This window comes from Amycolatopsis coloradensis (genome assembly GCF_001953865.1).
Taxonomy (GTDB): Bacteria; Actinomycetota; Actinomycetes; order Mycobacteriales; family Pseudonocardiaceae; genus Amycolatopsis; species Amycolatopsis coloradensis.
Window position 1 is genome coordinate 1 of record NZ_MQUQ01000010.1, and the last position, 55,007, is coordinate 55,007.

60 protein-coding genes and 1 tRNA gene (1 of these 61 running past the window's edge) are annotated in these 55,007 nt (G+C 68.7%); 36 read left to right on the plus strand and 25 right to left on the minus strand.

Annotated elements, in window-relative coordinates; all coding sequences use genetic code 11:
• Positions 1–76: 76 nt before the first annotated feature.
• From trpA to BS329_RS18150, 5 genes are all read right to left on the minus strand, one after another.
• The gene (gene trpA / locus BS329_RS18130) at positions 77–868 is read right to left on the minus strand and encodes a tryptophan synthase subunit alpha (RefSeq protein ID WP_076162312.1); all 792 of its coding nucleotides are present in this window, start codon (positions 866–868) and stop codon (positions 77–79) included.
• Positions 865–2,094, minus strand: coding sequence for a tryptophan synthase subunit beta (gene trpB, locus BS329_RS18135; protein WP_143253107.1), 1,230 nt, complete (start codon positions 2,092–2,094; stop codon positions 865–867). Before trpB ends, trpA begins: the two co-directional genes overlap by 4 nt.
• Entirely contained in the window at positions 2,091–2,900 is an 810-nt protein-coding gene (trpC, locus tag BS329_RS18140) for an indole-3-glycerol phosphate synthase TrpC (RefSeq protein ID WP_076162316.1), read from the minus strand. Before trpC ends, trpB begins: the two co-directional genes overlap by 4 nt.
• 192 nt (positions 2,901–3,092) lie before the next feature.
• Positions 3,093–3,668: a Trp biosynthesis-associated membrane protein gene (locus BS329_RS18145; RefSeq protein ID WP_084749967.1), complete on the minus strand. Its 576-nt coding sequence runs from the start codon at positions 3,666–3,668 to the stop codon at positions 3,093–3,095.
• Positions 3,661–5,223: an anthranilate synthase component I gene (locus tag BS329_RS18150; RefSeq protein WP_076162798.1), complete on the minus strand. Its 1,563-nt coding sequence runs from the start codon at positions 5,221–5,223 to the stop codon at positions 3,661–3,663. Before BS329_RS18150 ends, BS329_RS18145 begins: the two co-directional genes overlap by 8 nt.
• A gap of 94 nt (positions 5,224–5,317) precedes the next feature.
• Here BS329_RS18150 and BS329_RS18155 point away from each other — a divergent pair, with 94 nt between their 5' ends.
• On the plus strand, positions 5,318–5,923 hold the full coding sequence (locus BS329_RS18155) for a TetR/AcrR family transcriptional regulator (RefSeq protein WP_076162318.1): 606 nt from the start codon (positions 5,318–5,320) through the stop codon (positions 5,921–5,923).
• A gap of 273 nt (positions 5,924–6,196) precedes the next feature.
• Here the strand turns inward: BS329_RS18155 and BS329_RS18160 are convergent, their stop codons facing one another.
• From BS329_RS18160 to hisF, 4 genes are read right to left on the minus strand one after another with little or no spacing between them, the layout of a single operon-like run.
• Entirely contained in the window at positions 6,197–6,559 is a 363-nt protein-coding gene (locus BS329_RS18160; RefSeq protein WP_076162320.1) for a DUF1304 domain-containing protein, read from the minus strand.
• A gap of 5 nt (positions 6,560–6,564) precedes the next feature.
• Positions 6,565–6,921 (minus strand): phosphoribosyl-AMP cyclohydrolase, encoded by a 357-nt coding sequence (gene hisI, locus BS329_RS18165; RefSeq protein ID WP_076162322.1) that lies wholly within the window; start codon positions 6,919–6,921, stop codon positions 6,565–6,567.
• Complete coding sequence (locus tag BS329_RS18170) at positions 6,911–7,300, minus strand: hypothetical protein (RefSeq protein ID WP_084749911.1); 390 nt, start codon at positions 7,298–7,300, stop codon at positions 6,911–6,913. Before BS329_RS18170 ends, hisI begins: the two co-directional genes overlap by 11 nt.
• Positions 7,297–8,070, minus strand: a complete 774-nt coding sequence (hisF, locus tag BS329_RS18175; protein WP_076162324.1) for an imidazole glycerol phosphate synthase subunit HisF — start codon at positions 8,068–8,070, stop codon at positions 7,297–7,299. The genes BS329_RS18170 and hisF overlap by 4 nt, the downstream gene beginning before the upstream one ends.
• Positions 8,071–8,321: 251 nt before the next feature.
• On the opposite strand from hisF, the gene BS329_RS18180 reads away from it, so the two are divergent.
• The 4 genes from BS329_RS18180 to BS329_RS18195 all read left to right on the plus strand — a co-directional run bounded on the left by BS329_RS18180 (position 8,322) and on the right by BS329_RS18195 (position 11,259).
• On the plus strand, positions 8,322–8,831 hold the full coding sequence (locus tag BS329_RS18180; protein ID WP_076162326.1) for an RNA polymerase sigma factor: 510 nt from the start codon (positions 8,322–8,324) through the stop codon (positions 8,829–8,831).
• Positions 8,828–9,826 carry a hypothetical protein gene (locus BS329_RS18185; protein WP_076162328.1) on the plus strand — a complete coding sequence of 333 codons (999 nt, stop codon included), beginning with the start codon at positions 8,828–8,830 and terminating at the stop codon, positions 9,824–9,826. The genes BS329_RS18180 and BS329_RS18185 overlap by 4 nt, the downstream gene beginning before the upstream one ends.
• Positions 9,827–9,854: 28 nt before the next feature.
• A complete protein-coding gene (locus tag BS329_RS18190) occupies positions 9,855–10,778 on the plus strand; it encodes an NADP-dependent oxidoreductase (protein ID WP_076162330.1) in 924 nt (307 codons plus the stop codon).
• A 94-nt stretch (positions 10,779–10,872) separates the two neighbouring features.
• Positions 10,873–11,259: a PPOX class F420-dependent oxidoreductase gene (locus BS329_RS18195; protein ID WP_076162332.1), complete on the plus strand. Its 387-nt coding sequence runs from the start codon at positions 10,873–10,875 to the stop codon at positions 11,257–11,259.
• Between the two features lie 143 nt (positions 11,260–11,402).
• Here BS329_RS18195 and BS329_RS18200 read toward each other — a convergent pair whose 3' ends face one another.
• The 3 genes from BS329_RS18200 to hisH all read right to left on the minus strand — a co-directional run bounded on the left by BS329_RS18200 (position 11,403) and on the right by hisH (position 13,201).
• Positions 11,403–11,750 (minus strand): DUF1330 domain-containing protein, encoded by a 348-nt coding sequence (locus BS329_RS18200; RefSeq protein WP_076162334.1) that lies wholly within the window; start codon positions 11,748–11,750, stop codon positions 11,403–11,405.
• An 80-nt stretch (positions 11,751–11,830) separates the two neighbouring features.
• The gene (priA, locus tag BS329_RS18205; protein WP_076162336.1) at positions 11,831–12,568 is read right to left on the minus strand and encodes a bifunctional 1-(5-phosphoribosyl)-5-((5-phosphoribosylamino)methylideneamino)imidazole-4-carboxamide isomerase/phosphoribosylanthranilate isomerase PriA; all 738 of its coding nucleotides are present in this window, start codon (positions 12,566–12,568) and stop codon (positions 11,831–11,833) included.
• A gap of 9 nt (positions 12,569–12,577) precedes the next feature.
• Positions 12,578–13,201: an imidazole glycerol phosphate synthase subunit HisH gene (gene hisH / locus BS329_RS18210; protein WP_076162338.1), complete on the minus strand. Its 624-nt coding sequence runs from the start codon at positions 13,199–13,201 to the stop codon at positions 12,578–12,580.
• A gap of 134 nt (positions 13,202–13,335) precedes the next feature.
• Between hisH and BS329_RS18215 the strand changes: the two genes are divergently transcribed.
• The 3 genes from BS329_RS18215 to BS329_RS18225 all read left to right on the plus strand — a co-directional run bounded on the left by BS329_RS18215 (position 13,336) and on the right by BS329_RS18225 (position 15,478).
• Complete coding sequence (locus tag BS329_RS18215) at positions 13,336–13,515, plus strand: hypothetical protein (protein WP_076162340.1); 180 nt, start codon at positions 13,336–13,338, stop codon at positions 13,513–13,515.
• Between the two features lie 71 nt (positions 13,516–13,586).
• Positions 13,587–14,759, plus strand: coding sequence for an acyl-CoA dehydrogenase family protein (locus BS329_RS18220; protein WP_076162342.1), 1,173 nt, complete (start codon positions 13,587–13,589; stop codon positions 14,757–14,759).
• 41 nt (positions 14,760–14,800) lie between these two features.
• Entirely contained in the window at positions 14,801–15,478 is a 678-nt protein-coding gene (locus BS329_RS18225; RefSeq protein ID WP_076162344.1) for an NIPSNAP family protein, read from the plus strand.
• Here BS329_RS18225 and BS329_RS18230 read toward each other — a convergent pair.
• From BS329_RS18230 to BS329_RS18240, 3 genes are read right to left on the minus strand one after another with little or no spacing between them, the layout of a single operon-like run.
• Positions 15,464–15,895, minus strand: a complete 432-nt coding sequence (locus BS329_RS18230) for an NUDIX hydrolase (RefSeq protein WP_076162346.1) — start codon at positions 15,893–15,895, stop codon at positions 15,464–15,466. The two genes, BS329_RS18225 and BS329_RS18230, sit on opposite strands and share 15 nt — an antisense overlap.
• Positions 15,896–15,905: 10 nt before the next feature.
• Complete coding sequence (locus tag BS329_RS18235; RefSeq protein WP_076162348.1) at positions 15,906–16,796, minus strand: transketolase family protein; 891 nt, start codon at positions 16,794–16,796, stop codon at positions 15,906–15,908.
• A gap of 4 nt (positions 16,797–16,800) precedes the next feature.
• Positions 16,801–17,493, minus strand: a complete 693-nt coding sequence (locus BS329_RS18240; RefSeq protein ID WP_076162350.1) for a thiamine pyrophosphate-dependent enzyme — start codon at positions 17,491–17,493, stop codon at positions 16,801–16,803.
• A 52-nt stretch (positions 17,494–17,545) separates the two neighbouring features.
• Between BS329_RS18240 and soxR the strand changes: the two genes are divergently transcribed.
• On the plus strand, positions 17,546–18,007 hold the full coding sequence (gene soxR, locus BS329_RS18245; protein ID WP_076162352.1) for a redox-sensitive transcriptional activator SoxR: 462 nt from the start codon (positions 17,546–17,548) through the stop codon (positions 18,005–18,007).
• 46 nt (positions 18,008–18,053) lie between these two features.
• Positions 18,054–18,602, plus strand: a complete 549-nt coding sequence (locus BS329_RS18250) for an RNA 2'-phosphotransferase (protein WP_076162354.1) — start codon at positions 18,054–18,056, stop codon at positions 18,600–18,602.
• On the opposite strand, the gene BS329_RS18255 is transcribed toward BS329_RS18250, so the two are convergent.
• Together BS329_RS18255 and BS329_RS18260 are read right to left on the minus strand one after the other, a co-directional pair.
• Positions 18,599–19,471 (minus strand): prenyltransferase/squalene oxidase repeat-containing protein, encoded by an 873-nt coding sequence (locus tag BS329_RS18255; protein WP_076162356.1) that lies wholly within the window; start codon positions 19,469–19,471, stop codon positions 18,599–18,601. The genes BS329_RS18250 and BS329_RS18255 overlap by 4 nt on opposite strands.
• 46 nt (positions 19,472–19,517) lie before the next feature.
• Positions 19,518–20,087, minus strand: coding sequence for a TetR/AcrR family transcriptional regulator (locus BS329_RS18260; RefSeq protein ID WP_076162358.1), 570 nt, complete (start codon positions 20,085–20,087; stop codon positions 19,518–19,520).
• Between the two features lie 160 nt (positions 20,088–20,247).
• On the opposite strand from BS329_RS18260, the gene BS329_RS18265 reads away from it, so the two are divergent.
• Positions 20,248–22,428 (plus strand): MMPL family transporter, encoded by a 2,181-nt coding sequence (locus BS329_RS18265; protein ID WP_076162360.1) that lies wholly within the window; start codon positions 20,248–20,250, stop codon positions 22,426–22,428.
• Between the two features lie 97 nt (positions 22,429–22,525).
• On the opposite strand, the gene BS329_RS44630 is transcribed toward BS329_RS18265, so the two are convergent.
• From BS329_RS44630 to BS329_RS18280, 3 genes are all read right to left on the minus strand, one after another.
• Positions 22,526–22,771 carry a hypothetical protein gene (locus tag BS329_RS44630; protein WP_143253108.1) on the minus strand — a complete coding sequence of 82 codons (246 nt, stop codon included), beginning with the start codon at positions 22,769–22,771 and terminating at the stop codon, positions 22,526–22,528.
• Positions 22,772–22,952: 181 nt separating this feature from the next.
• Positions 22,953–23,025: transfer RNA gene (locus BS329_RS18275), tRNA-Arg, on the minus strand.
• Positions 23,026–23,091: 66 nt separating this feature from the next.
• On the minus strand, positions 23,092–23,529 hold the full coding sequence (locus BS329_RS18280; protein WP_076162364.1) for a MarR family winged helix-turn-helix transcriptional regulator: 438 nt from the start codon (positions 23,527–23,529) through the stop codon (positions 23,092–23,094).
• 45 nt (positions 23,530–23,574) lie between these two features.
• Between BS329_RS18280 and BS329_RS18285 the strand changes: the two genes are divergently transcribed.
• Both BS329_RS18285 and BS329_RS18290 read left to right on the plus strand, forming a co-directional pair.
• Positions 23,575–24,699, plus strand: coding sequence for an epoxide hydrolase family protein (locus BS329_RS18285; RefSeq protein WP_076162366.1), 1,125 nt, complete (start codon positions 23,575–23,577; stop codon positions 24,697–24,699).
• Between the two features lie 151 nt (positions 24,700–24,850).
• Entirely contained in the window at positions 24,851–25,768 is a 918-nt protein-coding gene (locus BS329_RS18290) for a cation diffusion facilitator family transporter (protein ID WP_076162368.1), read from the plus strand.
• A gap of 88 nt (positions 25,769–25,856) precedes the next feature.
• Here the strand turns inward: BS329_RS18290 and BS329_RS18295 are convergent, their stop codons facing one another.
• Together BS329_RS18295 and BS329_RS18300 are read right to left on the minus strand one after the other, a co-directional pair.
• Complete coding sequence (locus tag BS329_RS18295; RefSeq protein ID WP_076162370.1) at positions 25,857–26,570, minus strand: DUF305 domain-containing protein; 714 nt, start codon at positions 26,568–26,570, stop codon at positions 25,857–25,859.
• A gap of 13 nt (positions 26,571–26,583) precedes the next feature.
• A complete protein-coding gene (locus tag BS329_RS18300; protein WP_076162372.1) occupies positions 26,584–27,378 on the minus strand; it encodes a DUF3105 domain-containing protein in 795 nt (264 codons plus the stop codon).
• 204 nt (positions 27,379–27,582) lie between these two features.
• Between BS329_RS18300 and argS the strand changes: the two genes are divergently transcribed.
• From argS to rho, 6 genes are all read left to right on the plus strand, one after another.
• Entirely contained in the window at positions 27,583–29,238 is a 1,656-nt protein-coding gene (gene argS, locus BS329_RS18305) for an arginine--tRNA ligase (RefSeq protein ID WP_076162374.1), read from the plus strand.
• A gap of 179 nt (positions 29,239–29,417) precedes the next feature.
• Positions 29,418–30,851 carry a diaminopimelate decarboxylase gene (gene lysA, locus BS329_RS18310; protein WP_076162376.1) on the plus strand — a complete coding sequence of 478 codons (1,434 nt, stop codon included), beginning with the start codon at positions 29,418–29,420 and terminating at the stop codon, positions 30,849–30,851.
• Positions 30,852–30,854: 3 nt separating this feature from the next.
• Positions 30,855–32,165 carry a homoserine dehydrogenase gene (locus tag BS329_RS18315; RefSeq protein WP_076162378.1) on the plus strand — a complete coding sequence of 437 codons (1,311 nt, stop codon included), beginning with the start codon at positions 30,855–30,857 and terminating at the stop codon, positions 32,163–32,165.
• On the plus strand, positions 32,162–33,223 hold the full coding sequence (gene thrC / locus BS329_RS18320) for a threonine synthase (protein ID WP_076162380.1): 1,062 nt from the start codon (positions 32,162–32,164) through the stop codon (positions 33,221–33,223). The genes BS329_RS18315 and thrC overlap by 4 nt, the downstream gene beginning before the upstream one ends.
• Positions 33,220–34,101, plus strand: coding sequence for a homoserine kinase (gene thrB, locus BS329_RS18325; protein WP_076162382.1), 882 nt, complete (start codon positions 33,220–33,222; stop codon positions 34,099–34,101). Before thrC ends, thrB begins: the two co-directional genes overlap by 4 nt.
• Positions 34,102–34,520: 419 nt before the next feature.
• Positions 34,521–36,554 (plus strand): transcription termination factor Rho, encoded by a 2,034-nt coding sequence (gene rho / locus BS329_RS18330; RefSeq protein WP_076162384.1) that lies wholly within the window; start codon positions 34,521–34,523, stop codon positions 36,552–36,554.
• Between the two features lie 397 nt (positions 36,555–36,951).
• Here the strand turns inward: rho and BS329_RS18335 are convergent, their stop codons facing one another.
• Positions 36,952–37,497, minus strand: coding sequence for a CHAP domain-containing protein (locus BS329_RS18335; RefSeq protein WP_076162386.1), 546 nt, complete (start codon positions 37,495–37,497; stop codon positions 36,952–36,954).
• A 222-nt stretch (positions 37,498–37,719) separates the two neighbouring features.
• Here BS329_RS18335 and rpmE point away from each other — a divergent pair, with 222 nt between their 5' ends.
• The 3 genes from rpmE (at position 37,720) to BS329_RS43425 (ending at position 39,370) form a co-directional block, all read left to right on the plus strand.
• Positions 37,720–37,947, plus strand: a complete 228-nt coding sequence (rpmE, locus tag BS329_RS18340; RefSeq protein WP_076162388.1) for a 50S ribosomal protein L31 — start codon at positions 37,720–37,722, stop codon at positions 37,945–37,947.
• A gap of 81 nt (positions 37,948–38,028) precedes the next feature.
• The gene (gene prfA, locus BS329_RS18345; protein ID WP_076162801.1) at positions 38,029–39,099 is read left to right on the plus strand and encodes a peptide chain release factor 1; all 1,071 of its coding nucleotides are present in this window, start codon (positions 38,029–38,031) and stop codon (positions 39,097–39,099) included.
• Between the two features lie 97 nt (positions 39,100–39,196).
• Positions 39,197–39,370 carry an SCO4402 family protein gene (locus BS329_RS43425; protein ID WP_158075808.1) on the plus strand — a complete coding sequence of 58 codons (174 nt, stop codon included), beginning with the start codon at positions 39,197–39,199 and terminating at the stop codon, positions 39,368–39,370.
• Here the strand turns inward: BS329_RS43425 and BS329_RS18350 are convergent.
• Positions 39,367–40,104, minus strand: a complete 738-nt coding sequence (locus BS329_RS18350; RefSeq protein ID WP_076162390.1) for a hypothetical protein — start codon at positions 40,102–40,104, stop codon at positions 39,367–39,369. The two genes, BS329_RS43425 and BS329_RS18350, sit on opposite strands and share 4 nt — an antisense overlap.
• A 163-nt stretch (positions 40,105–40,267) precedes the next feature.
• On the opposite strand from BS329_RS18350, the gene BS329_RS18355 reads away from it, so the two are divergent.
• The gene (locus tag BS329_RS18355; protein ID WP_244197211.1) at positions 40,268–42,001 is read left to right on the plus strand and encodes a hypothetical protein; all 1,734 of its coding nucleotides are present in this window, start codon (positions 40,268–40,270) and stop codon (positions 41,999–42,001) included.
• On the opposite strand, the gene wsfD is transcribed toward BS329_RS18355, so the two are convergent.
• Positions 41,980–43,425, minus strand: a complete 1,446-nt coding sequence (gene wsfD / locus BS329_RS18360; RefSeq protein ID WP_076162802.1) for a glycan biosynthesis hexose transferase WsfD — start codon at positions 43,423–43,425, stop codon at positions 41,980–41,982. The genes BS329_RS18355 and wsfD overlap by 22 nt on opposite strands.
• Before the next feature lie 126 nt (positions 43,426–43,551).
• On the opposite strand from wsfD, the gene BS329_RS18365 reads away from it, so the two are divergent.
• From BS329_RS18365 to BS329_RS18425, 13 genes are all read left to right on the plus strand, one after another.
• Positions 43,552–43,899 (plus strand): MerR family transcriptional regulator, encoded by a 348-nt coding sequence (locus BS329_RS18365; RefSeq protein WP_076162394.1) that lies wholly within the window; start codon positions 43,552–43,554, stop codon positions 43,897–43,899.
• Between the two features lie 9 nt (positions 43,900–43,908).
• On the plus strand, positions 43,909–44,457 hold the full coding sequence (locus BS329_RS18370) for an HD domain-containing protein (protein ID WP_076162396.1): 549 nt from the start codon (positions 43,909–43,911) through the stop codon (positions 44,455–44,457).
• A gap of 84 nt (positions 44,458–44,541) precedes the next feature.
• The gene (gene prmC / locus BS329_RS18375) at positions 44,542–45,408 is read left to right on the plus strand and encodes a peptide chain release factor N(5)-glutamine methyltransferase (protein WP_076162398.1); all 867 of its coding nucleotides are present in this window, start codon (positions 44,542–44,544) and stop codon (positions 45,406–45,408) included.
• A gap of 278 nt (positions 45,409–45,686) precedes the next feature.
• Positions 45,687–47,672, plus strand: coding sequence for a M6 family metalloprotease domain-containing protein (locus BS329_RS18380; RefSeq protein ID WP_076162400.1), 1,986 nt, complete (start codon positions 45,687–45,689; stop codon positions 47,670–47,672).
• 309 nt (positions 47,673–47,981) lie between these two features.
• Complete coding sequence (locus BS329_RS18385) at positions 47,982–48,632, plus strand: L-threonylcarbamoyladenylate synthase (protein WP_076162402.1); 651 nt, start codon at positions 47,982–47,984, stop codon at positions 48,630–48,632.
• Positions 48,633–48,705: 73 nt separating this feature from the next.
• The gene (locus tag BS329_RS18390; protein WP_076162404.1) at positions 48,706–49,857 is read left to right on the plus strand and encodes a glycosyltransferase family 4 protein; all 1,152 of its coding nucleotides are present in this window, start codon (positions 48,706–48,708) and stop codon (positions 49,855–49,857) included.
• Between the two features lie 56 nt (positions 49,858–49,913).
• The gene (locus BS329_RS18395) at positions 49,914–50,369 is read left to right on the plus strand and encodes a Cg1360 family ATP-synthase-associated protein (RefSeq protein ID WP_076162406.1); all 456 of its coding nucleotides are present in this window, start codon (positions 49,914–49,916) and stop codon (positions 50,367–50,369) included.
• A gap of 379 nt (positions 50,370–50,748) precedes the next feature.
• Positions 50,749–51,546: a F0F1 ATP synthase subunit A gene (gene atpB, locus BS329_RS18400; RefSeq protein WP_076162408.1), complete on the plus strand. Its 798-nt coding sequence runs from the start codon at positions 50,749–50,751 to the stop codon at positions 51,544–51,546.
• Positions 51,547–51,605: 59 nt separating this feature from the next.
• A complete protein-coding gene (locus BS329_RS18405; RefSeq protein WP_005150354.1) occupies positions 51,606–51,860 on the plus strand; it encodes an ATP synthase subunit c family protein in 255 nt (84 codons plus the stop codon).
• A 33-nt stretch (positions 51,861–51,893) separates the two neighbouring features.
• Positions 51,894–52,451, plus strand: a complete 558-nt coding sequence (locus BS329_RS18410; protein ID WP_076162410.1) for a F0F1 ATP synthase subunit B — start codon at positions 51,894–51,896, stop codon at positions 52,449–52,451.
• A gap of 6 nt (positions 52,452–52,457) precedes the next feature.
• Entirely contained in the window at positions 52,458–53,279 is an 822-nt protein-coding gene (locus BS329_RS18415) for a F0F1 ATP synthase subunit delta (protein ID WP_076162412.1), read from the plus strand.
• 53 nt (positions 53,280–53,332) lie between these two features.
• Complete coding sequence (gene atpA, locus BS329_RS18420; RefSeq protein WP_076162414.1) at positions 53,333–54,970, plus strand: F0F1 ATP synthase subunit alpha; 1,638 nt, start codon at positions 53,333–53,335, stop codon at positions 54,968–54,970.
• A gap of 11 nt (positions 54,971–54,981) precedes the next feature.
• Positions 54,982–55,007 carry the 5' portion of a F0F1 ATP synthase subunit gamma gene (locus tag BS329_RS18425; RefSeq protein WP_076162416.1) on the plus strand. 913 nt of this gene lie beyond the right edge of the window, so the window shows 26 of its 939 coding nt (coding positions 1–26); the start codon lies at positions 54,982–54,984; its stop codon lies beyond the right edge, outside the window.

Genomic DNA, 55,007 nt, shown 5'->3' on the forward strand with positions numbered 1-55,007 from the left:
CGCGTGAAGGCCCCCTTCCCTCGGCCATGGTTTTGAGTGACCAGCCGAGGGAAGGGGGCCTTCACGCGACAAGAGATCAAGCGGGGGCGACGGTCTTCCGTACCCCAGCGGACAGTTCGGCCGAAAGCTCGCGAACCGCGTCGAGTCCGCTCGCCGCGGCGGTCACCAAGGCCGAGCCGACGATGACACCGTCGGCGAAACCGGCGACCTGGGCCGCCTGCTCGCCGGAGCGAACGCCCAGCCCGACACCGATCGGCAGATCCGTATGCGCGCGGGCCCGTGCGACCAGGTCTTCGGCGTGCACGCCGACCTGGTCACGAGCGCCTGTCACACCCATCACCGCGGTGGCGTACACGAAGCCCGAAGAGGCCTCGACGGTTTTCGCGATCCGCTCCTCCGAGGAGGACGGTGCGACCAGGAAGATCCGGTCCAGACCGTGCTGCTCGGACGCGGCCATCCACTCGTCGGCCTCGTCCGGGATCAGGTCCGGGGTGATCATGCCGAGTCCGCCCGCGGCGGCGAGATCCCGCGCGAAGCGGCCGACGCCGTAGCGGTGCACCGGGTTCCAGTACGTCATCACCACGGCCTTGCCGCCGCGCGACGACACCGACTCGACGACCTCGAACAGGTGCTTGAGCTTGAAACCGCCGGAAAGCGCGCTCACCGAAGCGGCCTGGATGGTGGGGCCGTCCATCACCGGGTCCGAGTAGGGCACGCCCACCTCGACCAGGTCGGCACCGCCGTCCACCACCGCGGCCAGCAGGTCCTTGGACCCGTCGACCGTGGGGAATCCGGCGGGCAGGTACCCGATCAGGGCGCCGCGGCCCTCCTCGCGCGTCTTCGCGAAGACGTCGGACAACCCGCTCATGCGTTCTCCACCAGGCCGAAGTACTTCGCGGCGGTGTCCATGTCCTTGTCGCCACGACCGGACAGGTTCACGATGATCAGCCCCTCGGGACCGAGTTCACGGCCCAGCACCAGCGCGCCGGCCAGCGCGTGCGCCGACTCGATCGCCGGGATGATGCCTTCGGTCCGCGAAAGCAGCTTGAAGGCGTCCATCGCCTCGGCGTCGGTGACCGGCCGGTACTCGGCGCGGCCGCTGTCCTTGAGCCACGAATGCTCCGGGCCGACGCCCGGGTAGTCCAGGCCCGCGGAGATCGAGTGCGACTCGACGGTCTGGCCGTCCTCGTCCTGCAGCAGGTACGTCATCGCGCCGTGCAGGTTGCCGGGGGTGCCCTTGGTCAGCGTGGCGCCGTGGCGGTTGCCCTCGATGCCCTCACCACCCGGCTCGAGACCGACGAGGCGGACCTCCGGGTCGTCGATGAAGCCGTGGAAGATCCCGATCGCGTTCGATCCGCCGCCGACGCAGGCCGCGACGGCGTCCGGCAGGCGTCCGGCCTGCTCCAGGATCTGGACGCGGGCCTCCTCGCCGATGATCTTGTGGAAGTTCCGCACCATCATCGGGAACGGGTACGGGCCCGCCGCCGTGCCGAACAGATAGTGCGTGTCCTCGGCATTGGTGACCCAGTCGCGCAGCGCCTCGTTGATCGCGTCCTTGAGTGTGCGGGAACCGGTCTTCACCGGGATGACCTCGGCGCCGAGCAGCTTCATACGCGCCACGTTCAGCGCCTGCCGCTCGGTGTCGACCTCGCCCATGTAGACGACGCATTCCAGGTCCAGCAGCGCGCAGGCGGTGGCGGTGGCCACGCCGTGCTGCCCGGCCCCGGTCTCGGCGATGACCCGCTTCTTGCCCATCCGTTTGGTGAGCAGCGCCTGGCCCAGCACGTTGTTGATCTTGTGCGAACCGGTGTGGTTCAGATCCTCGCGCTTGAGGAAGATCCTGGCGCCGCCGGCGTGCTCACCGAAGCGCTTGGCCTCGGTGAGCAGCGACGGACGGCCGGCGTAGTCGCGCAGCAGGCGCCGGAACTCGTTGACGAACTCCGGATCGGTCCTGGCCTTGTCGTACTCGGCCGCGACCTCGTCGACGACGCCGATCAAGGCCTCGGGCATGAACCGGCCGCCGTACGGGCCGTAGTAGCCCCGGCCGTCCGGATCGTGCTTGCCGTGCGGTTCTTCGTGGTACTCAGTGGTCATCGAGAAGGCCTCGGGCACGCGGGGTGTGATCCGGCGGTGACCAGCTTGACCAGGGCGCCCTTCGGGTCGCCGGAAGCGACGAGCCCTTCACCCACGAGGACGGCGTCGGCGCCGTGACCCGCGTAGGACATCAGGTCACCAGGGCCGCGGACACCGGACTCGGCGATCTTGAAGACGTCCATCGGCAGGCCGGGGGCCAGCCGCGAGAAGACGTCCCTGTCGACCTCGAGCGTGTGCAGGTTGCGGGCGTTGACGCCGATCACCTTCGCGCCTGCTTCGAGGGCCTTGTCGGCCTCTTCGGCGTTGTGGATCTCGACGAGCGCGGTCATCCCGAGGGATTCGACCCGGTCCAGCAGCGCGATCAGGGCGTTCTGCTCCAGCGCCGCCACGATCAGCAGGACCATGTCCGCGCCGTGCAGCCTTGCCTCGTGGACCTGGTACGGGCTGACGATGAAGTCCTTGCGCAGCACCGGGATGTCGACCGCCGCGCGAACAGCGTCGAGGTCGGCGAGCGAACCGCCGAACCGCCGCTGCTCGGTCAGCACGCTGATCACCCGGGCACCGCCGTCGGCGTAGTCCTTCGCCAGCGCGGCCGGATCCGCGATCTCGGCCAGATCGCCCTTGGACGGGCTGCGCCGCTTCACCTCGGCGATGACGCCGATCCCGGACTCACGCAGGGCCGCGAGCACGTCTCGGGGAGGCGCGACCTGGGTCGCGCGCTTCTTCAGTTCGTCGAACGGCAGAACCGCCTCGCGCTCGGCGAGATCGGCCCGGACGCCGGCGACGATGTCTTCGAGCACGCTCACCGGAGGTCCTCACCGGCCGTCGTACTCACGGATTCCTTCGCAAGGTCGCTCACAAAAACCTTCCCCTTCCCGCCGAAACGATGCTAACCCCCGCACGAATACGGCCTGGTTCCGGGTATGTCCGTTACTCCGAATGCCAACCGTGTCATCTTTGCCGGGAAAGATCTCCGGAACCCGCGAATTCCGCTGTCGTCACCGGGTCGCGGTGGGATCTTCGCCTTCGGACAGCGCCTCCCACAGCTCGGTCTCCGGATCCTTCGCGGCCCGCTTCTTCGTCCCCGGCGCCGCGTACTTCGCGCCGAGGCGTGGCATCCGGCCCGCGCCCTTGATGGCTGCCAACCCCCCGGCGGTCACGAGAATTCCCCCGAGGATCGCGAGACCGCGGGCTCCCAGCATCTGGGCGACCGGCAGCCCGTCGGCGAACCCGCCGAACGAACCGCCCACCACGCCGACCCACACCGCGGCGACGCCCGCCACGGCGAGCACCACGCCGAGCACCCGGCGCGGCCAGCCACCGGTGGCGATCAGTCCCGCCGTGCCGGCGAGCGCCAGCAGCGCGAGCGGAATCAGCGCAACCGCACGCTCTGAACCGGTTTCCGTGTACTGCACGGCGCCGCGCACCCCGCCGTCACGGAACTCCGCGAACCACACCAGCTGAGAAGATCCCCACAACGCGACCGCGCCCAGCACCAGGCCGACCACGGCGATCCACAGTGGACGCTTGGCCTTCTTGACGGTCGGGGCCGCGTCTTCCGGGGCCTCAGACACGAGCACCGTCACCCGCCGGGTCGAGTTCGTCCGCCGCGATCATCGTCTGCGCCGCCGCGACGGCGGACAGCACGGTGCGGGCCTTGTTGAGCGACTCGTTGTCCTCGTAGTCGGCCACCGAGTCGGCGACCACCCCCCCACCGGCTTGGACGTACGCGACGCCGTCCTTCATCAGCGCGGTGCGGATGGCGATCGCGGTGTCGGCGTCCCCGGCGAAGTCGAGGTAGCCGACAACGCCGCCGTAGAGCGCCCTGCGGGTCGGCTCCAGCTCCTCGATCAGCTGCATCGCGCGGACCTTCGGCGCCCCTGAGAGCGTCCCGGCCGGGAAGCAGGCGGTGACCGCGTCGAAGGCCGTCTTGTCGTCGAGGAGTTCGCCGGTGACCGTGGAGACGATGTGCATGACGTGGCTGTAGCGCTCGACGTCGAAGAAGTCGACGACGCGCACGGTGCCGGGCTTGCAGACCTTGCCGAGGTCGTTGCGGCCGAGGTCGACGAGCATCAGGTGCTCGGCGCGCTCCTTCTCGTCCGCGAGCAGGTCCTTGGCCAGCTGCGCGTCCTCTTCCGGATCGGCGCCGCGCCAGCGGGTGCCCGCGATCGGATGGGTGGTCGCGCGGCCGTCCCGGACGGTGACCAGCGACTCCGGGCTGGATCCGACGATGTCGAAGCCGTCCAGGCGCAGCAAGTACATGTACGGGCTCGGGTTGGACGTGCGCAGCACGCGGTAGACGTCCAGCGCGTCGGCCTGGGTCTCGATCTCGAACCGTTGCGACGGCACGATCTGGAACGCTTCGCCCGCCTTGATCGCCTCGACGGCCTTCTCGACGGCCGCGTGGAAGTCCGGCTTGGACCGGCGGCGCGTGAACTCGGGCGCTGGCCGGTCGAAGACGGCCGCCGTGGCCGGGGCCGCGACGTGCAACTGCTTGGTCATCGCGTTGAGGCGCGCGACGGCGTCGTCGTACGCGGCGTCGACGCGCTCGGCCGAGTCGTCCCAGTTGACCGCGTTGGCGATCAGCGTGACCGTGCCCTCGTGGTGATCGAAGGCGGCCAGGTCGGTCGCCAGGAGCATGGTGAGTTCGGGGATGTCGAGGTCGCGCTCGGCGAGTTCGGGGAGCCGTTCGAGCCAGCGGACGGCGTCGTAGCCGATGTAGCCGACCATCCCGCCGGTGAGCGGCGGCATTCCGGGCAGCTGCTCGGTGTGGAGCGCGGCGACGGTCTCGCGCAGCACGGTGAGCGGGTCGCCCTCGGTCGGCAGGCCGACCGGCGGGGTGCCGGTCCAGACGGCCTCGCCGTCACGCACGGTCAGCGAGGCGGGGCTGTCGACGCCGATGAACGACCATCGGCTCCAGGAAGCGCCGTTCTCCGCGGATTCGAACAGGAACGTCCCCGGCCGGTCGGCGGCGAGCTTGCGGTAGACCCCGATGGGGGTCTCGCCGTCGGCGAGCACGCGGCGGACAACGGGAATGACGCGACGGCCCTCGGCGAGCGCGCGGAACTCGTCGCGCGAAGGGCTGACCGAGCCGAGCCCCGACGGGCTGGCGTGTGCGGCGCTGACCATGTCGCTCATTGTGCTGCAACCATCGGGAGGGCGGGGACGGGGGATGAATTCAAAGATTGTTGAATTCTGCGCCGGGCCGGTTCATGATGACGCCATGGCTGGTGAAGACATTACCGCGCGCCGCCGCGGGCGGCGTCCCGGTGGACAGGACACCCGCACCGCCCTGCTCGAAGCGGCCCGCGCGGTGTTCGGCGAGAGCGGCTTCGACGGCGCGACCGTCCGCGTGATCGCGACCCGCGCCGGGGTCGACGCGGCGATGGTCAACCACTGGTTCGGCAGCAAGGAGGGGCTGTTCGCCCAAGCCGTGCTGAAACTGCCGTTCGACCCGCACGAACTCCTCGCGGAACTGACGAACGGCCCCGACGACGAGTTCGGCCGCCGGATCGTGCGGACCTTCCTCACCCGATGGGACGGCGCGGGCGGCGACGTCTTCCAGGCGCTCGTCCGCAGTGTCGCCGGGCACGAGCAGGCCGCGCTGGTGCTGCGCAGTTTCTTCCAGAACTTCTTCACGAAGATCATCGCCGGGCTGGGCTCCGACCGCGTCGAACTGCGGACGTCGCTCTGCGCCTCCCAGCTGGTCGGGATGGGGCTGGTGCGGTACGTCGCGAAGTTCGAGCCGATGGCGACGAGCGAGATCGAACCTTTGGTGACCGCGATCGCCCCGACGGTGCAGCGATACCTGACCGGCGACATCGACTGACGGCGGCGGGTGCCGTCCACCCAGACACGCGAAACGACCGGCCCGGCACGGGACGATTCCGACAGGTCGCCGCGCGAGCAAGCAGGTTCCAGCGGCTGATCCGTGCCCTCACCGCCGACGAAGACGGGGACCTTCCGATCAGAGGTGCGGCCACTTCTTCGGGTACCGTCTGCGCGGCGAGGCTTCCGGGGAAAGTGGCTTTCCCCGGACAACGAGTCCCCTGTCGCTCCAGGACAACCGCGGGCGCTCTTCGGGCGGGCAAGTGAGCAGGCGTCAGCCCGCGAGCAGGACCGCGATCAGCGCCAGCGTGCCGGGGACCACCTGGACGAAGAAGATCTTCTTGCTCGCCGTCGCCGTCCCGTAGAGCCCGGCCACGATCACGCAGGCGAGTCCGAAGATCTTGAACTGCCAGGCGGTGCTGCCGCTCGCGACCAGACCCCAGATGAGGGCCGCGGCGAGAAACCCGTTGTACAGCCCCTGATTCGCCGCCAGCGCGGAGCTTTCCTTCGCGAACTCCTCGGTGGTGCCGAAGGAGGCGCGGGCGCGCGGCGTGGTCCACAGGAACATCTCGAGCACGACGATGTACAGGTGGATCAGGGCGACGATCCCGACCAGGACGGTGGCGACGACGCTCACAGCCGCTACTCGCTCCCGTCGGTCAGCAGCAGCCGATCGCCGGTGTCGAAACAGGTGTGCGTGCCGGTGTGGCAGGCCGGGCCGGTCTGGTCGACGCGCAGCAGGACGGTATCGCCGTCGCAGTCGATCCGCACCTCGCGCACGTGCTGGACGTGACCGGAGGTCTCGCCCTTGACCCACAGTTCCTTGCGGCTGCGCGAATAGTAGGTCCCGCGGCGGGTGGTGAGGGTGCGTTCGAGGGCTTCGTCGTCCATCCACGCCATCATCAGCACGTCCGAGGTGGAGTGTTCGACGACGACGGCGGCGATCAGCCCGTCGGCGTTGCGCTTCAAACGGTCCGAGAGAGCGGGATCAAGCGTCATCAGTGGCTCCGAGAAGGTGCCGTTTCACCGGCATCGAGTTGAGCAGGACCGCCACGTAGATGTACCCGGCGAACAGCAGCCCGGAGACGATCTTCACCCAGAAGAGTTCCGCCGCCAGCATGGACAGCGCGTGCAGCAACGCGAACAGGAAGCTGACGCCGAAACCGGCGAACCGCGCCGAAGACATCCTCAGCACCAGTCCCGCCACGACGAGACCGCCGAGCACCAGCGACGTCACCGGCAGCAGGAACGTCCGTGCGGAGGAGTACGGCGCGAACATCAGGATCACGGCCATCCCGACGTACCCGAGGCCGAGCCCGAGCAGCAGCGCGCAGACCACCTTGACCTCGGTGGCGGCCTTCCACTTGTCCATGATCACCGGACCACGACTCCCCCGGCGCGCAGTGCGCTCTTGACCTCACCGATCTTCAACTGTCCGAAGTGGAACACGCTGGCCGCGAGCACCGCGTCCGCGCCCGCCTCGACGGCGGGCAGGAAGTGTTCGAGCGCGCCGGCGCCGCCGCTGGCGATCACCGGGACGCGGACCGCCTTCCGCACCCGGGTCAGGAGTTCGAGGTCGAAGCCGTTCTTGGTGCCGTCGGCGTCCATCGAGTTGAGCAGGATCTCGCCGACGCCGAGTTCTTCCCCGCGCGCGGCCCATTCGACGGCGTCGATCCCGGTGCCGCGGCGGCCGCCGTGCGTGGTCACCTCGAACCCGGACGGGGTCGGTTCGGTCCCCTCCGGAACGCGCCGGGCGTCCACCGACAGCACGACGCACTGCGCGCCGAACCGCCGCGACGCCTCGCGCAGGAACTCCGGCCGCGCGATGGCCGCGGTGTTGATGCTCACCTTGTCCGCGCCCGTGCGCAGCAACCGGTTGACGTCGTCGTTCGTGCGCACGCCGCCGCCGACGGTGAGCGGGATGAACACCTGCTCCGCGGTCCGGCGGACCACGTCGAAGGTGGTCTCGCGGTCCCCGGAGGACGCCGTGACGTCGAGGAACGTGAGCTCGTCGGCGCCCTCGGCGTCATACAGACGGGCGAGCTCGACGGGGTCGCCGGCGTCGCGCAGGTCGGCGAAGTTGACGCCCTTCACCACTCGGCCCGCGTCGACGTCGAGACACGGGATGACCCTGACTGCGACTGACATGGGGGCAAGCGTAGTCAAGGGCTCCTTAAGCTCGCGGAATGGCACAAGCGGGGAGGACCGAGACGCGGGAGGGGAACCTCGACGTGGCTCGGCGAGATGGTCCCCCGCATCCTCGGACGACAGGCTTCGCCTTCGTCCGGCTGGAGACCGCCCCGCGGTGATCGTCTTCACCGGGAAAGTTCCGCTCCCGATGCATCAGCCGGGTGGTCTCGTGCGTCACTAGAGCGAGACCACCGGCTGAGGGGGAACACGTGCCTGCGACCTTCGACGAGTTCGTCGCGGATCGCCTGGACGGACTCCTGCGCTACGCGACCGTTTTGACCGACGATCCGTATCTGGCGCAGGACATCGTCCAGGAGGTGCTGCTGCGTGCCCAGCAACGCTGGCCGAAGATCGACTCACCCCCGACGTACGTCCGCCGGATGGTGACCAACGAGTACCTGTCGTGGCGACGGCGCCTGGCGGTCCGCCGCGTGACGCCGTCGTCGCCGGAAGTGCTCGACCTGATGAGCCCGCCGGTCTCCGATCACGCCATCGAGTACGACGAACGCGACGCGATGCTGCACCGGCTCGCGAAGCTCCCGCGTAAACAGCGCGCCGCGATCGTGCTCCGTTACTACGAGAACTACTCCGACGAGGAGATCGCCGCGGTGCTCCGCTGCGCGACGTCGACCGTGCGCAGCCAGATCTCGCGCGCGCTCGCGACGCTGCGGGAAACCGGGCAGTCCACGTCTGTTCAGCCCACGGGAGCCCGCAGATGACCCGACTGAGTGATGAGAACACCGAGAACCTGATCCGGGAGAGCCTCGACCATCTGGCGACGCGGGCGCCCGACGGGGCCGAGATCCGCGAAGCGCTGGCAGAGCGGCCGCGCGGCCGTCCGAAAATGGCTTTGGCGCTGGTCGCGGCGGCGGTCGCGATCATCGCGCTCGGCGTGCCGCTGGGCCTGCGGGCCTACACCGCGGTTCCCCCTGCCTCACAGCGCAACGCCGATTGGTCGGTGCTGCCGTACAAGCCCGGCTGGCTGCCCGACGGCTTCCAGGAAGTGAGCCGGGGCGGGAAGCCCTATCCCGCGCCGCTGTCGAGGTCTTGGGCCGGCGGGGGGCTCGGCCGGATCGACTTGCTCATCACGCCGCTGAGTGAACGGTCCGCGCCGTGGACGATCGCACCCGCGCCGAACCAGATCATCGTGCACGGCAAGGTCGGCATGGCGACCGAACTCCACGCCGGGTCGACGATGCTGACCTGGTCCCCCGACGACGTCTATCTGCTGAGCATGACGTTGTCCGACATGACGGAGCCACGCGCGGTCGGTGAGCGGATCGCCGAAGCGATGGTCCCGGACGGCCGTGCCCGGGTCTCGGGTGAACTGCGGTTCGGCAGGCTGCCCGCCGATCTGGAGTTGTCGGGGGTGAAGACGTCCGTGAAGGTCAACGGGGCCGCGACCGAAGTGGAAGCCACCCGTGCCGGGCAGCCCACCGCCGCGGCGGTCGTGACGGCGTCGCTCAGCGGCGACCGGCCGGTGCCGGACGGGGCGGAACCGGTCCCCCTCAAGGTCAGGGGGCTCGACGGTGTCTATCTCCCGGAGCGGGCCGGGCCGCTCGGACAGCAGCACGGCGCGATCACCGTCCAGCTCGACGGCGGCCGATGGCTCACCGTTTCGGGCAAGCGGGATCAGGCCGCCCTGCTCGACGTCGCGAACAGTCTCCAGCTCAGCCAAGGCGACTACAGCTGGGCCGGGAAGCCGCCGGAATAGGCACCGGCCGGGAGGGGTTGTCGACGGCATGACGGACACCTACCGCTCCATCGCGTTCACCGAATACGGCGACTCCGGGGTTTTGAAGGTCCTCGTCCGGGAGCTTCCCGAACCCGGCCCCGGCCAGGTCAGGATCGCCGTCCGCGCGGCGGGCGTGAACCCGATCGACTGGAAGATCCGGTCCGGCCTGATGGCCGAGGTGTACCCGTCGACGTTCCCCGCGGTCCCCGGTGGAGACGTCGCCGGCGTGGTGGACGCCGTCGGAGAGGGCTTGTCCGCGTTCGCCGTCGGCGACGAGGTGCTCGGGCGGGGGAACGGCGGATACGCGGAGTACGTGCTCGCGGATCCGGCGGGCCTGACCCGCAAGCCCGGGGCGCTGTCCTGGGAACTGGCCGCCGCGCTGCCCGTCGCCGTCGGCACCGCCTACCGCGCGCTCAACCTGCTGGACCTCGCCGAGGGCGAGACGCTGCTCATCGACGGCGCGGCGGGCGGCGTCGGCACCATCGCCGTCCAGCTGGCCGTGGCGCGCGGGCTCACCGTCGTGGGTACCGCGAGCGAAGCGAACCACGAGTACCTGCGCTCGCTGGGCGCAGTGCCCGTGCAGTACGGCGAAGGGCTCGCCGACCGTGTACGCGCCGTCGCGCCGCAGGGCATCGACGCGTCCTTCGACACCTCCGGGCGCGGCTCGCTGGCGACGCTGGTCGAACTCACCGGTGGCCCGAAGCGCGTCGTCACCATCGCGGCGCCGGACGCGGCCGACCACGGCGTCCGCTTCACTTCGGGCGGCCCGGGCGAGCAGGTTCCCGGCGCACTGGCCGAAGGCGTCGCCCTCGCCGCCGAAGGCAAGCTCGACCTGCCGATCGCCCGGGTCTACCCGCTCGCCGAAGCGGCCGCCGCCCAGGACGAGAGCGAAGCGGGCCACGTCCGGGGCAAGCTGGTCCTCGTGCCGTGAAGCTCAGGATGTCCGTATCGCCAAGGTCGTGAAGGCCCCCTCGGGGCCGCACTTCACGCGATCCTCACGGAATCACTTCATCTAGACTCTCCACATGGGATCGGAGTTCGAGCGGATCGCCGCCGAGAAGTACGTCGTCCTGACCACCTTCCGCAAGAGCGGCGCCCCGGTGCCGACCCCGGTCTGGGCGGCGGGCGACGGCGGCGAACTGGTGCTCTGGTCCGAGCGGAAGGCCGGCAAGGTCAAGCGCATCCGCAACAGCGGCCGGGTCGAGGTCCAGGCCTGCGACTTCCGCGGCAACAACACCCACGGCGACGTCGTCGCGGGCGAGGCGCGACTGCTGGACCTCGAGGCGACCGAACGCGTGCGCAAGGCGATCGCGCGGAAGTACGGCATCACCGGGCGGGTGACGATGTTCTTCAGCAAGCTGCGGGGGCCGAAGGACCGGACCGTGGGAATCGCGATCAAACTGGCCGAGTAGCCCTGCCTGGCGACACTGGGGCCGGACGTGACGCCGGCTACCGCCGCTGGGCCGCCCTTCACGACACGGGAAACGACCCACGGTCACTGCCGGACACCTTCGCCTTACCCCGATAGCCGTCCTTACCACTCACGAGGCCCGAATCAAGCGGCCTGCGCCGCCCGCATGGCCGCCGCCATCGCCGCCGAGTCGTGATCCGGTCCGCACCCCTCGACCAGGATCAGGTCACCAGGGATGTGATCCGCCCGCAGCGGCAGGATCTCCTGGTACGCGGGCGAGTCGTACCACTCTCGCGCGACCTCGACGCTCGGGAACTCGATCATCACGAGCGCGCCCGGCCATTCCCCCTCCAGCACCTGCGCGTCGGCGCCGTGCACGAGGAACTTGCCGCCGAAGGGGTCCAGCGTGGCCTGAATCCGTTCCATGTACTCGAAGACCTCTTCCGCCGGCACAGCGGCGGGACGAAGGTGGGCGATTCCGTAGGCGGTCATGATGTCCTCCAGGTTTTCGTTGTCCTGGAAGGAATTCTGACCGAGCAGGCGCGTGGCGTCGATTACCCGGGAGGTAAAGCTCAGAACTTCGCGACGGCCGCGAGCGCCTCGGGCAGGGTGAACGCCCCGGCGTAGAGCGCCTTGCCGACGATGGAACCTTCGACACCGTCACGCGCCAGGGCGGCCAGCGCGCGAAGATCGTCCACACTGGACACACCGCCGGAGGCGATGACGGGCGCGTCGGTGCGGGCGGCGACCTCGCGGAGCAGGTCGATGTTCGGGCCCTGGAGGGTGCCGTCCTTGCTCACGTCGGTGACGACGTAGCGCTGCGCGCCGTCACGGTCGAGCCGGTCGAGGACCTCCCAGAGGTCACCGCCGTCCTGCGTCCAGCCGCGGGCCGACAGCCGGTGCCCGGCCTCGGTGATCCGCACGTCCAGCCCGATGGCGACACGGTCGCCGTAGGAGGAGACGACCTTCGCGGTCCACTCCGGGTCCTCCAGCGCGGCGGTGCCGAGGTTGACCCGGCGGGCGCCGGTGGCCAGCGCGGCCTCCAGCGAGGCGTCGTCGCGGATGCCACCGGACAGCTCCACCTGGACGTCCAGCTTCGCCACGACCTCGGCGAGCAGTTCGCGGTTGGAGCCCTTGCCGAACGCGGCGTCGAGGTCCACCAGATGGATCCACTCCGCACCATCACGCTGCCAGGCGAGCGCCGCCTCCAGCGGGCTGCCATAGGAGGTCTCGGTGCCGGCCTCGCCCTGGACGAGTCGCACGGCCTGGCCATCGGCCACATCAACGGCGGGAAGGAGCGTGAAAGTCACGCGCCCACTCTAAGCGAGGGTCGCGAGCCAGTTGCGCAGCAGGTGCGCCCCGGCGTCCCCGGACTTCTCGGGGTGGAACTGCGTCGCCCACAGCGGCCCGTTCTCGACCGCGGCGACGAAGTCCTGGCCGTGGTTCGCCCAGGTCACCTTGGGTTGCTGCCCGGCGAGGCCGGAGTCCAGTTCCCAGGTCCGCGCGGCGTAGGAGTGCACGAAGTAGAACCGTGTGTCCGCGTCGAGGCCGGCGAACAATTGTGAGTCCTCCGGCGCGCGGACGGTGTTCCAACCCATGTGGGGGAGGACGTCGGCCTCCAGCCTGTCGACCGTGCCGGGCCACTCACCGGCGCCCGCGGCCTCTTCACCGTGCTCGACACCGCGTTCGAACAGGATCTGCATGCCGACGCAGATACCCAGCACGGGACGACCGCCGGCGAGGCGCTTGCCGATGATCTTTTCCCCCGACACCGACAGCAGCCCCTCCATGCAAGCGGAGAAGGCGCCGACGCCGGGGACGACCAGGCCGTCCGCGTCGAGCGCGGCATGGGGGTCGGAGGTGACCTCGACGTCCGCGCCGGCGCGCTGAACAGCGCGTTCGGCGGACCGGAGATTGCCGGACCCGTAGTCCAGGATCACCACACGAGGAGTAGCCACACGCCCAGGCTAGCGGACCGGGTTTTCTCCGGATTCCCTGTTTCAACCTTCACTCTTCTGGGTATTAACGCCCCCGAGTGAAAGGCCGGCGCGAGACCGCCTGCACTCCTGGAGGAACGATGCAGGACGTCGACGAACTGACCTGCTTGCTACACGCGTGGCGAGAGGACATCGACAGCGTGCCTTTCCCTACCTTCGCGGAGCTGCTGATCCCGGTTCAGACGCAGCGCTCCGCTCCCAGCCGTCCGGTCACAGCATCGGTTCAGGTGACGAACACCACCGGATGGCGCGATCTCTGACACCCGGCTCCGGTCCTGTGTGTGGTTTTCTTCATGGGTCGTGACCCCCCGAGCCGACCAGGAGTGACCGCATGAGCAGCAGCCCGGATCCGCGCGACTTCCTCGATCTCGACGCCGAACTCTCCGAGGAAGACCGGGCCATGAGGGACGCTGTCCGCGCGTACGCGCACGACCAGCTCCTCCCGAACGTCGCGGAGTGGTACGAATCGGGCGCGCTGCCCGCCGCCGAGCTCGCCAAGGGCTTCGGCAGGCTCGGACTGCTCGGCATGCACCTGGAGGGTTACGGCTGCGCCGGGACCAGCGCGGTCGCCTACGGCATCGCCTGCCGCGAACTGGAAGCCGTCGACTCCGGGCTTCGCAGCTTCGTCTCGGTGCAGGGTTCGCTGGCGATGTACGCGATCCACCAGTGGGGCACCGAGGACCACCGGCGGGAGTGGCTCCCGCGGATGGCCGCCGGTGAAGCGCTCGGCTGCTTCGGCCTCACCGAACCGGACGCCGGCAGCGACCCGGGCAGCATGCGGACCCGCGCGGTCCGCGACGGCTCGGACTGGGTGCTGAACGGTACGAAGATGTGGATCACCAACGGAACCGTCGCCGACGTCGCGGTCGTCTGGGCGCAGAGCGACGAGGGCGTGCGCGGCTTCGTCGTCCCCACGGACACGCCGGGCTTCACCGCGAACGAGGTCAAGCACAAGCTGTCACTGCGGGCCTCGCTGACCGCGGAACTCGTCCTCGACGGCGTCCGCCTGCCGGAGTCGGCGGCGTTCCCGGACGTCAGGGGCCTGCGCGGACCGCTGTCCTGCCTGAACGAAGCGCGCTACGGGATCCTGTTCGGTGTCGTCGGCGCCGCCCGCTCCTGCTACGAATCCGCGCTGGAATACACGCTGAGCCGCGAGCAGTTCGGCAAACCGCTGGCCGGATTCCAGCTCACCCAGCGCAAACTCGCCGACCTCGTCGTCGAGGTCAACCGCGCCGGGCTGATCGCGCTGCGGATCGGACGGCTCAAGGACGCCGGAACGCTGCACCACAACCACGTCAGCTTCGGCAAACTCGCCAACGTCCGCTCCGCGCTGGAGGTCGCCAGGACCGCGCGGACCATGCTCGGCGCCAACGGGATCTCGCTGGAGTATCCGGTGATGCGGCATATGTCGAACCTCGAAACCGTGCTGACCTACGAAGGCACCGAAGAGATGCACGCGCTCTCGATCGGCCAGTCGGTCACCGGGCTCGCCGCCTTCCGCTGAGCCGCCGGAAAGTGTCGGTGCGGACCTCTAGAGTCCGCCGCATGACCGATTTCGCCGAGTTCCAGTCCGTCGTCGAGCTGCGCCGGTACAGCCTGCGCGACGGCCGCCGGGACGAGCTGATCGAACTCTTCGAGCGCGAGTTCGTGGAAACGCAGGAAGCCTGCGGCATGCACCTGTTCGGCCTGTTCCGTGAACCCGCCGAGCCGGACAGGTTCGTGTGGCTCCGCGGATTCCGGGACATGGAGAGCAGGCGGACGGCGCTGGAGTCCTTCTACCACGGACCGGTGTGGCGCGAGCACGGCCCGGCGGCGAACGAGACGATGATCGACGCGTCCGACGTCCTGCTGCTGCGGCCGTCCGGGCCGGGATTCCCCGCTCCGGGCGGCGAACCGGGTTCACGGGTGGTGGCGACGGTCTGCCATCCCCTGGGCCCGGTCAAGGAGTTCTCCAAGTACTTCGCGGACTCCGTGGCTCCAGCATTGCGGGAGGCCGGTGTGGACACCTTCGGCCACTTCGAGACCGAACCCGCCGAGAACACCTTCCCTCGTCTTCCCGTCCGAGAGAACGAGACGGTGTTCGTCTGGTTCTCGAAGTCCGCGGAGGACACGGAGGCGCACCGGGAAGTCCTCGACCGGACAGACGCTGGGCTTTCGGGCGAACTCGAACGCCCGCCGCAGCGACTGGAACTCACGCCGACCCAGCGCTCACTCCTGCGCTGAAAGGAGTTCCGCGAGTCCGTCCGGATACAGGATCGCCTTGCCGCTCACCACGTCGGCCATCGGCAGCCAGTGCACACGGGTGCCCTCCTCGTCGAGCACCACGCCGACCTCGTCGCGTTCGTAGAATGCTTTGTCGGTCAGGTCGGCGGTGAACAGGAACACGATTTCGTGCCCTGGCCTGCCTTCGAAGGTGTAGACGTTCTCCAGCACCGCGATCTGCTCGACAGCGGTCAGTTCCGCCGCGAGTTCTTCCTGGAACTCACGGTGCAGCGCCTCGGCGGCGGTCTCCCCGAACTCGATCCCGCCGCCGAGCGGGCGATGGTAGGTCTCCCCCTTCACCTCGTCGCGGCCTTCGAACACGAGGAGGTCTTCGCCGCGGCGGATGACCCCGAGCGCGAGCGGGCGGATCTTCGTCATCCTGGTGACGCTAGCGGAGGAATTCCTTGACCGACAAGGCGATGGACCCCGCGTCGAGGCCGTGCGCGAGATCGTGGTCGGCCATCTCGCCGTAGATCCGCACTTCGGCGTCACGCCGGACACCCAGTGACAGCAAGCGATGCGGCGTTTCGGACAACGCGGCGGACACCACATGCGCCGAAGTCCCCGCGAGATAGGGCTCGATCAGCACGACGTCGCCCGCGCCCGTGGCCTCGACGGCCGAGCGGAGACCGGCGGCGTCGAACGGCCGGATCGTCGAGGTGTAGAGCACGGTCACGTCGAGATCGGTGGTCGCCTCCATCGCCCTGTCGAGCATCGGCCCGACGGCCACGACGACACCTCGGCCGCCTTCGCGCAGCGTCTGCAACCCGGCGCCCAAATGCGGTTTCGCGTTCTCCTGTGCGGAAAGCCGGAGATAGACACGACCGTCGCCCGGGATGGACTCCAGCAGCAGCCGCCGTGCTTCTTCGGGGTGACCCGGCACGTGCACGGTCCACCCGGGCAGCGTGTCGATGAGGGCGACGTCTCCGGGCGCCTGGTGCGTCCGTCCCGCGGTCGGCATGTCGTAGGACGCGCCGGAAGACACCAGCACGGCACCGACGTCCTGGTGCCCGAGGTCGAGTTTGACCTGCTCGAACGTCCGCTCCACGAGGAACGACGAGAAGGTGTGGACGATGGGGCGCATCCCGGCCAGCGCGAGCCCGCCGGCGGTGCTCATCATCAGCTGCTCGCGGATGCCGACGTTGAGCACGCGGTCCGGATGTTTGCGGGCGGCGAAGGCCAGCTGCGCCGCGGAGATGTCGGCGAGCACGATGGCGACGTTCGGGTCGGCGTCGAGTACCTCGGCGACGGCGCACAGGAAGGTTTCACGCATGTCCATGGGTTCAGCCCTTTCGCTCGACGGTCGCGACCACGGCGAGCGGCCGGTCCGGATGGGGTGCGGTGAAGGCTTCGTAGAGCGCTTCGTGATCGCGGCCGTCGACCGTGCGGGTCTCCCAGCCCTCGACCTCGAACCGGCGCGCGATCCCGCCCGGCCAGCCGTGGGTGGCGGAAGAGTTGTCGACGACGACGGTGGTCAGCTGCGGCATGCCGATCCGGCCCGCCACCGCGATGGCCTCCTGATTGGAGCCCTCGTCCAGTTCCGCGTCGCCGATCAGGGTGACGACCTTGGCGTCACGGAATCCCTTGGCGCGCAGGCCGAACACGGTGCCGATGGCCAAGGGCAGGCCGTGCCCGAGTGACCCGCTGGCGATCTCGGCGCCGGACAGCCTCGCCCGGTCGGGATGGTGCCCGAGCCGGGATTCCGCCGAGGTCCAGTCGGCGAGTTCGTCCTCGCGGATGAAGCCTTTCTTCGTCAGGACAGCGTAGTAGGCCATCGGGCCGTGGCCCTTCGACAGCATGAAGCGGTCTCGGCCGGGCTCGCGGAAAGTCTCGGGGGTGATGTCGAGCACGCGATCGTAGAGCACCCATAGCACGTCCACAGTGGACTCCGCGGCGGCTTGGTGCTTCTCGTCCCCGGTCATCAACGAGATCAGCCGCGGCAGATCCTCGTAGCCGGTCATGGTGTCGGTGGTCATGAACCGAGGGTGCAACCTCGACTTAGGTCGAAGTCAAGGCTAACCTGGCGACGTGACGAGACTGGCTGAACACCTGAGCATCGGACAGGTCGCCGACCGCAGCGGCGTGCCCCACACGGCTTTGCGGTTCTACGAGGACAAAGGGCTGATCAGCTCGGAGCGCTCGGTGGGCAACCAGCGGCGGTATCCGCGTTCGGTGCTGCGCCGGATCGCCTTCATCCGTGCCGCGCAGCGGGTCGGCCTCAGCCTCGACGACATCAGCTCGGCGCTGGAGACCCTGCCCAAGGACCACGCCCCCACCAAGGCCGACTGGGCGCGCCTTTCGAAGGGCTGGCAGACCGAACTCGACGCGCGGATCGACGCGTTGCAGCGCCTGCGGGACAGGCTGACCGGCTGTGTCGGCTGCGGTTGCCTGTCCCTGCGCAGTTGCGGGCTCTACAACGCCGACGACCAGATGTCCCGCTTCGGCCCCGGCGCGGGGAAACTGCGCCCGGCTTCCGAGGGCGGCTTCTGAATTCCGTTGCCACGCGGGTGCCGGATATGCGTCACTGTGACTCGAAATGGACAAGAAACACCTCATCCGAGTCTCGAAACGACTCTCCCGGCACCTGCGGCACGCGCCCGGTGACATCGGCATCACCCTGACCTCCGACGGCTGGGTCGAAGTCGGCACGCTTTTGGCCGCCCTGCGGCGCGACGGACTGCCCCTGACCCGGAACCAGCTCGCCGAAGTGGTCGAAGGTAACGACAAACAACGGTTCGCCTTCGATGAAAGCGGGTCGCGAATCCGGGCAAGCCAAGGTCACAGCGTGGACGTCGACCTCGCCTTGCCCGGCGCCACTCCGCCCGGCGTGCTCTATCACGGGACCGTGTCCCGGTTCTTGAGCGCGATCACGCACGAAGGGCTCCGCCCGATGAGTCGGCATGCCGTGCACCTTTCGGCAAACGTCGAGACCGCGCGCACGGTCGGGGGCAGGCGCGGTGTCCCGGTCGTGCTCCTCGTCGACGCGGCGGATATGGCGGCCGCCGGGCACGAGTTCCAGGTGAGCGCGAACGGCGTCTGGCTCACCGCGGCCGTTCCGCCGGAGTTCCTGCGCCGCCTCCCCTAGATCAGGCCGTTGGCCCGCAGGAGTCCCAGCGTGCTCACGGTGAACAGCCCGTTCCACTCCAGCGCGGCCGCGGGCGAATAGCTCGTGTAGTCGACGCGCCAGCCGCCGTCTTCGTGCTGAGCACCGGCCACCCGCCGCAGATCGGCTTCGATGACTCCGGGCGTGAAAAGCTTCCGCGCCGGGCCACCCGGTTCCGGCGCGAAGTCGAGCGGGCGCATGGCCTCGCCCTCGATCCCGCCGCCGACGGCGACCACGCCGTCGTCCGGGACGAACCTCCCGAGCTTCTCGACCAGGCGCGGGTCGCCGATCCGGTCCACCAGCTTCATCGCGAAAGCGAGCACGAGCGCGTGCGGCGCCTCCTCGATCTTCTCGATCGCGTCGAGGCAGTAGCGCGTGGCGTTCGCCAGCCACGGATGCGCGGCGACCGCCGGATCGTGCGAGGCGACGCTGTGCGCGGTGACCGCCACGATCGCGGTGATCTGCAGCGAGGACACCGAAGAGTCCGCCTCCGCCCAGAACGGCGCGCTGCCCGCCGGGTCCGGCATCGGCAGGGCGAACGGGATTCCGCCGTCGGGCAAGGAGATCGAGGCGAGCCAGTCGCAGAGTTCGGCCGCACGCGGGCTGGTCGCCGGGCCGACACCGGCGAAGACCTCGAAAGCGTGCAGCGCGCCACCGGGCTGGCTGGTAGCCGAGCGGCAATCCGGTTCGAGTCCGTGACCGTAGCCGCCGTCGGGATTGCGGTACCCCTCCAGCGCCGCGAGGGCGGCCGCCGGGTCACCGTCGCGGAAAAGGACCTCGAAACGGCGCTTGTCGAGCAGCCGGGCCTGGGTGGCCATGAAACCGGCCGCCGCCTTCAGATCGATGTTCATACCGACAGGGTCGCGCGGATCGCGGCGCCTGTCTTGAACACATCGGTCACGTGCGGCGGCGCGGGCGATTGTAGAGCTTGCGCCCGACGCCGAGGAGCGTTTCGCGCAGCGTCTCGTCGTCGAGCGGGGCGACCTCGGGCGAACCACCCGCGATGGCGATGCCCGCCAGCAGTACCTGAGCCGTCACGATCGCGGTGAGATCCGGATCCGGGCCGACCAGGACCTCCAGCAGCCGGTTCTTGAAGCTTTCCGAGCTGTGCACGGACTTCTCGACCGCGCGGGCGATGCCGGGGTCGCTGGAGAACAGCGCGACCAGCGCGCGGTGCCGCACCACGAGGTCGACGAACCCGTCGAGCAGATGGTCGATCTGCGCGCCGCGGGTGCGCTGGGCGCGGGCGTCGTCGACGATGCCCTCCAGCTCGCGCAGCACGGGCTCGGCGACGGATTCGGTGATCTCCGCCTTCGTCTTGAAGTGGTAGTAGACGGCGGCCTTGGTGACGCCGAGGGCGTCCGCGATCATCTGCAGCGAGGTGCCCTCCACGCCGTGTTCGGTGAACAATCGCAACGCCGTGCCCAGTAGTCGCGTGCGGGTGTCCTCCGCGTGGACGACGTCCATGTTCCCTCCTCGTTCAGCCGTCGGAGGTTACGTCACACGCGGCCGTCGAGCCAACCGAGTACTAGCCGTGCGGCTAGTCACATACTTGCTGCTCGGCTTGTTGGCCCCTAGCCGATCGGCTAGCTTGGAATGAACCTGATCGAGTGAACGGGAGACTTCTGTGGCCAGCTTCCTGTACCGCCTTGGCCGGTTCTCGTTCCGGCGCCGGGCACTGGTGGCGGCGGTCTGGGCCGTCGTACTGGTGGCCCTCGGCGCGGGGGCGCTGACCTTGTCCGGCCAGCTTTCGAACTCGGTGACCATCCCCGGCACCGAGTCACAGAAGGCGATCGACCAGCTCGCGGACCGGTTCCCGGAGGCCGCCGCCGGTGGCGCCACCGCCCGCGTCGTCATCTCCGCGTCCGGTGACATCACCGACGCGAACGGGCAGGCGGCGATCGCGGGTCTGGTGAAGGGACTCAAGGACGCGCCGAAGGTCGCCGGAGTGGTCAACCCGCTGGAGATGCAGGCGGTCTCGCCCGACAAGCACGTCGCGCTGGCCCAGGTCAGCTACCGCGTGCCGGGCTTCGAACTCACCGATGCCGACCGCGAGGCCCTGATGGCCACGGCGGATCCCCTGAAGGAGGCCGGGTACACCGTCGAGTTCGGCGGTGACGCCGTCCAGGCGATGCCCGCCACGAACGCCACCGAAGGCCTCGGTGTCGCCGTCGCCGCGGTCGTCCTGATCATCACCTTCGGCTCGCTGCTCGCGGCGGGGATCCCGCTGCTGACCGCGCTCATCGGCGTCGGCATCGGCATGGCGGGCATCACGACGGCGTCCGGTTTCCTCGAACTGAACACGAACACGCCGGTGCTCGCGCTGATGATCGGTCTCGCCGTCGGCATCGATTACGCGCTCTTCATCGTTTCCCGCTATCGGCACGAACTGACGATCGGCCGCGACCCGGAGGAAGCCGCCGGACGTGCCACCGGCACGGCCGGTTCCGCCGTGGTGTTCGCCGGGCTGACCGTGATCATCGCGCTGGCGGGCCTGACCGTCGTCGGCATCCCGTTCCTCGGCGAGATGGGCGTCGCGGCGGCGATCACCGTCGCCATCGCCGTCGTCATCGCGCTGACCCTGCTTCCCGCGATCCTCGGCTTCGCGGGCGGGAAACTGGCGGGCGGCAAGATCCGCTTGCGCCGTAAGGAAAGCGAGACCACGCACGGCGAGCGCTGGGCACGTTTCGTGGCCCGCCACCGGATCCCGGTGCTGATCGCCGCGATCGCCGGACTCGCGATCGTCGCCGTCCCGGCCGCGAGCATGCAGCTCGGCCTGCCGAACGACAGCACCGCCGCGCCGGACACCACTCAGCGCAAGGCGTACGACACCGTCAGCCGCAGCTTCGGCGAGGGCGCCAACGGCCCGCTGGTGATCGTCGTCGACCTGACGGGCAGCACCGACCGGCAGGCCGCGCTCCAGCAGGCCTCCACCCGGATCAGCGGCCTCGGGGAACGCCCGATCGTCACGCCGCCGAAGGTCAACCGGAACGGTGACCTGGCACTGCTGACCGTCATTCCGAAGAGTGGCCCGAGCAGCACCGCGACCGAAGATCTCGTCAGCGACATCCGGGGCCTGAACGCGCAACTGGGCACGGCCACCGGAGCGTCCCTGGCGGTGACCGGCCAGACCGCGGCCAACATCGACGTCTCGGAGAAGCTCGCCGACGCGATGTTGCCCTACCTCGCGCTGATCGTCGGACTCGCGTTCCTGTTGCTGATGCTGGTGTTCCGCTCGGTCGTGGTCCCGATGAAGGCGACGCTGGGCTTCCTCGGCTCCGTGGTCGCGACGTTCGGCGCCGTGGTGGCGGTGTTCCAGTGGGGCTGGCTCACCGACCTGCTCGGCGTGAAGACGACCGGGCCGATCATGAGCATGCTGCCGATCCTGCTGATCGGCGTGCTGTTCGGGCTCGCGATGGACTACCAGGTGTTCCTGGTGACGCGGATGCGGGAGGAGTATGTCCACGGCGCCGACCCGCAGCAGGCGATGGTCACCGGCTTCCGGCACGGCTCCCGCGTCGTGGTCGCCGCCGCGCTGATCATGATCAGCGTGTTCGCCGGGTTCGTCCTCGCGGAGTCCTCACTGATCCAGTCGATCGGGTTCGCGCTGGCGTTCGGCGTGCTGGTGGACGCGTTCGTGATCCGGATGACCATCGTGCCGGCGCTGATGTCCCTGCTCGGGCGCGGTGCGTGGTGGCTGCCGAAGTGGCTGGACCGCGTGCTGCCCGACGTCGACGTCGAAGGCGAGAAGCTCACGAAGCAGCTCGATGCTCCTGACGAGCGAGAGCTGGTCGACGCCTCGAAGTAGGTAGTGGAAGGGCCTGGTGCTCAGGTCGCGAAAGCCACTTTCGGGACATCAGACGTCGCGAAAGTGGCTTTCGCGACACGCCACAGTTGCCTTCCCCCTAGCGAAGATTCCGGGCGAAGGCACCGTCGAGCCAGCGGTCGACCTGACGCTGCCCGCGCAGGCGAACGATGACGAGGTCGGCAGCGCACGGATCGTCGCCGCGCAGGTGCCGCTCGCCCTGCGCACGATGCTGGTTTCGATGATGGAGCGTGCGGGCGAGATCGGCCTCAGACGAGCGCTGGGCGCCCGGCGCGGACATATCACCTGCCCGATTCGTCACCGGATCGGCCGTGCTCGGCTTCATCGGCGGGGCCAGCCTCGGCGTGCTCACCGTCGTGATCGCTGCGCTGATCAGGGACTGGACAGCGGTGCTCGGCCTGCTCCCCGGAGCGTATCCGGCGCCGCGTCGATCGAGCCTGTCGAAGCCCTGCGCGGCTGGAGCTGGAATATGCGTGTGAGTGCTGTTGGGGAACAGCGGATCAGTGTGCCCTCGGCAGGATTCGAACCTGCGACACCTGCCTCCGGAGGGCAGTGCTCTATCCCCTGAGCTACGAGGGCGTAGCCGCCTGAGCGACTTCGGAAAGCTTAGCGCACACCGTCCGGCGTCCTCGCGGGCGGTGGCCGTTAACCGTGGTGATGGTCCACGAGACGGGCGAGGAGCCGGGTGAGCTGCTCCCGCTCGGCGGGTTCCAGTGGTGCGAGGAAGAGATCCTGGGTCGCCGTGACCTGGTCTTCGAGGTGCTGGAGCCGCTGGACGCCGGTGGCGGTGAGGGTGATCAGGTTGCGCCTGCCGTCGGCGGGGTCGGGGGCGCGCTCGACGTGGCCCGCGTCGGCCAGTTCGTTGATGACGGCGACGACGTCGCTGCGGTCGATCCCGGTGGAGCGGCTCAAGGTGGCCTGGCTCGACGGCCCGTTTTCGTCGATGGCCGCGAGGATCCCGTAGTGGTACCGGCGGGCGCCGCTGCGGGCGAACTCGTCCATCGCGAGCCGGTGGGCAACGGTGGCGGCCTGGTTGACCAGCCAGCTGGCCTTGCCGCGAAGCCGGACGGGTGCGGTACTCATCGGGACAGCGTAGCGTTGGTGACACCAACGAACTGGGAGGACGTCGTGATCGAGCCGTTCGAGGTGCGGATCCCCGAGCCCGCCATCGCCGATCTGCGAGCCCGGCTGCGCGCCACCCGCTGGCCCGAGCCGGCCACCGTGGACGATTGGACGCAGGGAGTCCCGCTGGAGTTCGCGCGGGAGCTGTGCCGGTACTGGGCGGAGGACTACGACTTCGGTTTGGCCGGGCGGGTCAACGCTTTCCCCGGATTCAAGACCACTGTGGACGGTCTGGGCATCCACTTCCTGCACGTCCGCTCGCCGGAGCCGGACGCGACCCCGCTCGTGCTCACGCACGGCTGGCCGGGGTCGGTCGTCGAGTTCCTCGACGTGCTCGGCCCGCTGACCGATCCCGCCGCGCACGGGGGTGACCCCGCGGACGCGTTCCACGTCGTCGCGCCGTCGCTGCCGGGCTTCGGCTGGAGCGACAAACCGTCGTCGACGGGGTGGAACGTCGAGCGGATCGCGCGGGCGTGGGACGAGCTGATGGGCCTGATCGGCTACGAGCGCTACGCCGCGCAGGGTGGCGACTGGGGCGCCGGGGTGACGAACGTGCTCGCCAAGGTCGCGCCGGAGCGGGTGATCGCCGTCCACGTGAACATGGCGAGCGTCCCGTACGACGAGACCAAGCTGGGTGAACCGACGGCCGAGGAGAAGGCGGCCCTCGGCGATCTGGCCCGGTTCCACACGGGCGGGTCCGCGTACTCGCGGCAACAGGGCACCCGCCCGCAGACGATCGGCTACGGGCTCACCGATTCGCCGGTGGCGCAGGCGACGTGGATCGCCGAGAAGTTCCGGGAGTGGACCGACAACGACGGCTCGCCGGAAAGCGCGCTGTCCTGGCGGCAGATGCTCGACGCGATCTCCGTCTACTGGTTCACCGGGACGGCGGCCTCGTCGGCGCGGATCTACTGGGAGAACAAGGAGCGGGACGGTTCCGCGGTCGAGGTTCCTTCGGGTATCTCGATCTTCCCGCACGAGATCGTCCGGCCGTCCCGGCGCTGGGCGGAGCTGCGTTACACCGATCTTCGCTGGTACGAGGTGTTGGCCAAGGGCGGTCACTTCGCCGCGTTCGAGCAGCCCGACGTCTTCGTCGGCCAGTTGCGGGGGTTCTTCCGGTCCCTTCGGTAGCGGTGCGTGTCGGTTTCAGGTTTCGGGAAGGCCCTCCTGGGGGATGGCTTCCTTGTGTGGCTTAAGACAGGGTGAACTTAGGCTCACCTGTATTGCACATATGCGCATGTGACAATATATTCGGCCTGTCGACTTCACGAGAGGCGGAGCAATGGGTCACGGGCACGGGCATGGGACGGCGTCGCCGTCGAGCGCGTCAGGCCGCTACCTCAAGAGCTTGACGATCGCCCTGGTCATCGGCGCCTGCTTCATGGTCATGGAGTTCATCGTCGGGTTCGCCACGGGCTCGCTCGCGCTGATCTCCGACGCCGCGCATATGTTCACCGACGTCCTCGGCATCGGGATGGCGCTGGCGGCGATCATGCTGGCCAGGCGCAGCGGCCCGACGCTCACCCGCACGTTCGGGTTCTACCGGGCCGAGGTGCTCGCGGCGCTGGGCAACGCCATCCTGCTGTTCGGCGTCGCGGGCTACGTCGTGATCGAGGCGATCGGCCGGATCAGCGACCCGCCCGCCGTACCCGGCCTGCCCGTGCTGCTGGCGGCGGCCGCCGGCCTGGTCGCGAACATCGTGTCCTTCCTCGTCCTGCGCAAAGGCGCCGAGGAGAGCATCAACGTCCGGGGCGCGTACCTCGAAGTCCTCGCCGACCTGATCGGCTCCGTCGGCGTGCTGCTGAGCGGCGCGATCACCCTGCTGACGGGCTGGCGCTACGCCGACCCGATCATCGGTGTCGCGATCGGGCTGTTCGTCCTGCCCCGGACCTACGCCCTCGCCCGCCGCGCGCTGCGGATCCTGTTCCAGCACGCCCCGAAGGGGGTCGACGTCGCCGGGATCCAAACCGAACTGGGTGCGTTGAAGGGCGTCGAGGACGTCCACGACCTGCACATCTGGACGCTGACTTCGGGCATGGAGGTCGCTTCGGCGCATCTCACCATCGCGCCGACCGTCGAACAGGCCACGGTGCTGACCGAGGCGCAGAACCTTCTGGCGAACCGCTACTCGATCGAGCACGCGACCTTGCAGATAGAAGTGCCCCAGTGCGCGCGACGCTGCCGGGAACTCTCCTGGTAACCCCCACGACGCGTTTCGTCCTCTAGTTGCGGTAGTTCGTGAAGCCAACTACCGCAACTAGAGGACGAAACGCGAAAGGGGGGAGGCGTCAGGCGGGGAGCGGGGAGCCGCCGCGCTCCTGGAGCAGGCCCTTCATCAGGTCCATCTCGGCGCCCTGCGAGACGAGTATGCTCCGCGTCAGCGCCTTCACGTCCGCGATGGACGTGTGGTCGTTGCCGTACCGCGCCATCTCCGTCCCACCCAGGTGATGCCGCAGCATCAGCTGGAGGAAGAAGACGTCCATCTCCTTGCCGGTCAGCGACCGCAGTTTGGCCAGTTCGGCCGAAGTCGCCATCCCCGGCATCGGCGCGCCGTTCGACGGCTTCATGTCGACGCCCCCGTGCCCGGCGTGGCCGGACGGTTCGGTCATCCAGGTCATGTAGGCGCCGTTCGCCTGCTCGGGCTGGCCCCACAGGCCCAGCCAGCCCTTCATCCGGCCGACCTGGCCGGTCTGCGTGCGCTCGATGTCGAACGCGAGGGTCTTGATCGCCGGATCGGCCGTGTGGTCCCGCGCCCAGCCCGCCATGGTGACGGCCTGGAGGTGGTGCACCGACATGTCCTGCGCGAAGCCGACCTCGACCGAGCCCGCCCCCGGGATGGTCGGCTCCGCATCGGAGTCGGCCAACCTGGTCGTCAGGGCGCCGAAGCCGAAGCCCACGATCAGCATGACGACCAGGGCGGCCCCGATCACCAGCCACCGGCTCTTGGTCGAGCGCGGTACCTCGTCGCCGGGTTCGTCGACGTACTGGGGATCGGGGTCCATCCGGCTCACTTACCTACTTGCTCGCGGGCGCCGACGGCTGGGTGGCCGGGGGCTGCGACGGCTGGCCGGCGCCGGGCTGCCCGTCCTGCTGGGTGCCCGCGGTGCCCTTGTAGTCCATCGGCTTCGCGTCCGGCCCCGGCGGGGTCGGGTCGAACTCGCCCGGCTCGATCTGCGCGTCGCAGGTGGCGTCGCGCTCGGGGTAGGTGCTCGGGTTGGTGCGCAGCGCGGCGATGAACTGGTCGATCCGCTCGTCGCTGGCGCTGTCCAGCTTCAGCTGGTGGCCCCAGGACTGCAGCGAGATCGGCTTGTCGAGGTTCGGGTACGGCGACATCATGGTGTACGGCTTGCCCTCGACGCGGACCTTCAGCAGGTCGAGCGCCTCGCCGGTGACCTGCGCCGGGTTGTAGGCGATCCAGACCGCGCCGTGCTCGAGACCGTGGACCATGTTCTCGTTGCGGACGGCGTTCGGGTAGACGACGCCGTTGCAAGCGGCCCACGACTGGTCGTGCGGTCCGCCGTAGGGCGGCACCTTGTCGTACGCGACGCGCTCGGCGGCCGTGACGTGCGCCTGACCGGCGTATTCGTTGATGGCCACGCCGGAGATACGCTTCGACGGGTCCGGGTCCTGCGGCGAAGGCGTGAAGGCGGCGGCGGCCTCTTCACGGGTCTTCTGCTCGCGCTTCGGCGCCGAGGCGACCATGTAGTAGGTGACCACCGAGGCAGCCAGGACGACGATCGCGACGACCGCGATGATCGTGCCCCAGGGCGTGCCCTTCTTGGACACGACGGAGCTACGGGCGGCCTTCATGGCGTTCTTCGACGACGCGCCCTTTTTTCTGGTTGTCCCGTTAGCCATGGCTCCTGCGTTCTCCGAAGGGGGTGGTCCCTGCGCGGGCCAGTGTAGAGACCGCGAGTCTGATCACCGTGAACGCACCGGCCGATCACCGGCTTGGCTCACACCTTCCGGCGGTCGCTGCGGAGCCCGGACCAGGTCACACCTAGAATTCCGCGAGTGACTCCCGCAGCTCTCGCCGACCTGGTCCGTAACTCAGCCGTGCAGGTTCTCACCGCGCGCGGCCTCGACGATTCCGTGCTGCCGGAGAAGGTGACGATCGAACGTCCCCGCAACCCCGAGCACGGCGATTACGCGACCAACCTGGCGCTGCAGGTGGCCAAGAAGGCGGGGATGAAGCCCCGTGACTTCGCCGACGCGCTGGCCGAGGCCCTCGCCGCGGCCGATGGCGTCGACTCGGCCGAGGTCGCCGGGCCGGGCTTCCTCAACCTGCGGCTCGCCGCCGGCGCGCAGGGCCAGATCGTCCAGCAGGTCCTCGACGCCGGGGAGAAGTACGGCCTCGGTGACGAGCTGGCCGGGGTCAAGATCAACCTCGAGTTCGTCTCGGCGAACCCGACCGGCCCGATCCACCTCGGCGGCACCCGCTGGGCCGCGGTCGGCGACGCGCTGGGCCGGGTGCTGTCCGCGCAGGGCGGCCTGGTCACCCGCGAGTACTACTTCAACGACCACGGCGCGCAGATCGATCGCTTCGTGCGGTCGCTGGTCGCCGCCGCCAAGGGCGAGCCCGCTCCGGAAGACGGCTACGCGGGCGGCTACATCAACGACATCGCCGCCGAGGTCATCCGCCAGGAGCCGAGCGCGTTGTCACTGCCGGACGACGAGCGCGCCGAGACCTTCCGCCGGGTCGGCATCGAGCTGATGTTCACCGAGATCAAGCAGAGCCTGCACGATTTCGGCACCGATTTCGACGTCTACTTCCACGAGAACTCGCTGCACGAGTCCGGCGCCGTCGCGTCGTCGGTCCAGCGGCTGAAGGACTCCGGGAACCTGTACTTCTCCGACGGCGCCTGGTGGCTGAAGTCCAAGGAGCACGGCGACGACAAGGACCGCGTCGTCATCAAGAAGGACGGCAACCCGGCCTACATCGCCGGTGACCTCGCCTACTTCCAGGACAAGCGCAAGCGCGGTTTCGACCTCTGCATCTACATGCTGGGCGCGGACCACCACGGCTACATCGCCCGGCTGAAGGCCGCCGCGGCCGCGTTCGGCGACGACCCGGCCGTGGTCGAGGTGCTGATCGGCCAGATGGTCAACCTGGTCTCCGACGGCAAACCGGTCCGGATGAGCAAACGCGCGGGCACGGTGATCACCATGGAGGACCTCGTCGGCACCGTCGGTGTCGACGCGGCCCGCTACGAGCTGATCCGCTACTCGGTCGATTCCACTCTGGACATCGACCTCGACCTGCTGCGCAAGCACTCCAACGACAACCCGGTCTACTACGTCCAGTACGCCCACGCGCGGCTGGCCTCCTTGCAGCGCAACGCTTCCGACCTCGGCCTCACAACCGATGGCGATGTCGACTTCGGTCTGCTCACGCTGCCCGCCGAGGGCGATCTCATCCGCACACTCGGCGAATTCCCCACCGTCCTCCGCCGGGCGGCGCAGCTGCGCGAACCGCACCGCGTCGCCAGGTACCTCGAAGAACTCGCCGGCGCCTACCACAAGTGGAACGCCGTCGGCCGGGTTCTGCCGAAGGGCGACGAGGAGACCACCCCCCTCACGTTTTCCCGGCTCGCGCTCTGTGAGGCGACCCGCCAGGTGCTGGCGAACGGCCTCACCGTGCTCGGTGTCTCTGCTCCGGAACGCATGTGATGGCAGGCGGAGCTGAGGTGTTCCCCGGAACCCGGCCGAGCACAACAGCCGCGCCCCGCCCGAAGGGCTCGCCAACGCGGAGGCAGGGCGTCCTCCGAGCGCAAGGCAACTTTTCCGACCTAACTGACGCCCTGGCTACGCGTTCGCGATCGCGCGGCCTCAATCGAGCGGAGTAATCGATGGCTCACCCCGCGGGCCCCCGCCACGCCGACGTCTACCCCCACGCCGACGCCTCCGGTTTCCCGCCGTCGAGTCCCGCGGAACTCGACCGGCTGTACCCGAAGGTCTGGCCCCGCAACACCTTCCGCGGAGGGGACGGCGTCGTGCGGATCGCGGGCGTCGACGTCCGCGAACTCGCCGAGCAGTACGGCACGCCGCTGTTCGTGGTCGACGAGGCCGACTTCAAGTCGCGCTGTGCCGATTACGCCGAGGCGTTCGACGACCCGGCGCTCGTGCACTACGCGTCCAAGGCGTTCCTGTCCATCGAGATCGCCCGCTGGGTGGCCGAGCAGGGGCTGAGCCTGGACGTGTGCAGCGGCGGCGAACTCGCCGTCGCGCAGCGCGCGAACTTCCCGGCCGAGCGGATCACCTTCCACGGCAACAACAAATCGCTCGCCGAACTCGAAGCGGCCGTGGAGGCGGGCGTCGGCACCGTGGTGGTCGACTCCTACTACGAGATCGCGCGGCTGGCCGATGTCGCCGCCCGGCACGACGTCGTGCAGAACGTGCTGATCCGGGTCACGGTCGGCGTCGAGGCGCACACCCACGAATTCATCGCGACCGCGCACGAGGACCAGAAGTTCGGCTTCTCGCTGGCTTCCGGTGACGCGGCCGAAGCCGTGCGCCGGGTGCTCAACGCGCCTTCGCTCAAGCTGATCGGCCTGCACAGCCACATCGGGTCGCAGATCTTCGACGCCGACGGTTTCGAGGTCGCCGCCCGCCGTGTGGTCGGTCTGATGGCCGAACTCGCCAAGGAGCACGGCACCGACCTGCTCGAGCAGCTGGAGATCGTCGACCTCGGCGGTGGTTTCGGTATCGCCTACACCGACAAGGACAACCCGCCGCCGCCCGCGCAGATGATCACGCAGATCCGTGAGATCGTCCGCAAGGAATGCGAGTACGCGGGCCTTCCGGTGCCGAAGATCGCCGGTGAGCCCGGCCGTGCCATCGCCGGTCCCGGCACGATCACGCTGTACGAGGTCGGCACCATCAAGGACGTCTCGCTCGGTGACCAGGCCGCCCGGCGTTACGTCAGCGTCGACGGCGGGATGAGCGACAACATCCGCACCGCGCTCTACGACGCGGTGTACGACTGCCGTCTCGTTTCCCGCTCCGCCGACGACGACGGTGACGGCCAGGCCGCCGCCGCGCTGTCCCGGGTCGTGGGAAAACACTGTGAGTCCGGCGACATCGTCGTCCGGGACTGCTGGCTCCCCGACACTCTTGCTCCCGGCGACCTGCTCGCCGTGGCGGCCACCGGGGCGTACTGCTACTCGATGGCCAGCGGATACAACCGGCAGCCGCGGCCCGCGGTGGTGGCCGTGCGCAACGGCAGCGCCCGCGTGCTGCTGCGGCGGGAGACGACGGACGACATGCTGCGCCTGGAGGTCTAGCAAGTGTCTACTGTGGACGGACGCGTGATCAGGGTCGCCCTGCTCGGCTGCGGGACGGTCGGCGGTGAGGTGACCCGGCTGCTCACCGAGCAGGCCGATGAGCTCGCCGCCAGGGCGGGCGCGCGTGTGGAGCTGGCCGGGATCGCGGTGCGGCGCCCCGACAAGCACCCCGAGCTGCCGCCGGAACTGGTGACCTCCGACGTGACGAAGCTCGTCACCTCTGACGACGTCGACGTGGTCGTCGAACTCGTCGGCGGGATCGAGCCGGTGCGGCAGTGGCTGCTCGACGCGCTCAAGGCCGGGAAATCCGTTGTCACGGCCAACAAAGCGCTGATGGCGGAGCATTCCGCGGAGCTGTTCGAAGCCGCGGACGCGTCCGGTGTGGACCTGTACTTCGAGGCTGCCGTCGCCGGGGCGATCCCGTTGCTGCGCCCGCTGCGCGAATCGCTGGCCGGGGACCGCATCACCCGCGTGATGGGCATCGTCAACGGCACCACCAACTTCATCCTGTCCGCGATGGACCAGACCGGCGCGGGTTACGCGGAGACGCTCGAAGAGGCCAGCAGGCTCGGATACGCCGAAGCGGATCCGACGGCCGACGTCGACGGTTACGACGCCGCGTCCAAGGCCGCGATCCTGGCCTCGCTCGCGTTCCACACCCGTGTCACGGCCTCCGAGGTGCACCGCGAGGGCATCGCCGACGTCACCGCGTCGGACCTCGCCGCGGCGAAGGTGCTGGGCCGTACGGTGAAACTGCTCGCCATCTGCGAGCGCGTCACCTCCGACGACGGCGCCGAATCCGTTTCGGCGCGCGTGCATCCGGTGATGATCCCGCGCGGGCACCAGCTCGCCGGGGTCGGCGGCGCGTACAACGCCGTCTACGTCGAGGCCGACGCCGCCGGTGAGCTGATGTTCTACGGTCAGGGCGCCGGTGGCGCCCCGACCGCGAGTGCCGTGCTCGGCGACCTCGTCGCGGTGGCTCGAAACCGGGTCGTCGGCGGCCGTGGCCCGCGCGAATCCGCGCACGCCGCGCTCCCGGTCAGGCCGATGGGCCAGACGCCGACGCGATACCACGTCAGTCTCGACGTGGCCGATCGAGCGGGCGTGCTCGCCCAGGTGGCCCAGGCGTTCGCCGGGCACGGTGTCAGCATCGCCGCGGTGCGGCAGCGCGACGCCAACGACACGGCCAGCCTGGTCGTGGTCACCCACCTGGCGCCGGACGCCGCTTTGCGGTCCACTGTGGACGAAATCGCGAAGCTCGACGTGGTGAACCAGGTCGTCAGTGTGATGCGTGTGGAAGGCGAAGACCAGTGATTCCCCAACCATGGCCAGGAATCATCCAGGCCTACCCCGACCGGATCCCGGTCCCGTCCGGCGCGAAGGTGATCACCCTCGGCGAGGGCAACACCCCGTTGTTGCCCGCGGCGCACCTCTCGGAACTGACCGGCTGCGAGGTCTACCTCAAGGTCGAAGGCGTGAACCCGACCGGGTCGTTCAAGGACCGCGGGATGACCGTCGCCATCACGCACGCGCTCGCCAGCGGGCTCAAGGCGGTCATCTGCGCGTCCACCGGCAACACGTCGGCGTCGGCCGCCGCCTACGCGGCCCGTGCCGGGCTCACCTGCGCGGTGCTGGTGCCCCAGGGCAAGATCGCGATGGGCAAACTCGCCCAGGCCGTGCAGCACGGCGCGCGGATCCTCCAGGTGGACGGCAACTTCGACGACTGCCTCGAACTGGCGCAGAAGACCGCGATCGATTACCCGGTGACCCTGGTCAACTCGGTGAACCCGGTGCGGATCTCCGGCCAGAAGTCGGCCGCGTACGAGATCTGCGATGTGCTCGGCAAGGCACCGGACATCCACTGCCTGCCGGTCGGCAACGCGGGCAACATCACCGCCTACTGGGCGGGGTATTCCGAGTACGCCGGTGACGGTGTGGTGAAGAACACCCCCCGGATGTTCGGTTTCCAGGCGGCCGGTGCCGCGCCGCTCGTGCACGGCGAGCCGGTGGCCGATCCGGACACCATCGCGACCGCGATCCGCATCGGCAGCCCCGCGTCGTGGGACGGCGCGATGAAGGCGAAAAACGCCTCCGCCGGGCTGTTCGAGGCCATCACCGACGCGAAGATCCTCGAGGCGTACCGGCTGCTGGCCCGCAAGGAAGGCGTGTTCGTCGAGCCCGCTTCGGCGACCAGTGTCGCGGGCCTGCTCGCCACGGCCGCCGACGGACGACTGCCGAAGGGCTCGACCGTCGTGTGCACCGTCACCGGTCACGGCCTGAAGGACCCGGCCACGGCGCTGGAGGGCAACGTCGAGGTCGAGCCGCTCGCCGTCGACCCGACCGCCGTCGCCGCCGCGCTGGACCTGCGATGACGTTGCTCAAGATCAAGGTCCCGGCGTCTTCGGCGAACCTCGGACCGGGGTTCGACACATTGGGACTGGCGCTGGCGCTCTACGACCGGGTCGAACTCCAGATCACCGACGCGGGACTCAAGATCGAGGTGATCGACGCCGGCGCGGGCGGCGTGGACGACGTCCCGACCGACGAATCGCACCTGGTCGTGCGGGCTTTCCGGCGCGGCTGCGAGCACCTCGGCCTCCAGCCGCCCGGTCTGCACCTGCGCTGCTTCCACGCCATCCCGCACGCCCGCGGCCTCGGCTCGTCCGCGGCCGCCGTCGTGACCGGCGTCGCGGCGGCGTACGCGCTGGCCGAGAAGGCCCTGGACGACGACGCGCTGCAACTGGCGGCCGAGTTCGAAGGGCACGCCGACAACGCGGCGGCGAGCCTGCTGGGCGGCTTCGTGGTCGCCTGGAACGAGGGGATGCGGTTCCGCGCCGAACGTCTTCAGCCGCATCACGACATCCGGCCCGTGGTCGCGATCCCGGCGCTGCGGTCCTCGACCGACGCCACGCGGGGACTGCTTCCCGCCCAGGTCCCGCACGCCGACGCGGCGTTCACGGCGGGCCGCGCGGCGCTCGCGGTGCACGCGCTCACCGCGCGCCCCGACCTGTTGCTCTCCGCTACCGAAGATCGGCTCCATCAGCATTACCGGGCACCCGCGTATCCGGCGAGCAGCGAACTGGTGCGCGCGCTGAGGGCCGAAGGGGTGGCCGCGGCCATTTCCGGGGCCGGTCCGGCCGTGCTGGCGCTGACCACCGGGGGAATACTCCCGGCGGGTGTCGACGTCGCGTCTTTCGACGTCACCGAGCTGCCGATCGATCCGGGCGGCGTTCAGGTTGCGGCTCAGTAAAGCCTCGGTCACACGCGACGCCCCGCACCCCGCCACGCGGGGGGTGGTTGTTGCACCTGGCGGTGACGCGGTCTACGCTCGGGGGCGTTCGATCACCGTGCGTTTCCGCACCCGGTGCCGGTCCAGGTGAGCAGTGTCATCCTTGGCCCGCATCCTTCGTTGATCCGCCAGTTCCGCACACCGCCTGGCAAGCGGGAGTGGCGGAGGGACGCAGGCGGGTTCCCGGTTCCGGCGGTGCCGAATTCCACTTCCTCCGTTTGGAGGAGGCAAACCCCTGTGCTGGAGGCCTTCTAGCTGTGTTCAACACGGCCGAGGAGCTGATCGCCCGTATCGGGGGACAGATACGCCGTTTCGCAATCGGACGCGAACGGCGGTCCGCTGATCCGCCTGGAGGCGTGGATCGGTCAGGAAGGACATTTGTGAGCAACACCGATCTTTTGAGCGACGTCGAAGGTGGCGCCGCCGAGTCGAACGGCGCCGTCGCTCCCAAGCGGACGGTCGGCGGGTTGACCGGCAAGACCGTCGCGGAACTCCGCTCGATCGCTGGGGACCTCGGCATCGGCGAGACCACGGGTATGCGTAAGGGCGACCTGATCGCGGCCATCCGCGAGCGTCAGGGCAAGACCAAGCGCAAGTCCCCCGCCGCGGCGAGCGAAACGCTTCCGCTCGAGGGGATCGATGCGCCGCGTAAGGCTCCCAAGGCCGAAGCGCCCAAGACGGAGGCCCCGAAGCAGGAGGCCCCGAAGACCGAGACGCCGAAGACCGAGGCGCCGAAGGCGGAGGCCGCACCGGCTGAAGCCCCGCGCGCCGAGAAGGCCGAAAAGGTCTCGGAGAACGGTTCCACGCCCGCCGCCGAGCGGCCCGCCCAGCAGGAGAACCAGCAGGACGGCCAGTCGCAGGAGGAGGGCGGCCGCGGCCGTCGTCGCCGCGGCTCCAACCGCGCCGCGGGTTCGCCCGAGCAGGGTGGCCAGCAGCGTGACCGCGGTGAGCAGCGTGAGCGCGGCGACCGCAACGAACGCGGCGACCGCAACGAGCGTGGCGACCGCAACGAGCGCGGCGATCGTGGCGAGCAGGGTGGAAACCGTCAGGGCAACCGGGACGGCAACCGCGACAACCGCGGCCAGGACAACCGCCAGCGCAACCAGCAGGGCGGTGGCCAGGACAACAGCCAGCGTCAGGGCCAGGGCCAGCAGGGTGACGACGACGAGGAAGGCGGCCGTCGCGGCCGTCGCTTCCGCGACCGTCGCCGCCGGGGTGCCGGCGGTGGCCGCGAACAGGCCGGTTCGCCCGACACCGAGATCCGCGAGGACGACGTCCTGCTGCCCGTCGCGGGCATCCTGGACGTGCTCGACAACTACGCGTTCGTGCGTACCTCGGGCTACCTCGCCGGGCCGAACGACGTGTACGTCTCGCTTTCGCTGGTCCGCAGGTACGGTCTGCGCCGCGGTGACGCCATCACCGGTGTCGTGCGCCAGCCGCGCGACGGTGAGCAGCAGCGGCAGAAGTTCAACCCGCTGGTGCGCGTCGACTCGATCAACGGCCTGGAGCCGGACGAGGCGAAGCGTCGTCCCGAGTTCACCAAGCTGACCCCGCTGTACCCGAACGAGCGGCTGCGCCTCGAGACCGAGTCGCACAAGCTCACCACCCGCGTCATCGACCTGGTGATGCCGGTCGGCAAGGGGCAGCGTGCCCTGATCGTGTCTCCGCCGAAGGCCGGTAAGACCACGATCATGCAGGACATCGCGAACGCGATCTCCACGAACAACCCCGAGTGCCACCTGATGGTCGTCCTCGTCGACGAGCGTCCGGAAGAGGTCACCGACATGCAGCGGTCGGTGAAGGGTGAGGTCATCGCCTCGACCTTCGACCGCCCGCCGTCCGACCACACCTCGGTCGCGGAGCTGGCCATCGAGCGGGCGAAGCGCCTGGTCGAGATGGGCCACGACGTCGTCGTGCTGCTCGACTCGATCACTCGTCTCGGTCGTGCGTACAACCTGGCGGCCCCGGCTTCCGGCCGGATCCTCTCGGGTGGTGTCGACTCGACCGCGCTGTTCCCGCCGAAGCGTTTCCTCGGCGCGGCGCGCAACATCGAGAACGGCGGTTCGCTGACGATCTTCGCCACGACGATGGTCGAGACCGGATCCACCGGTGACACGGTCATCTTCGAGGAGTTCAAGGGCACCGCGAACGCGGACCTCAAGCTCGACCGGAAGATCGCCGAGCGGCGCGTGTTCCCCGCGGTGGACATCGCTCCGTCCGGTACCCGCAAGGAAGATCTGCTGCTTTCGCCGGACGAGCTCGCGGTCACCCACAAGCTGCACCGGGTGCTGCACGCGCTGGACTCGCAGCAGGCCATCGACCTGCTGATCTCGCGTCTGCGCAAGACGAAGACCAACCTCGAGTTCCTCATGCAGGTCTCGAAGACGGCCCTCGGCTCGAACGACGACGACTGATTTCTCGGTCTCGAAGTACAGGAAGGCCCCCTTCCTTGCGCCAGGCGCAAGGAAGGGGGCCTTCCTGTACTCGCGCCGGGGAGCGCACCACCCGTCCGACTCCCGGCCCGGACGCCGGCCGAGCGCCCGGGGCTGCCGGGGCGGGTAAAGACGGTGAGCGCCGCCGGTGCGCGATGGCGGAACCCTCCGCGGCCGTGTCGTCCGCCGGATCACGCGTGTCGTCCATCTGGACACGCGTGTCGTCCATCCAGTCACGCGACACGGCCAGTCCGGAACGAGAAGCTCACATGCACCAGCGGTACGCCTACCCGGCAGGGCAAGAACACCGGTAGCCGGTCAAGCCCTCATGAGTGGGTGAAGACGGTGGGACCGTCTTCACCCACTTACGAACAGGTGCTCAGCGGTGCGGGACCGCGGCAGGAGTCCAGCCCCGGTAGTTGTTGAAGTAGTGCACGCTCGACGCGTGGCCGATCTTGCCGCCGATGCTGGAGGCGTAGATCCCGCCGGAGCCGTCGGCGATGCCGACGTGGCCCCACTGGCTGATGTTCCAGTACACGAAGGAGCCCTTCGGCGGCGTCCCGGTCGTGTGCTTCGGGCTCGCGCCGTTCCAGTGCGCGTTGGCCGAGGCCCAGACGCCAGTGGTGCCGTACGCGTTCTCGACGGCCTTCTCGCAGAGGCCCTGGTACGCGGTGGAGCCGGCCTTGTTCTTGAACCACTGGACGGCGCCGGCGGGCGTGCCGTCACCGGCGCCCTGGATCGCGAGGTCACCCTCGGGCACCGTGGTGAACGTGCCCGCCGCGGGGTTGATGTCGGCGGCGGTGATGGTGGCGCCCGCTTCGGGGGCGGCCGGAGCGGCTCCGGCGACCGGAGCCATGGCGAAGGCCGCGACGGCCAACGCCGCGACGGTCGCGGGCTTCGCCACCTTGGCGAGGATAGTGCGCATGATGCCAACCTCCCGTGGAGTATTTTCCAACAGGAGGACGATCTCGTGATCGAGTACAAATTTCATACAACCAGGTGTCGATAGTTGATTACTCAACGTGTTGGAATATGTCGGGGGAGGGGTGCGTTGACCCCACTGCCAGCGCATCTGGCAAAATCATCCGCTGAAGTCCGGCACCGGTTCACCCCGCTCGGGGACCCGGGGCCAACGAGAGAGGACACCATGAAAAGCGGTATTCACCCCGAGTACGTGGTCACGAACGTGAACTGCGACTGCGGTAACACCTTCACCACGCGCAGCACCAAGACCTCCGGCAACCTCCACGTCGAGATCTGCTCCAACTGCCACCCGTTCTACACCGGCAAGCAGAAGCTCATGGACACCGGCGGCCGCGTCGCGCGCTTCGAGGCTCGCTACGGCAAGCGCAAGAAGGCCGAAGACGCCAAGTAGCTTGTTCGACGGCGCCTACCCGCATGTCCGGGTAGGCGCCGTTTTCGTTGTCTGGCCAAAGGTCTTGAGAGAGGTGGAGTGGTGGATTCGAGTTCGCTGAAGGGTCTGCTCGAAGAGCACGCCCAGCTGGAAGAGCAGCTGGCCGACCCGTCCGTGCACGCCGATCAGACGCGCGCGCGCAAGCTCGGCCGCCGTTATGCGGAGCTGAGCCCGGTCGTCAAGACCGTCCGAGAGCTCGACACCGCCCGCGACGACCTCGAAACGGCGAAGGAATTGGTGTCGGAGGACGCGACCTTCGCGGCCGAGGCCGAGGAGATCTCCGCCAAGATCCCCGTGCTGGAGGCCAAGCTCACCGAGCTGCTCCTGCCGCGTGACCCGTACGACGGTTCCGACGTGGTCATGGAGATCAAGTCGGGGGAAGGCGGCGAGGAGTCGGCGCTGTTCGCCGGCGACCTGCTGCGCATGTACCTGCGCTACGCGGAACGTCACGGCTGGAAGGCCGAGGTGCTCGACTCGGTCGACTCGGATCTCGGCGGCTTCAAGGACGTCACCGTGTCCATCAAGAGCCGTACGGCCGACGTCGACGGTGTCTGGGCGCGGTTGAAGTTCGAGGGCGGGGTGCACCGCGTGCAGCGCGTGCCCGCCACCGAGTCGCAGGGCCGTATCCACACCTCCGCGTCCGGCGTGCTCATCTACCCCGAGCCCGAGGACGTCGAGGTCGAAATCGACCCGAACGACCTGCGGATCGACGTCTATCGTTCGTCCGGTCCCGGCGGTCAGAGCGTGAACACGACCGACTCGGCCGTGCGCATCACGCACCTTCCGACCGGAGTGGTCGTCTCGTGCCAGAACGAGAAGTCGCAGATCCAGAACCGTGCCCGCGCTCTGCAGGTGCTGCAAGCCCGCCTTCAGGCGATCGCCGAGGAAGAGGCCGCCGCGAAGGCTTCGGACGCCCGTCGTTCGCAGGTCCGGACGGTCGACCGCTCCGAGCGTGTCCGCACCTACAACTTCGCCGAGAACCGCATCGCCGACCACCGGGTGAACTACAAGGCGTACAACCTGGACCAGGTCCTCGATGGCGACCTCGACGGCGTGCTGGACGCGCTCATCACCGCGGACCGCGAGGAACGTCTCTCCGCCCACGCGGGATGAGTGTCAGGTATCCGGAAATGCGGGCGATGGTCATCGACGCCGTCCGCGCGTTCTCGGACGCTTCACGAGGCAGCTGAACGCACTGGACGATGTCCGGATGCGTGACGAGCGCGAGGCGGCGGCCTTCGGTCCGCTGAACGACGCTCTAAAGAACCTGTTCGCCAAGCTGGGCACGGAGCTGTCGGACGAGGAGTACCTGAACGCGGCCGAATGGGCGCAGGTGGTCGCCGCGGCCAAGGATGCTTTGACGGTTCTCCTGGAGAATCGCTAGCCCGGCTCGGTGTAGAACGGGTCGTCCTCCAGCCCGGTGTGGATGGCCCGGACGGACATGTCCACGCGGGAGAGCCGCTCGGTCACCTCGTTCGTGACCCTGCCGAGCGCCTCTTCGCCGCTTTCCCCGGCGACAGCGGGGAAAGCCGACAGCAGCACCGCTTCGCAGGGACCCGCGTCCGTGCTGATCCGGATCAGTGACGCCGCGAGGTCGGTCACGGGCCCGCCGCACAGGTCCACGGCCAGCCGCAGGTCCCCGGTGGGGACGTAGAGATGCACCCGCGAAATGACATCTGTTTCCGCGCGCGGGGTGAAATCGTGGCGGGGTACGTACGCCGGTTCGCGCGGGTCGGTGCCACCGACGGCCGCCATCAAGGAATAGAGCGTGCAGCCGTCGGCCGGGGTGTCGTAAGCGTCGTAGCTTCCGTATTGCCCGGTCTCCGGCGTGCCGTGGATTTCGAAGAATTCCGCATTCAGGCCGAAGTGGAAGAGCGCGGGTACGGCGGCGCGGTGCAGTGTGTCGGCGAGCTCTTCACCGTCCGCGGGCGGCGTGCGATAGCCGACGGAGACCGAATAGCCCTTCCAGCCGCCTTCGGGATCCGCCCGGCAGATCTCCAGTTCGGTGGCCTCGAACTCGCCGATGAAGCGGTCACCCAGTGCGGCGGCGGTGGCGAAATCGTCGGTTTCGATATTCGCGGATATCCGCGTGACGACTTCCGTTTCCCGGAGATCCATGACTATTTCGCTTGCCCTTCGGCGACTACAGGTACGTGCAGCCTACGGGCGGCACGGCCGGGCGCCCGATCGGGCCTGTCGCCGATTCCCCGCTTCCGCTACGGTCCCTGGGCGGTAAGGGAAATCTGTCCGGGTAACACGAATCGTGGCGTGTGCAGACGACGTGGACATCAAGGAAAGATCGATTCCGGCGACTCGGAAAAGTGTTCTGCTCGCCGCCGGAACAGCCCTGCTGAGCGCGGCCGTCGTCGCCAGGATCGGCCGGTTCGGCTTCAACCCGACCGATCAGGGATTCGTCTTGGCGCAGGTGTGGCGGGTGCTGCACGGCGAGATCCCGCAGGTCGATTTCCTCGGGCCCCGGCCGTTCGGCTCGGCTTATCTCCATCTGATCGATCAGCTCGTCCCGGCGCCGCTGATGATCGGGTCGAGTTTCGTGATGATGGTGCAGCTGACCGTCGCCACGTTCGCGCTCGCCGCGTTCTTGACCGGGACTTCGCCGCTGGACTGGGGGCCGCTTCGGCTCGGCCTGGTGTTCACCGCCGCGCTGGTCGGCCTGAACACCTATCCGCTGATGGCCTGGCACACCGTGGACGGCGTCTTCCTGGTGGCGGTCGGCTGGTGGCTGCTCGACAGCGGGCTGCGTTCCGGCTCGCGATGGCGGCGCCTGCTCGGCCTGTTCTGTCTCGGATTCGCGATCATCGTCAAGCAGAGTTTCCTTTTCGCCGCACCGATCGGACTGCTGATCCTGCTGTTCCACCCCACCGCGCCGCCGAAGAAAGGGTGGCGCCTGCTCGGTGACGTCCTCGTGCTCGGCGCGGCGCCGTCGCTGTACTTCGGCGTGGTCACCGTCGCCGGGGGACTGCGATCGGCGATCGCGCAGCTCTCCGGTGGTCACCAGACCTGGGGCGAAGGCCTGTTCCTGTTCTGGACGGCGGAGTTCGCGGGCCGCGCGGACCCGAGGACGTATGTCTTCCCGGTGCTGCTCGGGGTGTTCGTGATCGCGGTGGCGTTCCAGGCCCGTGAACGGCTCGGGGACTTCGGCCGATGGCTCCGGATCGTGACGGCGGCGTGTGTCGTGGCCGTGGTGGTGTTCGTCGTGGCAGACGGCGGATTCGAGCACGCGGGCAACTGGCCGGTCACCCTGCTGTGGCTGTTCTCGGCCGCCGCGATCCTCGACGCCGTCGTCCGGCGGCGGTTGCCCTGGCGGTACCTGGCGATCGCCTGCCTCGGCTGGATGGCCAGCCTGTCATGGGGCTACCCGCTTCCGGGACTGCTCGCCGGGATCTTCGCGCTGGGTGTGCTGGAAGCGGTGCGGCCACCGGATCTTCCGCGCCCGCCCGCGCTCGCGGGCGGCGTTCTCGGCGCGACCGCGTTCGTGCTCGCCGGCCTGCTGTTGATGTCCGCGCACGACAAGGCACCGTACGCGGACAGGCCGCAGGGTGAGCTGACGAAGGACCTCGGCGAGATCGCGGCGCCGATGCGCGGCGTCCGCACGAATACCAGTGTGTACACCTATGTCGCCCAGATCCGCGGCTGCCTGGACCGCTACCCGGCCTCGAACGTGGCGATCCTGCCCGACAATCCGTTCGTCGCCCCGGTCTTCGGGGTGCGCAACCCGTTCCCGCTGGACTGGCCGCTTCCGATGGAACTGACCGGCGACAGTCCGGAAAGGATGGTCGAGGCGGCGGAACGCCTCGACCGGGAAGGGAACTACCTCGTGCTCTTCCAGACGGTCAAAGCCGTTTCACTGACCGCGGGCGGCCCGGTGCCCGACGCCGTCGCCCCGGACGCGCCGACCATCCGCCTGAGCGGGGTGGAAGACCGGATCAAGGACGAACTCACCGGCGCCGAAGTCAGCTGCGGCAGTTTCGCCGGCTATTGGGCTCCGCCACGCTGAGCGACGGCGAGTTCCGGCTCGGGTTCTTCGACCGCCGAGGGTACTTCCTTGCGACGCGGCAGGAACGAAAGCGCGGCGAAGGCGGCGGCGAGCAGGGTCGGGTAGATCGTCAGCTGCTGGTGCTTGACGTTCTCGATGCCTTCCGCGAGACCGGAGACCAGGAGCTGGCCCATCGCGAAGAGCAGGAACATGAGCACCACGATGCCGACGTCGCGGCGCCCGGTGCGGTCGCGGAAGGCTCGCAGCCCGGCCCAGCCGATGAGCAGCCAGATCGGCAGCAGGGCGAACAGCCCCAGCGGCGCGATCCAGCCGGTGATCCCGGACAGGACCGGGATCCGGTACTCCTTCGCGAGCGGCGGCTGACCGGCGTGCTCGCCGAAGCTGCCGAGGTTCGGCACCCGCGCGGTCAGCGTTTCCTGCGCGGACCTCTGCAGCATCTGGACCACGCGCCCCGGATGGTCGAGGTAGTACTGGGCGACGTTGCGGCGGCTGATCTTGTCGCGGTACTGGGCGTACTCGGGGGATCGCCAGGCCGCGTTCGCGCTCCACCAGCCCGTGCCGATGTACTTCGCGAACTCGGGCGGGAGGCCCAGCGCGGCGAGGTCACCGATGGTGTCGTGGTTCCCGTCCACGATCCCGTTGAACACGACGTGGTACATGTTGGCCTCGCGGTACTCCGCGTTGGCCGAGTCGCCCGCGCCCTGCACCAGCGCGGTACCGGTGCCGACGACGGCGAGCACGGCCAGCGGCAGCGCCCACCGGGCGAGGCCGCGGCTGCCCGCCGGGCGGACGAACAGCAGCGCGAGCGCGAACAGCGGGATCAGCAGCAGCGTCTGCGACTTCGCGTTGATCCCGATCATCGCGCCGAGCACGGTGACCGCGGCGCCGGTGTAGCGCCACGGCCCGGTGCGGTGCATCAGCAGGAGCCCGCCGGCGAGCAGCAGCATCCCGACGAACGCGGCGCCTTCGCTCAGCACGGAGGCGAAGTACCCGAAGAAGGCCGAGTCCGCGGCGACCAGCAACAGTGCTGCCGTGGCGATGAAGCTGTCGCGGACCGAGAGGCGCAGGCCCACCACGATCGCGGCGATCCCGCCCGCGACGAGCAGACAGCCGAGCACGCCCAGTACCAGCAAATTCAGGATGGCGGACGAGCCGAGCCACTGCCCGATCTCGCTGGCGATCTTGTCGATCCAGCTCTGGCTGGAGATGTACTCGCTGTTGCAGGCCGGGGCCGGGCCGTAGGAAAAGCGGACGAAGTATTCCGAAGGCCGGTCCAGTTCGCGGGCGCCGAGCCGGCACAGGATGCGCCAGCCGTCGCCGTTGTCCGCCATGCCGATCGGACGAGGAACCAGGAAACGGACGAGGAGTACCCCGAGTGCGGCGACAAACACGCCCAAGGTCAGTCGGATTTCCCGGATCTTCACCCGCGTCACCTTAGAAGATTCCGGAGGGTGATCAGTTCGTACCCTCTCCAACACTTGAGGAGAGGAACTTTCGGATCACGTCGAGCCATTCGTCGCGGGCCTCGACACCGAGATGTCGGGGTTCACATGCTGATCGGCGAGCTGTCCCGGCGGACCGGTGTGAGTCACCGGTCGCTGCGCAACTACGAGGAGCAGGGTCTGCTGGTCTCGCGATGCGATTCCAACGGCTATCGCACCTTCGGCGACGACGCGGTCACCACCGTGAGGCAGATCCGCGCGCTGCTCACGGCCGGGCTGACCACGCAGGTCATCGCCAAGGTGCTCCCGCGCGCGAACGGTGAACCGCCGGAACTCGACCTGTGCCCGACGGTCGTGACGGAGATCCGGCGCGAACTGGCCGAGATGGACGACCGCATCGACACGCTCAGGCAGCGTCGCGGGACACTGGCCGGATATCTCGTTGTCGACGCGTAGGGGAGCAGCGTGGAAGCCCTGGCCAGGTTCGGATTCGAACTGGGTGTGCTCAAGCGGATCCGGCGAGCCGGGTGGTGGCAGGCCGGGGTCCGTGATCCCGAATCGGTCGCCGAGCACACCACGAGGGTCGCGCAGCTGGCAGGCTTGCTGGCTGCCGAGGGCGGCGCAGACCCGGCGCGGGCGGCGTACCTCGCGCTCTGGCACGACACGCAGGAGACGAGGACCGGAGACCTTCCGCACACGATCAAGGGTTTCGTCGAGAAGCCGGACCCTCGGGCCATCACCTCCGCGCAGACGTCGGCCCTTCCCGGCGCCGCGCGTGACTCGGTGCGCGACGCCGTTGACGAGTACGAAACCGCGGAGAGCCCGGAGGCGCTCTACGCACGCGACGCGGACAAGCTCGAAATGCTGCTCCAGGCTGTCGAATACCGCGATATCGGCGTACAGAACGTCGATGAGTGGATTGCTTCGGCGGCGAGGAGCCTTCAGACCGACCTGGCGCGGCGAGTGGCCGAAGCGGCGCTGACGTTGTCGTCACTCTCGTGGCGGGTGCGCTGAAAGGAATCGCTACCCTGAGCCCGCGTGTATCGACCCCGGCACGCGTGCGTCGTGTGTCAGGCTTGACTCTGTGAAGGAACATCAGTGAACCGGCAGCCGTTGCGCCTCGCCATCATGGAAGCGACCCGCATCCTCACCGAGGCCGGGGTGGCGTCCCCGCGCTCGGACGCGGAGATCATCGCCTCCCATGTCCTCGGCGTCGAACGCGGCCGCCTGCCGATGGTGCCACTGGTGGACCCGCCGGTCATCGACGCGATCGGCCAGCTCGTGAACCAGCGGGCCAAACGGATCCCGTTGCAGTACCTCACCGGCTGGGCCGCGCTCGGCGACATCACGGTCAACGTCGGCGCCGGGGTGTTCGTCCCGCGCCCGGAGACCGAACTGCTCCTGGAATGGGGCCTCAAACTGCTGCACGGGCGCGAGTACCCGGTGGTGGTCGACCTCTGCACCGGCTCCGGCGCGCTGGCGCTGGCCGTGCAGCACGCGCGGCCGGACGCCGTCGTCTACGCCGTCGACATCGACGCGCAGGCGCTCGCCTGGGCCAGGCACAACGCCGACGTCCACGCCGACGCGGGGGACACGCCCATCCGGCTGTACTCCGGCGACGTCGCCGACAGCACGATGTTCGCCGAACTCGACGGGCTCGTCGACCTGGTCCTGTGCAACCCGCCGTACGTGCCGGAAGGCACGCCGGTGCCCGCCGAGGTCGCCGAGCACGACCCGGCGCGGGCGGTCTTCGCGGAGGAGAGCGGGCTGGCGGTGATTCGGCACGCGATCGCCGCCGCCGCGCGGCTGCTGCGGCCCACCGGCGGGATGGCGATCGAGCACGACGACACGCACGGCTCCGCCGTCCCGGCGCTGGTACGGGCGCGCCGGGTGCTGACCGACGTCCGGGGCCACCTCGACCTCGCCGGTCGCCCGCGGTTCGTGACCGCCCTGCGCGTCTCCTGACGCCCTTTCTCTCCCGCGTTTCGTCCTCTGGTTGCGGTAGTTGCACGCGCAACTACCGCAACCAGAGGACGAAACGCGAGAGGGGGTGGACACGACGAGCCGCGGGGTGTCCTGAAGGCCACTTCGAGACGTTCAACGTCCCCAAGGGCACCTTGGAGACAGCGGGCGGCCGGATAGTTAGCGGGACTCACGACTTCCGGCGGTGCCCAGGGCAAAGCCCACCTCCTACCGTCGATCACGGCCGCCTCATCGGCGGTCCGACTGGGAGGTGTACCCCGATGCGATCGTCTCTCCGACGAGCCCCACTCAGAACACTCGCCGTCCTCGCCGCCGTCACCCTGTTGCCCGGTTTGGTCGCCCAGCCCGCGTCCGCCGCGGTGCCGGTGAAGGGCTGGCCCGCCCCCATCGACGGGTCGACCTGGGAAAATCAGGACCATATGACGTGGGACGACTACCGCAAGCCACCCGGCACCGACTGGGCCGATCCCGCGCTGAAGCCGACCAAGCGGACGTTCAAGGGCGCCGTGGTGCTCGCGGACTACCCGGACCAGGAGTTCGCCGTCACGCAGCCGACGCGTTCGACGGTGTTCGGCAACCCCGGCCCCGCGGCCAGCGACATCCCCCGGGCGAACGTGGCGAAGTTCTACCAGGACTTCCTCAACAAGCCCCAGGCGCTCAACCAGGGCCACACCATCAACGAGTACTGGATGGAGGACTCCGGCGGCAGGATGGGCGTGGACCTGACCGCGTTCGGGCCGTACCGGCTGCCGGGCAAGTCCTTCGAATACGGCATGGAGTTCCAGCCCGGCGCGTGTCCGCCGGGCGCGAACTGCAAGCGTGACCTGCGTGCCGACGCGGGCGCCGCCTGGCGGGCGGACGTGGGTGACGTCGCCAAGCAGTTCGACTTCATCTTCTATCTTTCCGCGGGCCAGGACGAGAGCGCGACCTGGCAGGAATTCGGCGTGATGAAATTCGGCGAGCGTGAGAACGTGCCCGACGAATTCGGCCCCGGTGTCGCGGGAATGCCGAACGCCGCGGCCACCCGTTATGTCCCGTGGACGTCGTGGAAATCCGCGGCGAGCATCTGGCCGAACGCGGTCACCGGTTCCTCGACCCAGGCCGAAAGCTCGGGCCAGGCGGTTTACGCGCACGAATTGAGCCACATTCTCGGCATCGGCGACAACTACAACAACCCGTTCGGCACCCCGCCGTCCAGGACCTACACCGGCCCGTGGGAGATGATGTCGCGCGGCAGCTTCAACGGCCCCGGCGGACCGCACACCCGCTGGCAGATCCCGGCGACGCAGGGCGGCTCGATGGGGTCGCACCACATGCTGCGCACCAAGATGAAGCTCGACATCATCGACGCCGAGGACGTGCTGAAACTCGACCGGAACTCCCTCGCCGAGAACGGCCCGGTTTCGACCAGGATCACGGCGCGTTCGGTCCTGCCGGGACAGGGCGCCTACAGCGGCATCAACATCGCGCTCAACGGCGGGGACCTTTCGCCGAAATGCGATCGCTCGAAGGATCCGTTCTGCGACGGCGGTGGCTACGACAATTACACCGTCGAGGTCGTCGACCGGATGGGCAGTGATTCCTTCGCCCCCGATTCCGGCGTCATCATCGCGAAGACGAAGAACCAGGACAACGCGCCCTTCGAATGGATCGTCGACGCGCATCCGGCCGACATCGGCATGACCGACTACAAGAAGCCGGACGGCACCCCGGTCCCGATCTCCATCGGCGACTACCGCCAGCTCAACGACGCCGCCTTCAAGGCGGGCACCGGTTCGGCGAGCAAATACGAGTACACCGACGAGGCGAACCGGCTGAAGTTCCTCGTCTCGGACGTCGAGCGCGACCGCAAGGGCGTGCTGTCCTACGTCGTCACGGTGGCCTCGCTCGACGGCGCGGGCTCGCAGGCCAGGGGCGTCTCGCTGTGGCCGTCGATCCCGGCGTTCGCCAAGCAGGGGCTCGCGAGCTGCTCGTTCCCGGTGCTCAACACGGGCGACGCGAAGGGCGCGGCCGCGCCGTTCGACACCGACACCTATCGCCTGAGGGCGTCCACCACCGCGAAGGGCTGGGAGGTCCGGCTGCCGAACGAGCTGTCCACCGTCCCGTTCGGCGGGCGGTCGTCGGCGACGGCGCACGCCAAACGGGCCGGGGGTGGCGACCACGTCGCGCAGATCAAGCTGACCGCGACGTCGATCGCCGATCCGGGCAAGACGGCGACGTCGTACTGCACCGCTTTCGCCTTCTGACCCAGCTCGGCTCGTGAGTGGTGAGGACGGTTCCAACCGTCCTCACCACTCACGAGGTGCGTCCCGGGATCGTGGGGTCGCGAAAGCCACTTTCAGGACATCTGACGTCCCGGAAGTGGCTTTCGCGACATCAGCGTTCCGGTCTGAAGTCCGTGAAGGGTCTCTTCCCGACTCTCAAGGCAGGGNNTCAAGGCAGGGAAGGGCCCTTCACGGACCTGCGATCCCGGCCGACCTCCGTCGGCACCTACAGCACCGGCGGTTCCCACCGTCCTCACCGCTCACGAGGGGGCAGGGCTACGCTCATCTGCCATGAGCGCGGTGTACGACTGCAGCAAGCGTGAATCCCGGACCGACGGACTCGCCGCGGCGGCGAGCGCGGTCCGCTCCAGCCGTCTCGTCGTCCTGCCGACCGACACGGTCTACGGCATCGGCGCGGACGCCTTCGACAGCGGCGCCGTCCAGTCCCTCCTGCGGGCCAAGAACCGCGGCCCGGACATGCCGGTCGGTGTCCTCGTCGGCTCCTGGTCCACTGTGGACGGACTGGTGCTCGGCACGCCGCCTGCCGCCCGAGCGCTCATCGAGGCCTTCTGGCCCGGTGATCTTTCCATCGTCCTGCCGCACGCGCCGAGCCTGCAATGGGACCTGGGCCAGTCACGCGGGACGGTGATGCTGCGGATGCCGCTGCACCCGGTCGCGCTGGAACTGCTGCGTGACGTCGGCCCGATGGCGGTCTCCAGCGCCAACGTCTCCGGGCAGCCGCCCGCCTCCACCGCGCAGGAGGCCGTCGACCAGCTGGGCGACAGCGTCGCGGTCTACCTCGACGGCGGGTCGACGGGCGACCCCGTTCCGTCCTCGATGGTCGATCTCACCGGCGACGACCCGGTCGTCCTGCGGGAGGGCGCGGTCAGCCGGGCCGCGATCGCGGAAGTACTGGGAGTGCCCGCGGAGTCACTCGCCTAGGACCGTTGGCCGCCGTATCCCCCTGGCGCGGTAGCGTGTTCAGGTGACTTGGACCTCGGCGGCGTAACGCACCATGCCACCTACGCAAGGCCTCCCGATCCGGGAGTACATCCTCGTCGCCCTCACCGCGGCGGCCGTTACCTTCCTGCTCACCGGAGTCGTACGGCGGTTCGCCATCCGGATCGGCGCGATCGCGAACCCGCGGGCCCGCGACGTCCACGTCACCCCGATCCCGCGGATGGGCGGCATCGGCATCTTCCTGGGCGTCGCCGCCGCGATGGGGCTCGCGCACCAGCTGCCCGCGCTGAGCCGCGGCTTCGATTTCTCCTTCGACTCGCTGGGCGTCCTGCTCGCCGCGGGAGTGATCTCCCTGATCGGCGCGCTCGACGACCGGTTCGAACTGGACGCCTGGACGAAACTGGCCGGTCAGGTCATGTGCGCCGGGATCCTGGTGATCTTCGGCGTGCAGTGGGTGTCGTTCTGGGTGCCGTGGGGCGGCGTCGGCGATTCCTTCGGCCAGGTCCTGGTGCTGGACAAGAACCAGGGCGCGCTGCTGACCGTCGTCCTGGTGGTCGTGATGGTCAACGCGATGAACTTCGTCGACGGCCTCGACGGGCTGGCCGGCGGCCTCGGCTTCATCGCCGCCGCGGCGACCTGCTCGTTCTCGCTCGGCCTGCTCGACTCTTCCGGCGGCGACGTCGGCGCGTATCCGCCCGCGCTCATCGCGGCCACGCTCGCCGGGGCCTGTCTGGGTTTCCTGCCGTACAACTTCCAGCCCGCGAAGATCTTCATGGGCGACTCGGGTTCGATGATGATCGGCCTCATGCTGGCCGGGGCGACGACGTCCGCGTCGGGCCGCGTGCCGTACCCGCAGTTCAGCGGTAAGGACGCGCTCGCGCTGCTTTCGCCGCTGGTCGTGGTCGCCGCGGTGCTGTTCGTGCCGCTGCTCGACCTGATCATGGCGGTCATCCGCCGCACCCGCCGCGGCGAGAGCCCGTTCGCCGCGGACAAGATGCACCTGCACCACCGTCTGCTGGAGATCGGCCACTCGCAGCGCCGCGCGGTGCTGCTCATCTACTTGTGGGCCGGCCTGCTCGCGTTCGGCGCCGTCTCGGTGACGTTGTTCGACGACGCCGCGGTTTTCTGGATTGTCGGATTCGGCTTCCTGCTCGCGACTCTGGTGTCGGTCATCCCGCGGCTGCGGTCGCGGAACCGAACCGCCTGAAGGACGGGATCGGCGCGGGCCTACACTGGACGGCTGAGACGATCAGGGAGTTTTCTGTGAGCGAGACCGAGAAGACCGTCGAGGCGGAGGAGAACCCCCACGCCAAGGTGGTTCTGCAGGCGGCCAACGCGATGATGAAGGCTTCCCTGAAGCTGGTTCCGCCGGCGGTGCTGATCTGCATCGTGGTGTTCACCATCCTCAAAGGACAGCCGGGCCTGCTCGGCTCGGCCATCGGCGGCGTGCTCGCCCTCGTGTCCGCCGTCGCGACGCTGGGCCTCATGCGCTTCAGCGCGGGCATGGACCCGATGTTCGTGATGGTGATCGCTCTCGGTGGCTACGTACTCAAGCTCATCCTTCTTTTCGCGGCGCTGAGCGTGCTTCGCGGAGTGGACTCGATCCACCCGATGGCGCTGGGCGTCACCATGATCGTCGCGATCCTCGTGGCCGCCGCGGTGGAGTTCGCCGCGTTCCGCAAGACCAAGATCCCGACGATCATCCCCGCCTCCCACTGATTTCGGGACTCAGGTCCTGACCTGGGCCGGGACCTAGGTCCTCGGCCGTTCAGGGGCAATGTAGTACGCCTGTACGGCGCGTCGGAACCTGCTGATATGGTCCGCGTATGGGCGGCGGCCTCGGCTGCCGGCTCCCGATGACGAACCCCGAACAGCAGTGTGGCGACGGTGTTGAATCGTCCCTCATTACCCGCTGGTAGGCGTCTGTCTCCCGGGAGCACTGCATCGAGAATCCTCGTGTGCGGAACGTGAAGCCGTGTTCAGCACATCGTGGGGTGGCCGCCTCCGACGGCCCGATACGTGTCGGGTACGTTAAGTCCAGATCGTGACGATTCCCCCGGCGGAGTGAACGCCGGCCGGGAGAACCGGAAGGAGCCCAGTGGGCGCGCTGGTACTAGCCGAGGGTGCGGAGTTCGCGCCGCCTGGCGTCAAAGACTTCAACCTACCGCCGTTGTTCGGTTCCGGCTATTGGTTGAGCTTCACCAAGCCGATGCTGCTGGTGGTCATCTCCCTGATCATCCTCGTCACCTACTTCATGGTGTCGTCGCGCAGGCTGAAGGTCGTCCCGGGTAAGGGGCAATTCATCGCCGAGTCGATTTACAACTTCGGCCGCAACAACATCGCGCGGGAACAGATCGGCTCTGCCGACTTCAAGCCGTTCATTCCGCTGATCCTGGGTCTGTTCAGCTTCGTGCTGGTGAACAACCTCTTCGGGATCATCCCGTTCTTCCAGTTCCCCACCATGGCGCGAATCGGCTTCCCGGTCGCACTCGCGTTCCTTGTCGTTTACCCGGTGTATCACTACGTCGGGTTCAAGCGCCACGGTTTCAAGGGCTATCTGAAGAAGGAACTGGCCCCGGCGGGTATTCCCGGATTCGTTCTGCCGCTGTACTCCACCATCGAGTTCGCGCAGAAGTTCTTCATCGCGCCGGCCACGCTGGCGATCCGAGTCTTCGCGGCGATGTTCGCCGGGCACCTGATCATCATGGTCTTCACGCTCGGTGGGAGCTTCCTGCTGACCGAAGGCGAAGGCCTCGTGAAAATCGCGTCTCCGGTGGCGTTCCTGTTCGCCATCGCGATGACCTTCCTGGAGGCATTCATCCAGGTCCTGCAGGCATTCATTTTCGCACTGCTGTCCGCAGGGTACATCGGCGCCGCACTGGCGTCGGAGCACTGAGAAACCAAAAGCCCCCGATCCGCGTGAGTCGCGCGGACCGAGTTTGAAGGGAAACGCACGTGAGCAACATCGTTCTTGCGCAGCAGGCTGCCGAGGCCGTCAGCATCAACAAGGGTCTCGCCGCCATCGGTTACGGCCTCGGCGCGATCGGCCCCGGTATCGGTGTGGGTCTCATCTTCGCCGCCGTCATCAACGGCACCGCCCGTCAGCCGGAGGCCCAGGGCAAGCTGCAGAGCATCGCCTTCTCGACCTTCGTGCTGACCGAGGTGCTGGCGCTGATCGGTATCGTCATCTACTTCCTCGCCTCCGCCTAGGGCTGAGTTCCGCTCATCGCTTAAGGAGACGTTGTGCTGAAGACCGAATTGGTGTTGGCCGCCGAAGAGGTGCCCAACCCGATCGTGCCGCACGTTCCCGAGCTCATCCTCGGTTTCATCGCCTTCCTTCTGCTGCTGTTCGTTCTGAAGAAGTACGTCGTCCCGCGTTTCGAGACGGCATACGAAGAGCGCACCAAGCTGATCGAGGGTGGCATCGAGCGGGCCGAGAAGGCGCAGGCCGAAGCCGAAGAAAACCTTGCGCAGTACAAGGCGCAGCTGGCGGAAGCCCGTTCCGAGGCCGCGAAGATCCGCGACGACGCCCGGCTCGAAGCCGAGCAGATCAAGGCGGAGCTTCGCACCGAGGCGGAGGCCGAGTCCCAGCGCATCGTCGCCCAGGGGCAGGCACAGCTGCAGGCCCAGAAGGCGCAGATCATCGCCGAACTGCGCGCCGAACTCGGCCGTAACTCCGTGGAGCTGGCAAGCCGCATCGTCGGCGAGTCGCTCGCGGACGACGCGCGCCGCCACGGCACCGTGGACCGGTTCCTTGCCGAGCTGGAGACCGCCGGTGCCGCAGGCGGAGCGGGGAAGTAGACCAGAATGACGCTGCATGCTGCGAGCCGTGAAGCGCTCGACCTCGCCGAGAATCGTCTCGGCGAGGTTCTGGCCGCCGCGGGTACGGACCCGGCGACGGTCGGCGACGAGTTGCTTTCGGTCGTCGCCCTGCTGGACCGGGAGATCGGCCTGCGCCGGGCCGTCGCCGACGGTTCGGCCTCGTCCGAAGCCCGGATCGGCCTCGCCCGCGGGATCCTCGCGGGCAAGGTTTCCGAACCGGCCCTGCAGGTGCTCGACTCCGTGGCGGGCAGCCGCTGGTCGAGCCCGCGCGAACTGACCGACGGGCTCGAGGCCCTCGGCCGCTCGGCGCTGCTCACCAGTGCGGAGAAGTCCGGGAACATCGACGCTGTCGAAGACCAGCTGTTCCGGGTCACCCGTATCGTTGCGGGCGCCCCGGAGCTCGAACGGGCACTGTCCGACCTGGCCGCTCCCGCCGAGGCGAAGCGGGCCCTCGTCCGCACCCTGTTCGCCGACAAGGTGGACGTGGTCACCGAGACCCTCGTCGAGCAGGTCGTCCTGCGCGCCAAGGGCCGCGGGGTCGCCAACGCCCTCGAGCGGCTGGTCCAGCTGGCCGCGGAACGCCGTGAACGCTCGGTCGCCCAGGTGACCAGCGCGAGCGCGCTGTCCGACGAGCAGCAGGCTCGGCTGAGCGAGAAGCTCAACGCCCTCTACGGGCGGCAGCTCGCGCTGCACGTCGAGGTGGACCCGTCACTGGGCGGCGGACTCGTCGTCCGCGTCGGCGACGAGGTCATCGACGGCAGCACCGCCGGGCGCATCGACGCCCTGCGTCGCCGGCTGGCCGGCTGACCCACAACAACGACTTTGCACACTGGCACGAACGAAGCGAGAGCGGGATTGAAATGGCGGAGCTGACGATCTCCTCGGATGAGATCCGTAGCGCGATCGAGAACTACGTCTCGAGTTACGCCCCGGACGTGAGCCGGGAAGAGGTTGGCGTCGTCATCGACGCCGGTGACGGTATCGCCCACGTAGAGGGCCTCCCCTCGGCCATGGCCAACGAGCTGCTCGAGTTCCCGGGCGGGGTCCTCGGTGTCGCGCTGAACCTCGACGCGCGTTCCATCGGTGCCGCGATCCTCGGTGACTTCGAGACCGTCGTCGAAGGCCAGCAGGTCAAGCGCACCGGTCAGGTCCTCTCGGTCCCGGTCGGCGAGGGCTACCTCGGCCGCGTGGTGAACCCCCTGGGCGCCCCGATCGACGGTCTCGGCGAGATCGAGACCAGCGACCGTCGTCCGCTGGAGGTCAAGGCCGCTTCGGTGGTCGAGCGCCAGCCGGTGGCCGAGCCGCTGCAGACCGGTATCACCGCGATCGACGCGATGACCCCGATCGGCCGTGGCCAGCGTCAGCTGATCATCGGTGACCGCAAGACCGGTAAGACGGCCGTCGCGGTGGACACGATCATCAACCAGAAGGCCAACTGGGAGACCGGCGACCCGAAGAAGCAGGTTCGCTGCATCTACGTCGCGGTCGGCCAGAAGGGCTCCACGATCGCCGCGGTGAAGAAGTCCCTCGAGGACGCCGGCGCGATGGAGTACACCACCATCGTCGCGGCTCCCGCGTCGGACTCCGCCGGCTTCAAGTGGATCGCGCCGTACACCGGTTCGGCCATCGGCCAGCATTGGATGTACGAGGGCAAGCACGTCCTCATCGTGTTCGACGACCTGACCAAGCAGGCCGACGCGTACCGCGCGATCTCGCTGCTGCTGCGTCGCCCGCCGGGCCGTGAAGCCTTCCCCGGCGACGTCTTCTACTTGCACTCCCGTCTCCTCGAGCGGTGCGCGAAGCTCTCGGACGAGCTGGGCGCGGGCTCGCTGACCGGTCTCCCGATCATCGAGACCAAGGCGAACGACGTGTCGGCCTACATCCCGACGAACGTCATTTCGATCACCGACGGTCAGTGCTTCTTCCAGTCGGACCTCTTCAACGCCGGTCAGCGCCCGGCCATCGACGTGGGTATCTCGGTTTCCCGCGTGGGTGGTGCCGCGCAGGTCAAGGCGATGAAGCAGGTTTCGGGTTCGCTCCGGATCGATCTGTCGCAGTACCGCGAGCTGGAGGCCTTCGCGGCCTTCGCCTCGGACCTCGACGACGCGTCGAAGGCGCAGCTCGAGCGTGGAGCGCGGCTGTACGAGGTGCTCAAGCAGCCCCAGTACTCCCCGATCCCGGTCGAGGAGCAGGTCGTCACGGTGTACCTCGGTACCAACGGCCACTTCGACACGGTCCCGGTCGAGGACGTCCGCCGCTTCCGTGACGAATTCGTCGACTCCGCCCGTCGCAAGCACGGCGAGCTCCTCAAGGACATCCGCGAGTCGGGCAAGTTCTCCGACGACACCGCCTCCGGGCTGGTCGACGCGGTGAACGAGTTCAAGAAGGAGTTCACCACGGCCGAGGGCAAGAGCCTGGTCGAGGTCTCCGACGCGATGGACGCCGAGAAGGTCGGGCAGGAGACCGTCAAGGTCAACAAGCCCGCACCGAAGAAGTGAGCTGGTAGCTCATGGCCGCACAACTCCGAGAACTCCG

What these genes read in the sequence shown, in the direction of transcription:
- BS329_RS18295 (WP_076162370.1), bottom strand. Translation starts at nt 26,570, where the DNA reads ATGGACCCCGATCCCCAGTACGTCGACGAACCCGGCGACGAGGTACCG.
- BS329_RS18235 (WP_076162348.1), bottom strand. Translation starts at nt 16,796, where the DNA reads ATGGACATGCGTGAAACCTTCCTGTGCGCCGTCGCCGAGGTACTCGAC.
- BS329_RS18290 (WP_076162368.1), top strand. Translation starts at nt 24,851, where the DNA reads ATGGGTCACGGGCACGGGCATGGGACGGCGTCGCCGTCGAGCGCGTCA.
- BS329_RS44630 (WP_143253108.1), bottom strand. Translation starts at nt 22,771, where the DNA reads ATGAAGCCGAGCACGGCCGATCCGGTGACGAATCGGGCAGGTGATATG.
- trpA (WP_076162312.1), bottom strand. Translation starts at nt 868, where the DNA reads ATGAGCGGGTTGTCCGACGTCTTCGCGAAGACGCGCGAGGAGGGCCGC.
- BS329_RS18255 (WP_076162356.1), bottom strand. Translation starts at nt 19,471, where the DNA reads ATGAACATCGATCTGAAGGCGGCGGCCGGTTTCATGGCCACCCAGGCC.
- BS329_RS18185 (WP_076162328.1), top strand. Translation starts at nt 8,828, where the DNA reads ATGACCCGACTGAGTGATGAGAACACCGAGAACCTGATCCGGGAGAGC.
- BS329_RS18300 (WP_076162372.1), bottom strand. Translation starts at nt 27,378, where the DNA reads ATGAAGGCCGCCCGTAGCTCCGTCGTGTCCAAGAAGGGCACGCCCTGG.
- BS329_RS18200 (WP_076162334.1), bottom strand. Translation starts at nt 11,750, where the DNA reads ATGACCGCCTACGGAATCGCCCACCTTCGTCCCGCCGCTGTGCCGGCG.
- BS329_RS18380 (WP_076162400.1), top strand. Translation starts at nt 45,687, where the DNA reads ATGCGATCGTCTCTCCGACGAGCCCCACTCAGAACACTCGCCGTCCTC.
- trpB (WP_143253107.1), bottom strand. Translation starts at nt 2,094, where the DNA reads ATGACCACTGAGTACCACGAAGAACCGCACGGCAAGCACGATCCGGAC.
- lysA (WP_076162376.1), top strand. Translation starts at nt 29,418, where the DNA reads ATGGCTCACCCCGCGGGCCCCCGCCACGCCGACGTCTACCCCCACGCC.
- BS329_RS18155 (WP_076162318.1), top strand. Translation starts at nt 5,318, where the DNA reads ATGGCTGGTGAAGACATTACCGCGCGCCGCCGCGGGCGGCGTCCCGGT.
- BS329_RS18190 (WP_076162330.1), top strand. Translation starts at nt 9,855, where the DNA reads ATGACGGACACCTACCGCTCCATCGCGTTCACCGAATACGGCGACTCC.
- rpmE (WP_076162388.1), top strand. Translation starts at nt 37,720, where the DNA reads ATGAAAAGCGGTATTCACCCCGAGTACGTGGTCACGAACGTGAACTGC.
- BS329_RS18220 (WP_076162342.1), top strand. Translation starts at nt 13,587, where the DNA reads ATGAGCAGCAGCCCGGATCCGCGCGACTTCCTCGATCTCGACGCCGAA.
- BS329_RS18350 (WP_076162390.1), bottom strand. Translation starts at nt 40,104, where the DNA reads ATGGATCTCCGGGAAACGGAAGTCGTCACGCGGATATCCGCGAATATC.
- BS329_RS18215 (WP_076162340.1), top strand. Translation starts at nt 13,336, where the DNA reads ATGCAGGACGTCGACGAACTGACCTGCTTGCTACACGCGTGGCGAGAG.
- BS329_RS18250 (WP_076162354.1), top strand. Translation starts at nt 18,054, where the DNA reads ATGGACAAGAAACACCTCATCCGAGTCTCGAAACGACTCTCCCGGCAC.
- thrB (WP_076162382.1), top strand. Translation starts at nt 33,220, where the DNA reads ATGACGTTGCTCAAGATCAAGGTCCCGGCGTCTTCGGCGAACCTCGGA.
- BS329_RS18240 (WP_076162350.1), bottom strand. Translation starts at nt 17,493, where the DNA reads ATGACCACCGACACCATGACCGGCTACGAGGATCTGCCGCGGCTGATC.
- BS329_RS18260 (WP_076162358.1), bottom strand. Translation starts at nt 20,087, where the DNA reads ATGGACGTCGTCCACGCGGAGGACACCCGCACGCGACTACTGGGCACG.
- BS329_RS18230 (WP_076162346.1), bottom strand. Translation starts at nt 15,895, where the DNA reads ATGACGAAGATCCGCCCGCTCGCGCTCGGGGTCATCCGCCGCGGCGAA.
- BS329_RS18390 (WP_076162404.1), top strand. Translation starts at nt 48,706, where the DNA reads ATGCCACCTACGCAAGGCCTCCCGATCCGGGAGTACATCCTCGTCGCC.
- BS329_RS43425 (WP_158075808.1), top strand. Translation starts at nt 39,197, where the DNA reads ATGCGTGACGAGCGCGAGGCGGCGGCCTTCGGTCCGCTGAACGACGCT.
- BS329_RS18150 (WP_076162798.1), bottom strand. Translation starts at nt 5,223, where the DNA reads ATGGTCAGCGCCGCACACGCCAGCCCGTCGGGGCTCGGCTCGGTCAGC.
- BS329_RS18335 (WP_076162386.1), bottom strand. Translation starts at nt 37,497, where the DNA reads ATGCGCACTATCCTCGCCAAGGTGGCGAAGCCCGCGACCGTCGCGGCG.
- BS329_RS18195 (WP_076162332.1), top strand. Translation starts at nt 10,873, where the DNA reads ATGGGATCGGAGTTCGAGCGGATCGCCGCCGAGAAGTACGTCGTCCTG.
- BS329_RS18225 (WP_076162344.1), top strand. Translation starts at nt 14,801, where the DNA reads ATGACCGATTTCGCCGAGTTCCAGTCCGTCGTCGAGCTGCGCCGGTAC.
- BS329_RS18280 (WP_076162364.1), bottom strand. Translation starts at nt 23,529, where the DNA reads ATGAGTACCGCACCCGTCCGGCTTCGCGGCAAGGCCAGCTGGCTGGTC.
- BS329_RS18415 (WP_076162412.1), top strand. Translation starts at nt 52,458, where the DNA reads ATGACGCTGCATGCTGCGAGCCGTGAAGCGCTCGACCTCGCCGAGAAT.
- BS329_RS18365 (WP_076162394.1), top strand. Translation starts at nt 43,552, where the DNA reads ATGCTGATCGGCGAGCTGTCCCGGCGGACCGGTGTGAGTCACCGGTCG.
- hisI (WP_076162322.1), bottom strand. Translation starts at nt 6,921, where the DNA reads ATGACGCTTGATCCCGCTCTCTCGGACCGTTTGAAGCGCAACGCCGAC.
- hisF (WP_076162324.1), bottom strand. Translation starts at nt 8,070, where the DNA reads ATGTCAGTCGCAGTCAGGGTCATCCCGTGTCTCGACGTCGACGCGGGC.
- BS329_RS18385 (WP_076162402.1), top strand. Translation starts at nt 47,982, where the DNA reads ATGAGCGCGGTGTACGACTGCAGCAAGCGTGAATCCCGGACCGACGGA.
- atpA (WP_076162414.1), top strand. Translation starts at nt 53,333, where the DNA reads ATGGCGGAGCTGACGATCTCCTCGGATGAGATCCGTAGCGCGATCGAG.